Below are 42,303 nucleotides of genomic sequence, written 5' to 3'. Positions count from 1 at the left end.
GATTTAACTAGCACCACGCGTATAACAATATTTATTTTTAAAGGAAAGATTATGAATAATAATCCACTTGTTTTTCAATTGAGTGTGGCTAAAAATAAGCCCCAATCTTATCGTAAGGATAAGCCTAAAAATGCTTGTCCTTTTTGTGACATTGAAAATTTGACTGATATTTATCAAAGAGAAGATGATCTCATCTGGCTTCATAACAAATACCCTACGTTACGTGATACGCTACAGACCGTTTTGATTGAATCTAGTGAGCATCATGGTGATATTAGCACATATACGCAAGAACATAATCGTAAGTTGATGCATTTTAGTTTAGATTGTTTTGAGCGGATGAATCAGAATATTAAGTATCAATCAGTGGTTTGGTATAAAAATTACGGTCCACATTCTGGTGGTTCATTAATTCATCCGCATATGCAGATTGTTGGTTTTGAACATGAAGATGGCTATAAGTATATCCATCCAAATAACTTTGAAGGAGAAACCTTATTTGATGAAAATGGAGTAGAAGTCAACATTGCAAAGCATCCTGTTCAGGGATATACCGAATTGAATATTAACTTGATTGATCGTAACAGTATTGATCTCTGGGCAGATTGGATTCAGAGTGGAGCCAAGTACTTGCTCAATGTTATGTATAACGGTAGATGCGATTCATATAACTTATTCTTCTATCCACGAAATGATGGCGGAATTTGTGCCAAATATATTACGCGTTTTGAGGCACCACCTTATTTTGTGGGCTATAAATTGTCCCAGGTGAATGATGAAATTACATTGGATAAAGAAGCAAAATGCTTTAGAAAATTCTACGATAAAGGTTCAAAATAAAGAAAAAACATCCTAATTTGTTTAACTTGGAGGATGTTTTTTCTTTAAAATTGTTTCATATTAGTCATGAATAGTGCCATGAATTGTATGTGTATTATTGGCATTACCACCGTAGAACTCTAAAAAGTATTGTCCACTTGTTTTATCAGTCTTTAAACCAAAATGATGGGTTCCCACATTAGATGAAACTTGTCCAAAATTTTTATCTAAAATAATACCTTTTCTCTTTAATGTGCATAATCCGGAACCTGCACCAGTACTGCTGCTAATTCTTAAAGTGACACGCCTATTTTTGTTTAAATAGTGCCATACATTGTTAGTTTTTCCGCTTGAAATTCCATTACCGCTAGCATGGACTCTATAATGAGCGTATACGCTCTGTGAAGATGCATAAATTGTTTGAGAACTCATGCCAACGCCCAATAATACTAGTACACTAAAGATGATACTCTTTATTCTTTTCATAAAAACTCCTTTTCTAATTAGATCGTACTTCTAATATTTCTTTTGAAAAGAAATGATCTGTCAATTTGAAAAAGATAAATCCTAAGATAGAGCCAGTAGTATTTAAAAGTAGATCATTTACATCAAACGTTCTGTTTCCTAAGTAGAAAAAGCTCATAATAAGTTGAGCAGTCTCAATACTTAAAGTGCATAAAAACATTAGAAACAAATTGTTCCAAAAATATGTATATTTTTGTTTGAATACAGCCATAAAAAATGATAATGGTGCTAATAACAAAATATTGCCTATTACCTGTAAGGGCAGATAGTCTTGTAGAGCATTAAACTGCAAGTTGATGAATACTTGTCGTCCTAGCCCAAAAGTGTATGGTGTCATATTGTGAGGAAATAGGAATATAGGAAAAAGGGTGATATCTAGTAAAAGCCACAAATATATTAAATATAGAATGTTAATTAAGAGTTTTTTCCAATAAATATTCTTATTTTTTATTTGTTTAAATAGCATTACTAGAAAAATTATTATAAAAAATGGAAGCATTACACCACCATTTAGATCTAGTGGTGCTACATACCATTTACCAGATATAAGAACCATGATATCGTCTCCTGAGTAATTTTATACAAAGATGGCGTTGAACCATTTTTATAAAAATTAAGGAAAGATAACTGGCGTAGTTACGACTATCATAAATTTCTCCTTTCTTTTATTTATATATGTCAGTATAAATTGCCCGTTTATATTCTCAACAAATTTTCCTAAACGAAAATTCACTTTGGAAGTTTATCAATAATAGTTTGGTAACCACATGCTTTAATACTATTTTTTATTATTTGCATCGTCGTGTAATCTTTTTTATAGTAAGACTCAAAATATTTTCCAATTAATTTGTAAAGAATCACGTGTGGAGTTTCATCTAAATTTTCTAATAAAGTTATAGCTTGATTTGTATATAATGTCCTTATTCGTTGGTGTCCATTGTAGAGATAATTTGAACAAATTTGTCCAATACGCTCTTGAACATCATCAGGGTAACTTTTAATGTTTTTGTAGGCTTTGAAAATACTACCAATACATACTGAAGTATCTTCATAATTCCATAAAAACATTGAATTTCCAAATAACTTTAAGGAATCTTGGTTAGTTGTCCAAATATTTTGATTAAATATTCTTCTAAAAATTGTTTTTTGGTTTTATCATTAACAGCTTTCTGATCATGTTTTAAGACGGATAGAATTAATATAGATTTTAATTTAAGCTCAATAGGGACATTAGGTTCTAGTGTTAACATTGTTTTTATCTTTTTTACAGAACTTAAATCATTTTTATAGAAGCATTTCTCTAGTTCTTTCGTAATAAACTCTAAATTAAGTTTGTTCTCTGAAATTAAATACTCTGATTGAATTTTTTTGTAAAAATTTTTTATTTCGATATTATGAAGTTCTAAAAGTGAAAAGAGTGTATTTGCATCGATATTATGAATGTTATTTTCAATTTTTGAATATTCTGAAATAGATAGTAAATCTTTTACCATTTCTTTTTGCGTAAGACCGAGTTTGTGTCGTTCCTCTTTTAATGCTTCGCCAATTGTCATTTCTTCTCCTTGTTTATCAAAAGCGTAGTAGCTAATAAAAAAGCCGTTACTCCTATGAAAAATCTAGAGCAACGACTCTTGTTTAGAATTCAGTATGAATAATATCGTCTTCAGGACGGTGAGCTTGAATACGCAACACGTTCCATTCAAACACGTCATCTGGTTTAACTAAATCAATTGTTAATTTGCCATCTTTCATCGCAAAATTTAACTCGGTTCGATGTTCAATCCATTCAACGCGGTTAGGTTCTTTATCTAAGCCTTCAACGGTAATTTTATTTGGAATATCCTTCAGGAAGACATACTTTTGGTAATTTGCATGGCGGTTCTCTAATATGAAACCATTGCTAACAGTTAATTCGCTAGGTTGACCTTCATTAAAAGCATGACCAAACATGTGCATCCATGAATTGATCGCATCCAGCGTTTCTTGTGTAGATTTATCAAATTTACCATTATTTACTGGTACATTAATAATAGTAGATTTACCATTTTTACGGTTTTCAACCATTGTGTCAATGACGTTCTTGCTATTTAAATTCAGCCCATCTTTTTCATCAGCTAAGAAAATCGTGTACTTATCGCAAGCCGCTTGAAAGCCATCTGTATTATTGCTCATTACAGCGCGAGCACCAATATTGCGTGCGGTTTTAACTAAAAAGTCCGCATCAAATTCACCGGTTGTTTTAAAATTTAAGACAATTGCAAAATCAGGATTCATTGTTTTCCTCCTTATTAATCATCAATTAGTTTACCGTAAAGGATCAAAAATGAAAATTATTATTGCCCCAGCTAAGATTATGAAAATTGACCGTGATTCATTTCCCGTGCAATCACAGCCAGAATTTTTGGACAAAACCAGAATATTGGAAAAGTTTCTAAAATCTAGAACGAATGAGCAGTTGAATACTTTGTGGCATGCTAGCAAAAAGGTGACGGAACAAAGTATCTTGCAGCTCAAAAATATGGATTTAGATCACCGTTTAACGCCTGCAATTCTTGCTTTTTCTGGTATTCAATATCAATACATGGCACCAGATCTTTTTACTCAGCCAGCTTTAGATTATATTCAACAAAATTTACGTATTTTATCTGGCTTTTACGGGATGCTTCGACCTTTTGATGGTGTTTGTCCATATCGTTTAGAACTCAATACTAAGATGATTGGCTTTCGAGATTACAGCCTCTATCATTTTTGGAATGATGCTATTGCTAATAGTTTATTTAAAAATGATCAAATAGTAATCAACTTAGCTTCTAAGCAGTACATGCGTCTTATCAAGCCATATTTAAATGAAAATCGTCAGATGATTACGATTGATTTTCAAGAGTATAAAAACGATAAATGGAAAACCGTTGGCGTTCATGCCAAGATGGCGCGTGGTGAAATGGTGCGTTTTATTGCTGAAAACCAAATAAAAAATCCCGCGGATTTGCGAGACTTTCATGATTTTGAATTTCACTTTGTATCAGAAGTCAGCTCAGATGATCATTACGTGTTTAGAACTGATTTTGATTTTACGCGTCATTAAAATAATGGCTTTAAGAATTGAGCAGTAAGACTAGCTGCCATATCTTTATATTTGCCGCTAAATCTGTGATCTGCATCTTGAATCATGTGCAATTCACTGTTTTCGTAAACTTCATCATATTTCTTAGCATATTTAGGATCAACGACTTGGTCATTGGTACCAACAATAACTGAAACTGGACCAGTGAATTTTTGTGAAATTTCATAGATTGGTAAAACTTGTGCAGTTCTTAAATAAAAGCCACCTAGTTTTTTGTCACGGAAAGGAACCACTGCTGGAATGTGATCAGGATTGTAAGTTGCACCTTGAGTGTTGCCTTTTAATGCATCATCTTTTAATTGAGCAGCAGGTGCTAGCAATACGACCTTTTTAATAATATCTGGGTAAAGTCCAGCAAGCATTGAAGCTACTACACCGCCTTGTGAATGGCCTATTAAGAAAATATTGCGTACATGTGGATCAGTACGGACATATTCTAAAATTGCTTGTGCATCTTCGATTTCATTGCAAACAGTCATTTTTTCAAAATCTCCGTCGCTTTCACCATGGCCGTTGAAGTCAAACCGCACGCTAGCTACGTTTTCATCACGTAAATCGTCTGCAATTTGTTTTAATAAATCAGTATTGCGATTGGCAGTGAAGCCATGCATAATGATGGCCATGTCGTAAACTTCACCAAATGGTTCTTCGCGGTCTCCTACTAAAGTTAAGCCGTCTCTTTCGATTGTAATCCGGGACATAGATTTTCCTCTTTCTACTTGCTATCTTTATATTTATTGTAAACTTTTTATAGGTTAGAAATGGAAAAAATAAATTAAGAAATTGGAAAGATTGGCTTAATCAGCGTAATATCTTAGTGTATTGATGAAATGAGGTAATGATATGGAAATCGTGTTTATTCGTCATGGACAAACAGATGTAAATAAGGATAACCGTCTGCAAGGGGCAAAGGTAGACGCAGAATTAAATGATTACGGTCGCGAATATGCTAGAAAAGCTGCAAAGAATTTTGACGAAAGTGAATTTGATGTTGTTTATTCCAGTCCAATGAAGAGAGCCGTAGAGACTGCTAAAATTTTTACTAAGGGTAAAAAGAAGATCAACCTTGATGATCGCTTGCTTGAATTTGATTTTGGTGACTGGGATGGCAAGAAGATGGAAGATCTAGCTAAGAAATATCCAGATATTATAGATCCATGGGGCAAAGTTAACCGCAATTACGTTAAGTACGCTAAGAATGGTGAAAGTTACGAAGCATTTGATCAACGGTGTGGCAGCTTTTTAGATGAAATGTACTGTAAGTATCCTAATCAGAAGGTTCTAGTTGTTGCTCATGGTCGTTTAATTCGAATGATGGCCGCACACTATTTGACTCACGGAGATATGGATCAAATTGATACGATGAATAATAGTGCGTTAGCTAAGTTTAGTGTCCGCGATGGAATTGCTCGTTTGATTTATTACAATCGTTTATTGGCGTAAGGATAGGGTTAAGAAAACCCTATTTTTTATATATATGTATTGACAACGCGTCACAATGAGCTATGATATAGAAGCAATAAGTGACAAAACGTCATTGTGTTGAAGGAAAGAGGGATAACGATGGTTAAGTCAACGTTTAAGAACTTGCCAACTGCTAAGCGCAAGAGAATTGAAGAAGTATTGCTAGAGGAATTTAGTAAATATCCTTTAGCAGACGCTAAGGTTTCTCACATAGTTAAAAAAGCTGACATTGCTCGTGGTGCCTTTTATAAGTATTTTGATGATTTAACAGATGCGTATGTTTATATGTATCACATTGCAATTGATACAATTCACATGAATATGACTCCTGGCGATAAGTTTGACCCAGATCACTTCTATGATCGAGTAGTTAAGTTCATTGATCAAACGCAACACAGTAAGTATGAGCCAATGATGAAGCTGCATATGTCACAAAATGAGTACCTTATTCCAGATAACTTCAAAATTTATTCTAGACAATTGCTCAATCTAGGGCCTCAACTTTGGAGTGCTATGGTGCTGAGTCATGAGGTTATTAATCTATGTCTGTCAGATCCAGAAAATAGTAAAAAGAATTTAGCACGTTATAAGAAGAGTCTAGAAATATTAGCAAAGGGGATGGACTAATTGTTTTTAGCCATTAAAGAAATCAAGCATGAGAAATTAAGGTATGGTCTAATCATTTTAATGATCTTTTTGATCAGTTACTTAATTTTCATGCTGTCGTCTTTAGCCGTTGGTTTGGCTAGTGAGAATACACAAGCAATTGAAAGTTGGAATGCAGAAAAAGTAGTTTTAAATAAAAATTCCAACATTAATATGAATCAATCTGTTTTAACTAAGAAAGATTTGAAGAAAGCCGATTTAGGTAAAAATGAAGCTTATGTTGGTCAATTGGGTACAGTTGTGAAAGCGAAGAATCGTTCTTCAGTTTCAGCTCAATTTTTAGGAATTAAAAAAGATCAATTCATTTATAAAGAGCAGAAATTGCTTTCTGGTAAAAGAGCCAAGAACGGTGATCAAGTAACCGTTGATTCTAGTTTCAAAGACAAGGGCTATAAATTAGGCGATAAGATTAGCTTAAATGGCTCGGATAAGAAATATAAAATTGTCGGTTTTGTAAATAATGCCAAAATCAATATTGCGCCAATTGTTTATGGGACATTTGCTACCTGGAAGAAACTACGCATGGTTGCTCCTAATGTAGCTGCCTCTGCTATTATTTCTAAGAGTCGCAATTTTAAATATGACTATAAAGATGCGCAAACTTATCCAGTCAACAAGTTTATTAGCAAGTTGCCTGGTTATACTGCACAAAATATGACTTTTGAATTGATGATTGGCTTCTTATTTGTAATTTCATTGATCATTATTGCTGTCTTCTTGTACATTTTGACGATGCAAAAGATGCACAATTTTGCAGTAATGCGTGCACAAGGCATTCCAAGCAAGACGCTTATTGGTGCAACTATTAGTCAATCTGTGATCTTAGTTGCTGTTGGCGTCATTATTGGTTTGATCTTAATGTGGATTACAAGTATGGCATTGCCAGCCGCTGTTCCAATGAAGTTTACTCCGACAATTATGCTTAGTGGTACAGTCGGAATGTTAGTAATGGGAATTATGGGTAGTTTGATTCCAATTAGATCTATTTTGAAAGTTGATCCAGCAAAGGCAATTGGTGAATAAAATGGCAGTAATTGAATTAAAAGACGTTAAAAAAATCTACGGTACAGGTGAAGCTCAAGTTGAGGCTTTAAAAAATGTTGATGTTAAAGCTAATAAAGGTGAAGTCGTTTTAATCATGGGACCATCAGGTGCTGGTAAAAGTACTTTCTTAACTATTGCAGGTTCTCTGCAGAAGCCAACCTCTGGTGAAGTTTTAATCAATGATCAAGATATTAGCGACTTTTCTGCTAAAAAAAGGGATGCATTGCGTTTAGACAAGATTGGTTTTGTATTGCAAGCTTATAATCTGGTTCCGTTTTTAACAGTAAAGGAACAATTTGTCTTAGTTGATAAGGTAAAGAAGCAAAATAATCTATCTAAGGAGAAACTTCAAGTTTTGCTTAAACAATTAGGAATTACGAAATTACTGAAGAAGTATCCTAATGAATTATCAGGTGGTCAACAGCAGCGTGCGGCAATTGCACGTGCACTTTATGCTAATCCTGAAATTCTGTTAGCAGATGAACCTACTGCTTCGCTTGATACTAAAAATGTTGAAGAAGTAGGGCAATTATTCAAGGACTTAGCAAAAAAGCGTGATAAAGCCGTTATGTTGGTTACGCACGATCCTCGTCTTGAAAAATATGCTGATCATATTTATGAGATGATGGATGGTCAAATGACCAAGAAAAAATAAATAGTAAATAGGTAAAAAATAAGAGTCGTCTCAAAAAGACGACTCTTATTTTGATTATAAGTTAGGATCCATCTTAAATCTAAGAGGTGAATCACCAGTTTGTTCAGTAATCAATTTAGCAATTAATTGTTTGTAAATATCAAGTGCAGCTTTAGCCATCTTTTCATTAGCTTCGTTTACTAAGTCAGTTTGTTTGGCTTGATCATTTTCTTGAGTTAATTTTTTGTCGTATTCGTAACGAAGCTGCATAGTCTTTTGTCGAGCTTCGGTTTGAGCGGAGCTTAATTCACTACCATATTTGTTCCAACTGCGGTCGACCAACACGCTGGCTAATTTAAAGACCCAGTAAGCTGAGTTAGAAGAATAAGTTTCTTTGCCATATTTATACATGGTAGGAACTTTAGTACCTTGTGGGTAAAATGGCACATAAACGCTTTGAGCTCCTACGCCCATTGCTAACCAGTGCGTCATATTTTCATCATTTAATTCGAGTAAATGTGATTCTTGAGTAGTAGCTACAGATATTGGACGATAGGTCGCATTTTCTTTGTTTTTAGGATTGGTTAAATCGTAAGGAGTATTTTGATAGTGATTGCACAAAACATCTTGTGCATCCCTAATTGAAATTGGCTTGTCAGCCTTTCTTACAAATGGTAGGTCAAAACTCTCCGGTTCTTGTTGAACGGATGGGGTTAAGAGTTTTTGTCCAATCCAGACACGGGGCGTATTGTAATGCAAGTCGCTGTCATCATGCGTACCAAAAATTTCTCTGAAGTTAAATGGTTTATTAGTAGGCCATAATTTGTTTTCGTTAACGAACTTCTGAATACCATTAGAGAACATAAAATTCTTTGAATCGTTAAAGTCAATTTCTTGAATGGCCAATTGGTTAGCAACTACAGCGTAAGAATCATCGGGGATACGCATGGCTACCCAATGGTGACCCGAACCAATTTCCATGTACCAAGCTTCATCACGGTCTGCAAATAAAATGCCGTCTGCTTCGGCTGCACCATGTTCTTCTACAATGTTGCCTAAGCGTTTAACGCCTTCTTGAGCAGTTTTTACATAAGGCAATACCACAGTTACTATAGCTTCTTCTAAAATACCTTTTTCTGTGTCAAAAGGATCAGCAGCTAGTACTCTTTCATTAGCATAGGCACTTTCTGTTGCACTCATAGCTACGTGATATTCATTAATGCCATCTTCTTCGAAAACGCCATATTTATCTGTCCATTCAGGAGTTGATGAATAAGAATATACGGTTTCCGGTAAATCTATTTCAAATTTATTATCCTTAGATTTAAAATGGTTATTTTTAATATTTTCATGTGCATTAAAGGCAAGATGTTTTGGCCAAGCTGTCTTGGCATCTTCGTTACGACCAATGATTACACTGCCATTTAACGTAGCCTTTTTACCAATTAAAATTGAAGTACAAGATGAACGTCCAAATGAATTCTTCATATTTACCACCCTTTATAAAATATTTTGTAATATAATTATAATGTAAATTTATGTAATTTATATTATATTATTGATTGGAAAAAATAGGTTTTAAATGAGGTTTTAATATGAATGATAAACCAGAAGACAAGTCGATCGAATTAACAACGGATTATGCGGAACATACCATTGATATGAAGTTCTCAGATAATCTTACTGATGATCGTGAGCGAGGTTACATTCTTTCTGCTGCTTTCTTTTCTTTCTGTGCAGCACAAGGATTAGATAAACAAGCAGTTATTGAAATGGTATCTTCACATTATGACCAATTTACCGGAGATAATGGGTCGTCCTTGTTTAAGCGTTTGTAAAAAAATAAGGAATTAGACTTGCATTTGTTATTTTTTGGATATATGATGGTCCTGAAGTAAAAAATAACGGGTGTATTGAAAAGCATATGAAGTGATTATATGATTGAGGTGCATTGAAATGGCAAGAAAAAAGGAAATTAGTAAAGACAAAATTTTAGATACCGCGTATAAGATGGCAATTAAGGATGGTATTGAAGGATTAACTGCTCGTAGCATTGCAAAGGCAGGTCACTTTTCAACCCAACCTTTGTATCTAGAATTTGAAAACATGGAAGATCTTCGTGCTCAAGTTTTGGAGAGAATTTCAGATGACTTGAGAACCCATACTTTGCAACAAAAGTACACGGGTGAACCTTTGATCGACCTTGACTTATCTTATATTGATTTTGCACAAAAGCATGTTAACTTATTCCGTGCTATGTTTGTAGACGGCAAGGTTATCGCTGATACTTTGATGGATCTTGCTATCGAAAAGTTCAATGAACAATATTCTGATACTGATTATGATCAAGATAAAGTTCGTGACATTGTAGTAGCTAACTGGATTTCAACTACTGGTATGGCTGCACTGGTTGTTAACGAGATTGCAAGCTTCAATCAAAATCAAATTATTAACGTTTTGGATGCTCAAATTCATGACGCTATGCTCAACGATCGTCTCAGCGAAACTCAAGAGAATCCTATGTTTGCAGCAGACGACGAAGCATCTCTTAAGGATAACTTGGCATAATATACTTTGCCAATCATCTGTGCTTTTCTACTTTTAAAAAGACATTTTCGCTTTATTGAAAGTGTCTTTTTTCTTGTGTCGAAACAAATTAATTTCTCTTAAATTGGAGGGCATTAAGTTATAATTATTCAGAGAGGGAATTTTGAAAGGTGGTTTTTATGAAGGTCCTAGCTTTATCTGGCTCAAATGCCGATAACTCGTTTAACGAAAAGTTACTGCGAGTTATCATGAAAAATTTAGATTATAAATATGACTTTGACTTTGCTACAGTAAAGGGCTTGCCAATGTTTAAAGAAGGTGTTGATGCACCTGCAGATGTTTTAGCATTAGGTAAAAAAATAGAGGAAGCTGATATGGTAGTTATCGGTTCTCCAGAACAACAACACTCAGTTACTAGTGCATTGAAGAGTGCTCTTGAATGGCTCTCTAGTTCTGTTCACCCATTTCATGGTAAGCCAGTTGTAATCGTATCAACTTCACCAATGCCTCAAGGTGCCGCTCGTTCTCAAACTCGTTTAAAGAGTATTCTGGCTGCTCCTGGTTTTAGCGCTCATGTTTTTAACGGTGATGAATTTATGATGGGCATTGCTCCAAAGCAATTTGATAATGAAGGTAACTTAACTGAACCAGGTACGCTTAAGTTCCTGAATCACTTCTTTGATGAAGTCGATGAATGGTATGCACAACTTACTAAATAGGGGGCTTATTTAAATGAAATTATTAGCAATCGTTGGTACTAACGCTCCGTTTTCATATAATCGCTTTTTGGCAAAATTTATTGCTAAGCGTTATGCTGACAAAGCCGATATTGAAGTAAAAGAAATTGATGGAATCAAGCCATTTTGTAGAACTGATGAACCAGATGAAGCCACTAAACAATGGATTGAAGATATAAAAAATGCTGACGGCATTATCTTCACTACGCCGGAATACGACCATGCTATTCCTGCTGCATTAAAGAGTGCCCTTGAATGGTTAGGTTCACATGCTGGTCCTAACGTAATGAAAATGAAGCCGGCTGCAGTTGTGGGTACGTCATATGGTATTCAAGGCTCGAGCCGTGCTCAAGAAGATATGCGTGAAATCTTGCTTTCACCAGATATGAGCGCCAATGTTTTACCAGGCAATGAAGTCTTAATTGGCGGTGCTGTTAACAACTTTGATAAGACTAGTGGAGATTTAACTAATGAAAATTACATCAAGCAATTAGATGCTATGATGGACAATTTTGTTAAATTTGTTGATCAAGCTAATAAATAATTTTGTTAGTTTGACCACTCAATAGTAAAATTACCGAATAGGAATACTATTCGGTTTTTTTATCAAAAAACTAAGATGTAAAGAAGTGAAGACAATGACAGATCCGATCGTTTTACCATTAGAAAAAGTCCGTAACCCACGAGATTTAGGTGGCTATATTGGCTATGAAGGTCGTAAGGTTAAGATGCGTCGTTTGCTGAGAACAGGTAAGATCAGCGATATAACTCCGCATGATGAAAAATTTTTGCTTAATTATGGACTAACTAAAATTATTGACCTGCGTTCACCACTTGAATGTCGTAAAATGCCTGATAGCCAAATTCCAGGCGTAGATCATATCGATTTATCGATTTCAACTGATGATAATACTAAAGGTGGGAAAAAGGACCTGGCTAAAGTATTTGCAGTGTATCGAAAGGATCAGTACGCTGGTTTTAGAATGATGTGCGATCGTTATCGTTCCCATGTTGTAAAAGAGCATGCTCAAAATAGTTTGCACAAGATTCTAGAAGTACTAGCTAATACTGAAAATGGTGCTGTTTTATATCATTGCTCTGAAGGTAAGGACAGAACGGGAATTGTAACGGTAATGATTCTTTATCTTCTTGGGGTTGATATGGAAACCATTAGACAAGATTACTTGTACTCAAATTACATGCTCAATTCTTATCGCGCTATTCGTGATCAAAAAATGAAAGAAGACGGTGAAAATCTCTGTTTCCGAGCTAATATGAGAATTTTAGGTTCGGTTAGTGATGCTTTTTTGGATACGTCATTGATTGCGATCGAAAAGGAATTTGGCGGAATTGATAATTATTTAAGAGAAAAAGTTGGCGTAACGCCGCAATTACGTGACAGATTGCGTGAATTATATTTGGAAGACTAGGAAAATGATTAAAGATTTAGCATTAGAGCAAGTAGTTGGACACCATCATGCTTTGGGAACTTCAATTACTTTACAGATTTTTGGTACACAAGATCGTAGTTTGTTGCAAAAATCATTTGATCTGATTGATCATTATGAAGATCTATTGACAGTTAATCGTGATGAATCTGAAGTAATGGATATTAATCATGCGGCTGGCGATCATCCAGTTCAAGTATCCAGTGCAGTTTATGGCTTAGTAAAATTAGCTGTTGAACAAAGTCGAGAAAATTTTGGCTTTAATGCGTTGATTGGACCTGTTGTTAAATTATGGCATATTGGCTTTAAAGGAGCACATGTGCCTAAAGATGAAGAAATTAAAGACAAAATGTTGTTGATCAATCCATTCAAGGTAGTGTTGAATGATCAAGATCAAAGCGTTTTTCTTAAAATGAAAGGCATGGAATTAGACCTAGGTGGCATTGCTAAAGGTTGGATTGCTGACAGAATTCGCGATCTCTGGCTGGCTTATGGCGTAGAAGCTGGGATTATTAATTTAGGCGGAAATATTTTGCTCGTGGGGGATTCACCTAAGAGAGCTAATCATCAATGGACAATTGGTGTCCAGGACCCGAAAGAACCACGTGGCGATAATATTACCTCGGTAATGGTGCCTCAGTGTTCAGCGGTAACTAGTGGTACCTATGAACGTTATTTGATTGTTGATGGACATAAGTATCACCATTTAATCGATCCTAGAACTGGCTATCCTGTGAAGACCGACTTGGCTGGCGTAACAACTTTTACTAGAACGTCAGTTGAAGCCGAAATTGAATGTAAAAGGCTGTTTTTCGCAGGTCATCCGATGAAGGGGTGGCACGATAATGCTGATCGAATCGGTGCAATTTTCGTTTATAATGATGAACATGTGGAGTACGATAATTTTAATAATTAAAAATAAGGACTAAGCTTTTTCAGCTTAGTCCTTATTTTGTTAACCAACTGTTTTACTGATGTTAAAGATATTATTGAAGACGCCGTTGGAAAGTCCTGGTGTGCTGTAAATAATGAATCTTAAGAATGAAGAATCAATTGTTTGTTGCATGAACCACGGATTTTGCAATGCATTAAACATTGATAGGACAACGTAAACGATAAAGTAACTAGCAATCAGGGATGCCAGTGCACCTAATACGTTATCTAAGATGCTGCCTAAATTCGTAGCATGTGGATTCTTTGCAGGAATCCAATTCTTGAAAATCTTCATGATCATTTTTCCAACAAAGAAAACAATAAAGAATGCAGCGAAACGTGCGATCATTAATTCTACATTGTTTGTTGCATTATTTTTGATCATTTCTCCAGTAAATTGCATATACAGCCAATTGCCAAATGGGTTTTGCATAAAAATGGCAACCATAAAGACAATTGCTGAACAAATTAAGCCGATAATGTAGCGTGTAAAGCCGGTCTTGTAGCCTGTATAAGCTTTATATGCTAAATAAGCTAGAACAATTAAAGTAACAACCATATTTTCTTTCTCCTTGTTGTCCTATTATACCTTATTTGCAAGCCGTAAAACTTTGACGATTGCAATAAAATACTTCATAATTGAAAGATGATTTCTCTTTACTAATCAGTATATTTTGCGTTAAATTTAGAAGTGTGAAACAAGGTTTCACGGGTGAAAAATGAATCCTGAAAAATTTGTCTTAGAACTATCAAAACATAATTTTAAGTTAACTGATAAACAAAAGCAGCAATTTAAACTTTACTTTAAATTGCTGGTTGAAGTTAACGAACATGTTAACTTGACTCGAATCACAGAAGAAGATGAAGTGTATCTTAAGCACTTTTATGACAGTGTTACGCCACTTTTTACTTTTGGTGAAGTTTTTAAAGATGGTGCAACTCTCTGTGATGTTGGTGCTGGTGCCGGTTTTCCATCGATTCCGCTTAAAATTTTGAAGCCAACGCTTAAAGTAACAATTGTTGACTCTCTTCAAAAGAGATTGAATTTCTTAAAAGATTTGATTGCTCAACTGGGCCTAACGGACGTGGAATTAGTTCATGGTCGTGCTGAAGACGTTGGACAAAACAAACTTTATCGTGAAAAGTTTGATATTGTTACTGCTCGTGCTGTTGCAAGAATGTCTGTATTGAGTGAATATTGCCTGCCCTTAGTTAAAAAAGAAGGCTATTTTGTAGCTTTAAAAGGTCCAAAGGCTGAAGATGAATTAGATGATGGCAAGAAAGCTCTTGAGGTCTTAGGTGGCAAACTCATTAAAGATGAAGGATTGACTTTGCCAGAAAGTGAAGAAGAGAGAACCTTGGTTTTAGTTCAAAAGATTAAAGCAACGCCAAAGAAGTATCCGCGTCAGGCTGGGACACCGCGGCGTAAACCAATACATTAACTTAGGAGGAGAAAGAAATATGTCATTATTTTCTTTTATGCATCACGATGATGAAGTCCCTAAAAATAAACAAATTCAAGATCTTGAATTAGATAAAATCGTTCCTAATCGCTATCAACCACGGCGTAGTTTTTCAGATGATTCTATTAAAGAATTAGCTGAAACGCTTGATAAAGATGGCCTTCTTCAGCCAATTGTTGTAAGAGAAGATGGCGATCAATATGAAATTATTGCTGGTGAACGTCGTTATCGCGCTGCTCAAAGTTTAGGTTGGAAGACAATTCCAGCTATCGTTAATAATATGGATGACGATCAAGCTGCTTCATTAGCTTTGATTGAAAACTTGCAGCGTGAAGATCTGAATCCAATTGATGAAGCTAAAGCCTACACTAATTTGATGAAATTGAATGATTTGACTCAAACTGCTTTAGCTAAGGACATGGGTAAATCACAATCTTATGTTGCTAATAAATTGCGTTTATTAAAATTGGGCGATGATGTTCAACAAGCTTTAATTGATGGCAAGATTACCGCTCGTCACGGTCGTGCTTTGATTGGCTTAAGTGATGAAGATCAAAAGCGTGTTTTAGCAGAAGTTGAAGAAAAAGGTTTGACCGTTAAACAAACGGAAGAAATTGCCAAAGACGTTGACGGTTACTTTAACCCTGCTCCTAAGAAGAAGGCTAAACCAGAACAAAAGCATGTAACCAGTCGAATTCCAAAAGACTTAAAAGTACAGATTAATACAATTAAAAAAGCTATTAAATTGGCTAAAGATTCAGGTATTAAGGTTAAAGTTAAGGAAGATAAGGATCCTGACGATTACAAGATTATGATTGAACTAAAAAGAAAATAGGAAGGGATGAAAAATATGGTAAATGTAATTTCGGTTGCTAATCAAAAAGGCGGCGTAGGCAAAACTACGACTACCATTAACTTAGCAGCCTCAATTGCCGACCGTGGTTATCGCGTGTTGATTGTGGACATTGATCCTCAAGGCAACGCTACCTCTGGTTTAGGAATTGAAAAATCAGAGATTGACCAGGACATTTACAATGTTTTGATTGATGAAATTCCTATCCAAGATACGATTCATCATACTTCAACTACTAAGTTAGACATGGTACCAGCAACCATTAATTTGTCTGGTGCTGAAACAGAATTGATTAGTATGATGGCCCGTGAAACGAGACTTAAGTCTGCACTTGATGCAGTGAGCGATCAATATGACTTTGTCTTTATTGACTGTCCACCATCTTTGGGTCAACTTTCTATCAATGCCTTTACTGCATCTGATTCAATTTTGATTCCAGTCCAAAGTGAATACTACGCTATGGAAGGTTTGAGCCAGCTTTTAAATACTATTCGTTTGGTTCAAAAACACTTTAATAAAGACTTAGGTGTTGAAGGCGTATTGCTGACCATGTTGGATGCAAGAACTAACTTAGGTGCGGAAGTTGTTAAGGAAGTTCAATCTTACTTTAGCAAAAAAGTTTATAAAACAATTATTCCAAGAATTACCAAGTTGGCAGAAGCTCCAAGTTATGGTCAGCCAATTACTGAATATGCTCCAAAGTCACGTGGTGCGAAGGTATATGATGATTTAGCAAAAGAGGTGTTAAAAGCTCATGGCAAGAGACTCAAGAAGTAAAGAGCCAAAAAAGAAGGGCGGCTTAGGACGCGGCATTGAGGCGCTTTTTGAAGATGAACCTCAAATTGAAGAAACTGAGGAAGTCCAAGAACTTAATTTAGGCGATATTCGCCCTAACCCCTATCAGCCTAGAAAACGGTTTGACGATAAAAGTCTGAAAGAATTGTCAGATTCTATCAAAGAAAATGGCGTTTTTCAGCCGATCATCGTGCGTAAGTCTGTCAATGGCTATGAAATTATTGCCGGTGAGCGTCGTTATCGTGCTTCTAAGTTAGCTAAGAAGAAGACCATTCCTGCAATTGTACGCAAGTTTGATGAAAGTCAAATGATGGAAGTTGCAGTTTTGGAAAATTTGCAACGTGAGGATTTAACTCCACTTGAAGAAGCACAAGCTTATGAAATGCTTCAAAAGAATTTAGGCTTAACTCAAGAAGAAGTTTCTAAGCGAATGGGCAAGTCTCGTCCATATATTGCTAATTATCTGCGTTTATTAACTTTGACAAACAAGACAAAGCGCATGTTACAGCACGGCGAATTGTCAATGGGGCAAGCCAGAACCCTTTTGGGCTTGAAGGACAAAGACAAGATTGATGCCTTGGCTAAAAAAGTTGTCAAGGAAGGGATGCCTGTCCGTAAAGTTGAAGCTCTTGTCAGCGAGATGAATGCTAAAAAGCCACGTAAGAAATCGGTTAAGAAATCCGCATTTATTCGTGCTAGTGAAAATCAACTTTCAAATAAGTTTGGTGCAAGCGTCAATATTTCTGAAACTAAGAAGGGCAAAGGCCACTTATCAATTGATTTTGCTTCTGCTGATGAACTTAATCGAATTCTTGATTTGTTAGGTGTTGATTTAGATGGCTAAAGAAATTGTTTATAATTTGGCGGATACTGTTCAAATGAAAAAGCCACATGCTTGCCAAGTCAACGACTGGGAAATTTTACGCATGGGTGCGGATATCAAATTGAAATGTATGGGCTGTGGTCACATAGTTATGATGCCCCGCAGTGAATTTAACCGGAAAATGAAAAAAGTTTTAACCAAAGCAAATGATCCGGTTAATGCAAAAAAAGAGCAATATGTACCAAAAGATAGTATCGCTCGCCCAAATTTTAGATAAAATAGACAAGTAAGATAAAAACATAAAAGATAGATTTTTAGAAAAAGAGGACAACAAATGTCATTAACTGCTGGTATTGTTGGTTTACCAAACGTTGGTAAGTCAACTTTGTTTAACGCGATTACTAAGGCTGGTGCCGAAATGGCTAATTACCCATTTGCCACCATTGAACCAAATGTCGGAATGGTTGAAGTTCCTGACAAGCGTTTGGCTAGAATTCAAGAATTGATTCCTGCCAAGAAGATTGTACATACTACTTTCGAATTTACTGATATTGCTGGTTTGGTAAAGGGTGCTTCTAAAGGTGAAGGTCTTGGTAACAAGTTCCTCGAAAACATCCGTCAAACCGATGCGATTGTTCACGTGGTACGTGCTTTTGACGATGACAATATCACTTCAGTTACTGGTAAGGTTGATCCAGAAGAAGATATTAATACTATTAACTTGGAACTTGCGATTGCTGACCTCGATGCCGTTAATAAGCGGATTGGTAAAGTTAAGAAGGTTGCTCAACAGGGCGACAAGGATGCTAAAGCTGAAATGGCTGTCCTTGAAAAATTAAAGCCAGTTTTGGAAAACGGGGATGCTGCTCGTTCAATTGACTTTAACAAGGATGAACAAAAGATTGTTAAAGGCTTGTTCTTGCTTACTGCTAAGTCAGTAATTTATGTAGCTAACATCGCTGAAAGTTCAATGGCTGATCCAGAAAGCGACAAGTACTTCCAAATCGTTAAGAAGCATGCAGAAAAGGAACATGCCGAAGCATTGGGTATTTCTGCTTCTGCCGAAGAACAAATTGCTGGTCTTGATGGCGATGACAAGAAAGAAATGCTTGAAATGGAAGGCGTTAAGGAACCAGGTCTTAACCGTTTGATTCGTGCTGCTTACCACATTTTAGGTCTTAGAACATTCTTTACTGCTGGTGGTCCTGAAACTCGTGCTTGGACTTTCCACGAAGGCATGAAGGCTCCTCAAGTTGCCGGTATTATTCACTCAGACTTTGAACGTGGTTTCATTCGTGCTGAAGTTGTTTCATTTGATGACTTGGATAAGCTTGAAACTATGCAAAAGGTTAAGGAAGCAGGTAAATTACGTCTTGAAGGTAAGGATTACGTGGTTCAAGACGGTGACATTATCGAATTCAGATTTAACGTCTAGGAGTAAGAATGGCTGAAGATACAAAAAAAGAACAAGAAAAGAATAATTCAAATATTAATGCTGAAAAGCAAGAAAAGCTAAAAAAAGCGTCTGAAACTGATGCTAAAGATGAAGAATTAAAGAATACAGATCCTAAGATTCTTCGTGAAAAGCTGAGTAATAAGAACAGAGACTATGTTTTCCGTTTGGAAAAGGAATTGCAACGTCAAGGTTCAATGTCACGTGATGATGCTATTGCAATGACTGATGACTTATTAAGTGAAATTATTATTGCTCAACGCCATGGTCAACCAGCTAATGGCCTTTACCTGGCTTCACCTAAGATCAAGGCTGAACAATTGCTTCATCCAGAACAAAAGCCAGTTGAGACGCCATTTTGGCAATTAGCCGTTGATGGAGCACTCTTGTATGTAGCTATTTTTGTCGGCTTGTTTGGACTTGTTGCTTTATTCCAAAACGAAAAGCAACCTGAAAACTCACAAATGGGTATTTTAACCTTAACCAGTGTAGGTATTATGATGGGCGTATTTATGGTTAAATATAACGACCTAGTGATGCCTAAGAATGGTCAACGTATTGGTTGGTCTAAATTTATCTTAAGTGGGTTAGGTATTGCAGTAGCTTTATTTGTTTGGATTTGGATCTTATCATTGCCAGCAATCCGTGTAATTAATCCTGTATTGCCAGGTATTGTAGACTTGATTATTGCTGCTGTGGCATATGGTGTACGCTACTTATTTAGACAGCACTACCATATTGTAGGTTCCGCATTTGCACCAAGACCTCAACGCAAATAACTTGCTTCTTTAAAAAAATAAGTACATACTAAATATAATAACTACACATAAAAGATAAATAGGCATTGTCCTATTTATCTTTTTATTTATGATTTTGGTTTGGAAGAAATAGAAAGGTGGTTTTATATGGTCAAAACGTTGAGCAAATCGATCAGACAATATAAGAAATTGTCACTACTCTCACCACTATTCGTTATTGGTGAAGTTATTATCGAAATGCTGATTCCATATTTAGTTGGTATTTTGATCGATAACGGAATTATGAAGGGCAATATGCCTTATATCAGTAAGATGGGACTGCTTTTGCTTGTATTAACGATCGTTTCATTAATATTAGGGGCAAGTGCAAGTTATGTCTCAGCTCATGCTGCTGCCGGCTTTGCCGCAAACTTGCGAAAAGACATGTTCTACCACATGCAAGATTACTCCTTTGAAAATATCGATCATTTTTCAAGTGCTAGTTTGGTTACACGTTTGACTACTGACGTTAACAACGTTCAACTTGCATATCAAATGTTAATTAGAATTGCGGTCAGAGCACCAATGATGTTTGTTGTATCAATCATCATGTCTGTGATTATCAGCCCACGTTTATCACTGATTTTCTTGGTATTAGGACTACTTTTCGCATTAGCATTAGGATTGATTATTAAGTCAGCTTACCCATATTCCCCTAAGATCTTTAGAGGATACGACCGCATGAACCAAGTAGTTCGTGAAAATGTTCGTGGTATTCGTGAAGTTAAGACCTATGTCCAGGAAAAGCCACAAATTAAACAATTTGAAAAGTCGTCTGGTTTTATTTATAAGCTCTTTGCTACTGCACAAAAGATTATGTCTTTGAATGCTTTGGTAGTTGCAGCGGTTTTGAATATCTCAACTTTGGCAATTTGCTGGTTTGGTGCACGAGAAATTGTTGGTGGCAGTTTACAAACTGGTCAGTTGATCTCAATGTTCACTTACTCCAACTCAGTTTTATTTAGTTTGAACATTTTGGCTATGATTACCACTCAGTTGGTTATTTCAGGTGCCAGTGGTCGTCGTATTGCTGCTGTAATTACGGAAGAACCAACTATTGAAAATCCTAAGAAGCCACTCAAGCGTTTGACTAATGGTGAAATTATTTTTGACCACGTTAGTTTTAAGTATGAAATAGCTGATAAAACCAATGCGCTTGATGATATTAATCTACGAATCAAGCCAGGTGAAACGATTGGGATTATTGGTGAAACAGGATCTTCTAAATCTACCTTGGTTTCAATGATCCCACGTCTTTATGATGTAACGTCGGGTGCGGTACGTGTTGCCGGTCATAACGTTAAGTCATATGATTTAAAGACCTTGCGTGACAACGTTGCGATGGTTTTGCAAAACAATGTTTTGTTCACAGGAACGGTTAAAGATAACTTAAAGTGGGGTAACGAAAACGCCACTGATGAACAAATTGTCGCAGCTGCTAAAATTGCTCATGCTGATGGGTTTATTCGTGAAATGCCTAATGGCTATGACACGATGGTTGAACAAGGCGGTAACAACGTTTCTGGTGGACAAAAGCAAAGAATCACTATTGCTAGAGCCTTATTGAAGAACCCTAAGATTTTGATTTTAGATGATTCAACTTCAGCGGTTGATACTAGTACTGAGCGTGAAATTCGAATGTCTCTTGCTAAAGATATGCCTGATACTACTAAGATCATTATTTCCCAGAGAATAGTTTCAATTAAGGACGCTGACCGGATTATCGTTATGAATCATGGTAAGATTCAAGATATTGGTACTCATGATGAATTGATGAAGACTAATGATCTTTACAGTTCAATTGCGAAGTTCCAAGAAGAACAAGGAAAGTAGGTGAGCAGTTTGGATAAAGCAGTAGAAAATAAAAATCAAGTTAAGGGTAGTAGAACCAAAATCTTGTTGCGTTTGCTTAAATTGATCAATAGTACTAGTCCATGGATGCTCATCACTTCCATGATTACTATCGTTTTGGCAGCAGCCAGCAACGTTATCGGTTCACTGTTTATTGAACGGTTAATCAATGACTACATCATTCCGTTGACTAAAGAAAAAGTGCCTAATTATGGCCCGCTAGCAACAGCAATCGCCGTTATGTTTGGTATCTATGCTATCGGCTTTTTATCAAACTATCTTTTTAACATGTTAATGGGTGTGTTAGCGCAAAAAGTTCAATATCGTGTTCGTAACGAGATGTTTACTCATATGGAGAGCTTGCCAATTTCATATTTTGATCAAAATGAATTTGGCGATATCATGTCGCGTTACACTAACGATATTGATACCTTGATGCAGATGATTTCGCAATCAATTCCACAATTTACTAACTCAGCTTTAAGTTTGGTCTTCGTTGTGGTTGCGATGTTTACTCTGAGCTGGCAATTGACGGTCTTCTCATTTATCATCTTTGCTTTGTCATTTGGAATTGTCCGTTACTTAACAATTAGATTAAGTCATTTCTTCCAAATTCAACAGAAGAAATTGGGTCAAATCAATGGTTATAACGAAGAAATGCTTAACGGATTAAAGGTTATCAAGGTTTTCAGCCATGAACCTGAATCTAAAGCTGGTTTTGATAAATACAATGAAGAACTTCGTCAGGCATCTGGCAAGGCTAACACTTATGCTACTGTACTTTTCCCAATCATGGGTAACATGGGAAACTTGCTGTATGTTTTGATTGCCTTTGTTGGTGGTGCCGTAGCTATCAATCAGTGGGCTCCACTTTCACTTGGTGCTATTGATTCATTCTTGCAATTATCTAAGCAATTCAGTATGCCAATTGCGCAAATTTCACAACAGTTGAACTCAATTGTCATGGCTTTAGCTGGTGCTGAAAGAATCTTCAACTTAGAAGATCAAGTTTCAGAAACCGATAAAGGTACTGTTACGATTTCCAAGGGTGAAGAAGTCGGCAGTAATTGGAACTGGAATGTCCCACAGAAAGATGGATCTATTAAGAAAGTACCAGTTCGTGGTCATATTATCTTTGACCATGTCAACTTTAGTTATGTGCCAGATCATCAAATCTTGCATGATATTTCCATTAACGCTAAGCCAGGAATGAAAGTTGCCTTAGTTGGTGAAACTGGTGCAGGTAAAACTACCATTTCTAACATGCTTAATCGTTCTATGAAATTGATTCGGGAACAATTACTTACGATGGCATTCCAATTAAGAATATTAAAAAGGATGATCTGCGTAAGTCGCTTTCAATCGTTTTGCAGGAGACGCACTTGTTCACTGGTACAATTATGGACAATATTCGTTTTGGTAATCCAGAGGCTAGTGACGATGACGTTTACCAAGCAGCGAAGTTGTCACACGCGGATGAATTTATTCATGATCTTGATCATGGCTATCAAACTGTAATTGATGGTGACGGTGGCGATTTATCTCAAGGGCAAATGCAGCTACTTAGTATTGCCCGGGCAATGATCGCAGATGAACCTGTTATGATCTTGGATGAGGCTACTTCAAGCATTGATACTAGAACTGAAAAGATGGTTCAAGCCGGAATGGACAACCTGCTTGCAGGACGAACAAGTTTTGTTATTGCCCACCGTTTGTCAACTATCGTCAACTCAGATTTGATTTTGGTACTTGATCACGGTCATATTATTGAACGTGGTAATCACGAACAACTTTTGAAAGAAAAGGGCTACTACTACGAGCTCTACACTGGCAAAAAAGAAATTCAATAGTAAAGTTAAAATCTGGAATTTTTCCAGACTTTTTGTTTTTAACAAAATTTAAAGATAGGCGTTGATCTTAGTCCTTTTTCTTAAAATTGAGTAAAATAGTCATAAGGTTTGCTAAACTATATATAGATAATAATTGAGAAAAAAAGAAGAAGGGGGATTCTTCCTCGTGAAAATTTTAGTTGTTGATGATGATAAAGAAATCGTAGAACTTTTAAGTATTTATCTTAAAAATGAAGGTTATGAACCAATTGCTGCATATAGTGGCAAGGAAGCTATTACTAAGTTAACTACCACGCCAGATATTGCTTTGATGATCTTAGACGTGATGATGCCAAATATGTCAGGGATCGAGGTTATTAAGGAAGTTAGAAAAGACTCTGATATTCCAATTATCATCGTTTCTGCTAAAACAGGCGACATGGATAAGATTCAGGGCTTGATTACTGGTGCCGATGACTATGTATCTAAGCCATTTAATCCACTTGAAGTAATGGCTAGAGTACGTTCACTTTTGCGTCGTAGTCAAAAGCAGGTTAAGGATGAAAAGCCTGATATTTTGGAAGTTGGTCCATTAGTAATCAATCGTGATTCTCATGAAGTAAAAACAATTGACGGTAAGGACATCCAATTAACGGCGCTTGAATTCGGTATCTTATACTTGCTTGCTAGTCACCCTAACCGCGTTTTCTCAGCTGATGAGATCTTTGAACGTGTATGGCAACAAGAATCCATTGTTTCCGCCAAGACCGTTATGGTCCATGTTTCTCATTTGCGTGATAAGATCCAAAAGGCTACAGGCGGCGAAGATGTTATCCAAACTGTTTGGGGCGTAGGATACAAGGTCGAGGCATAGTTTAATGAAAAAAGAACGCGTCAAACTTACTGGCGCTGAAAAGAGCGAATTATTTGCAGAAGGTGTCGTAACGGTCATTCTTCTGCTTTTGTTAAATCTGTCGATTATTATCCTAATTCATTTGGCTATTTTACAAGATCAAAGTCTGGTAAATGGTATTTACTTTTTGAAAAAGACCATGACTTTTGCTGGTGGTTATCATTTATGGTCATGGCAGAATATCTTTATTATCTTGATGGGGATCGGCGATTTAGTCGTTCTTTATTGGCGCTTAATTAGAAGATATCACCAGATGCAGCTGCGGCATGTGATCTCAGAACTGCATTATATTGCCAGTGGTCATTTTGATCATCGAATCAACTTTAGGGTACGGCCTGAATTGCAGCGTGTAGTTGATTCAATTAACTCATTAGTCGATAGTACAGTTAATTCAATCAACGAAGAACGGGCAATTGAACAATCTAAAGATGAATTGATTACTAACGTTTCGCACGATATTAGAACGCCATTAACGTCAATTATCGGCTATCTGGGTCTTTTGAAAAGTGGCGTTGCTTCGCCAGAAGACCAACAGAAATATATCAATATCGCGTATACTAAGGCTGAACAGATGAAATCTTTGGCTAATGATTTGTTTGAATATACAACCTTGAAATCTACTAATACAAAGTTGAATTTAAACAGTCTGCATATTTATTCAATGCTTGAACAAGTCGCAGCTGGTTTTGAATTAGAAGCTGAGAAGAAAGGCATTGAGATTGAAATTGAAGCTCGGCCAAAGGATTTAACTATTCAAGCTGATGCAGAAAAGCTAGTGCGTGTTTACAATAATTTAATTTCTAACGCTTTTAAATATGGCATAGGTGCAACCAAAATTAAGTTGATTGCTAATTTAGTTAATAAACGTGAAGTGGAATTACGAGTTGAAAACAATGGTGCCCCGATACCAAAAGATTCGCAGAAAAAAATCTTTGAACGCTTTTACCGCGTGGAAACTTCGCGTAATACCAAGACTGGTGGTACCGGTTTAGGATTATCAATTACCAAGAGCGTAGTAGATTTGCATCATGGCACGATTCGCTGTCAATCGGATAAGAATTGGACAAGTTTTATTATTCGTTTGCCACTTGATCCGAAGAAGGCGAAAAGTAAGCGCTAGCTGTGTTATAATTTTGACTGAATGTTTTAATACAACGAGGAGAAAATAATGAGTATTTCTTTAAATACCTGTATATTAATTTTAAAAGAGCACCATTTGCTTAAGTCAAGCGCAGTACAAGATACTGTAGCAACTAAGATGGAGTATGTTTCTTACGACTCACGTGATATCCAAACTAATACTTTATTTTTCTGCAAAGGTGCTGGCTTTAGACCTACTTATTTATCAATGGCCAAGGATAATGGCGCAATTTGTTATGTGGCTGAACAACCTTATCCAGAAGGCAAAGGGATGCACGCTTTAATCGTCCGTGACGTTTCTAAGGCTATGGCATTGCTTTCAGCTGCATTCTTCCGTTTCCCACAAGATGATTTATACGTTGTTGCCTTCACTGGTACTAAGGGTAAGACTACTTCCGCATATTTCTTGAAGGGGATGCTTGATCAAGCTAATGGCGGTAAAACTGCTTTGATTTCTTCAGTTAATGACGTTGTTGGTCCTAAACCAGAAGATAGTTTCAAGTCTAGTTTAACTACCCCAGAAAGTTTGGACTTGTTCCGTGATATGCGTACTGCTGTTGATAATGGCATGACACACTTGGTAATGGAAGTTTCAAGTCAAGCTTACAAGAAGAATCGTGTATTTGGTTTAACTTATGATTTGGGCTTCTTCTTGAACATTAGTCCAGACCATATCGGACCAAATGAACACCCTAACTTTGCTGATTACTTGCACTGCAAGCTTCAATTAATGGTTAACTCACGTAAGTGTATTATTAACGCTGAGACTGCTCACTTTAACGAAATTTACGCAGCAGCTACTACAACCACTAATCCAGATAGTATTTATCTCTTTGCTAGAGAAGACTTTGAAAATCCTGATTTGAAGGTGCCAATTGACTTTAGATTTGCTTCTCAAGAATTGGATATGAAGGAAACCCGCTTCAAGCTCTATTGTGCTAGTGATAAGGCTAGAAAGCTTGATATTAACGGTGACTACACTTTGAAGATGTTGGGTGACTTTAACGAATCAAACGGTACTGCAGCAATCATTGGTGCTGGTCTTGCTGGCCTTAACCATGATCAATGTGCCAAGGGTATTCGTGATGTTACTATTCCTGGTCGTATGCAAACCGAAAGAACTAAGAGCCACGGTATGGTTGTTGTTGACTACGCTCACAATAAGGCTTCAATGATGGCTTTGATGAGCTTTATGCAAAATGAATTCAATGACCCTAAGATTATCGTAGTTGTTGGTGCTCCTGGTGATAAAGGTATTTCTCGTCGTCCAGGCTTCAGTGAAAGTTTAACTGCATACGCAGATAAAGCATTCCTGACGACTGATGATCCAGGTTTTGAAGATCCTAAGTCAATTGCTGAAGAAATCGACTCTGGTATTGATCACTCTAAGTGTGACGTCACAATTGAGTTAGACCGTAAGAAGGCTATTCACGATGCGATTGCAATGGCCGGCCCTAAGGATGTTGTCTTAATTTGTGGTAAGGGTGCTGATGCTTTCCAAAAAGTTCGTGGCGTTAACACACCATACCCATCCGATATCGTTGTTGCTCAAAAGGTAATTAACGAATTAGAAGGCGAAAAAGAACACTTTAGAAAATAAAAGGTGACATAATGAAGCACTTTTTTAGTATTATTGGTGGCATGGGAACAATTGCCACTGAAAGTTACGTCCGCTTGATTAACCATCGAGTAAAAATTGCTAAAGACCAAGATTACTTAAATTATATTTTGGTAAATGATGCTCAAGTTCCTGATAGAACTGCATATATTAAAGACCATAGCAAGCCTAACTTCTTCTATGATTTACAAGATGATGTTTTGGGACAAGCAAAGCTGAATCCAGATTTCTTTGTAATGCCATGCAACACGGCTCACTATTTCTATGATGATCTGGCCGCATTGACTGATATTCCATTTTTGCACATGATGCGTATTGCAGTGCACAGATTTATTGAAGAATATCCTAAAGAAACAAAGATTGGTTTGATTGCTACTGAAGGATCAATTTATGATCACTTGTATGAAGATGAAATCCATCGCGTTCACCGTGACGTTGAATTCGGTGGTCCGGAGATCCAACCAATGGTAACTAAGCTAATCTATCGCGATATTAAAGAAAAAGGCGTGGTAGATGGCAAGTTATATCATCAAATCTTACAAAAGATGCATGATGACTATGGCTGCAATGTAATTTTGCTAGGTTGTACTGAATTGTCATTAGCTCAAGAAAAGGCTCCAGATCATCCGTATAATGTGATTGATCCACAATCAATTATTGCGGATGTTTCAATTGAATTGGCTTTGAAGATCCGTAATGGTATGGATCCCGCAGAAGCTTGCAAGAAATATATGTATAAGTAAAAAAGTTTTGAAATTAAAGCTTTCAGAAGTGACTACTTCTGGAAGCTTTTTTGAGTGGAAAAATTGTAAAGTTGAGAGTGGAAAAATTGTAAAGTTGAGAGTGGAAAAATTGTAAAGTTGAAAGTAGTACAATTTTACAGCTTAAGACGTTAAATTTAGACAGCCAAACTTTGGCTGCCTTTTTGATTTGTCTGGTAAATATTTCAACATAAGGTCTGATAAAATTAAAGAGTAGCATTAAGAAGATTGTGTAGGACTATTATGACTGAAATTATTGATACATTTAGAGAAATAATCAAAGAATATCCCCGAATTGTCTGGAGCTTTATGGGAATATACCAAGGCCTAGTTATGACGATTTTTACTATTTGGTTTTTCTATAAAGTGACAGACATTAAGGTTAAGCACTTTTATGAACGAATTTTTATTGCCTTTGCTTTTATAATTCTTTTTGTTACAAAGATATTTAGCATCTATACCTCGTTAGTTTCGACTTTGGTTGCAATAGCATTGTTTGTTCTCTATTATCACAAGTCTGATCATATTAAGATTATTACTACAATAGTGATGGGGGATAGTTTTTTCTTAATTGAATACTTTGTTTTAAGTGTATTAGTTTATTTCCGTGCCGATAAAAACGGTAATGTAAATTACGATCACCTTGCTTTTTATGAAAGTATTTTGCTAACTATTTTCTATTTAGTTTGTGTGATGTTAGTTAAAAAGTACGTCTGGTTTCTTCAAAAACAACTACAAAGTCAAACAAGTAAAATATTTTTAATGGCGGTCAGCTACGCTTATGTTTCTTTGTACTTTCTAACACTTGCCTTTTTACCAATAAAAAGAGTGGTACCTATCATGCCAATGCTGTTACTCGTTGAAGTGGCACAAATCTTGTTAGGCTTTTACATCTATTACTCATTTGTTCAAATCCAGCATGATCTGATGCAGAAAAAAGAACAAGAAACACTGAAAAAGTATGCCGCTAGCTTGGAACAAAATCAGTTGCAGCTTAGGAAATTTAAGCATGATTATCAGAATATGCTGACGAGTTTGAAACTGAGTGCTGCCAATGGGAACAATCAAGAGTTGCTCAACAAACTAGAACATTATTCTAATACGCAAATCAATAGTCAGGACTTGTGGCGTTTCAATGATGTAGACAACATTCATAATGATCTAATCAAGAGCATTATCATTAGTAAGTTGAATGAAGTCCACCAGAAGAAGATTCCATATCACTTTGAATGCAAGCAAAGTATTGAAAAATTGCCGCACATAGATCTGTTTGACCTTGTACGTATTATTGGCGTTACGTTCGATAACGCAATCGAGGCAAGTCAAAATTTGTCTAAAGCGCAGATTAATGTGATGATCTATCAAGACCAGCCCGGTGAGTTTGAGTATGAGATTGATAATCGATGTGAAGATTCTAATCTTTCTGTACAAAAAATGAGCCAGGCAGGTTTTACTACTAAGAAAGGTCACAAGGGCCTGGGGCTAGCTAATGTAGATGATATTGCGAAGAAATATGATCAAATGTACATTGATCGCAGTATCAAAGATGATTGGTTTAAATTTACGATGGTTGTGGAATAGAAATGAAATATGCAGTAATTGTTTGTGATGATGATCCTGTACAAGCAGAAGAAATCGTTAAAATGGCAAAAAATGCGCAGATGTTTTTGTCAGACGAAGATCCAATAGAATTTGATTTTAAAATAGTAGGACACAGCTATGATGAGGTCGCAAATTACCTGGGAAATCATCAGATAGATGGTGCGTTTTACTTTTTAGATATTGAATTAAGCGATAAAGCCAATGCTAAGACTGGCTTAGACTTGGCCGAGCTGGCTAAAAAGCATGATCCCCGTGCGCAAATTATCTTTGTTACTACACATGAAGAATTGTCGCTGATGACGTTTCAGCGACGTATCGGTCCAATCGATTATATTGTTAAAGGTGATCCAGTAGCGATGCAGAAACGAATTACCACAACGCTGCAGTTAGCGATAAAGAATCTATCTGAGTGGAATTTAGTTAAAAAGATGACTTTTTCTTACCGTTTAGGACACCTGGTTAAGAACATCAATATTGATGATGTTTACTATGTTGAAACGTCTCAGCTCCCACATAAATTGCATTTGGTAAAAAGTGATGGCGAAGCGGATTTCGTTGGCAATATCCGTGAAGTTGAAAAGGATAATTCGTTTTTGGCTAAAATATCGCGCTCCTGCTTAGTCAATCCCAAGAATATTCAAACAATTGATTTGCATAAAAAAGTAGTGATCTTTCCTAATGGGGATGTAGTTCCTTATGCTCGTAGTCAAGCAGAAAAGATGAAATCCTTGATTGAGCAACAAAATCTCAAAGAATAGTACCATTTAGGACAAAAAAACAACCGAATAGGACGGTTTTGCCACCAAGATTAAGCTTTGAAGCATAATAGAAACTAGAAAGAGGATGAAAGATATGCTTAAAGTGTTTTTAATTATCTTTGGTGCATTAATGATTTTTGGTGGTATTTACACGATCACCAGCAATAATCATTTTGTTAATAACCAACAAAAGAATATTAAGAAAAATCAATTTTCTTCTTTTGGCATTATTGCTGGTTATTATCAAGGTACCCTTATAGCTATTGCAGGCGTAGGTATATTGTTAGCTGGTATTTTCATTTGAGGTGAGCAATCATGATGAAGATTGTTATTCTATCAGTTATTGGTCTACTTTTGATTGTAGGTGGCTGTTATACTGTTTTTGCAGCTAAAAAGTATTTTAAACATGTAAGAACTCAAGGAACAGATAATGTTTTTAGTCCTTTAGCTATTTACTATGGTTATGCTTTCGGTATTATGTTGGCTTTAACTGGAATTACTATACTCTGTCAAGCATTTAATTGAAATTAAGTAGAATGAATAATAAGTTCTTAAAATAACTGCTAGTTCAATAGACTTAAGCAGTTATTTTTATTTTTCGTACTCAATTTCAATTATTCTTAGTCAAAATGGGTAAAATGACTAAGAATAAAGGCTAGATGACAAAGAATAGCAAATTATAAAAATAACGTTGCATACATATATTTAATATTTAACTTTGTGAAAAAATAGTCCTTACAATCATTGTTATTAAAACATCTTTTTACTTTTTTCACTAACTTTTACAATTGCTTTTTACTATAATGAAGGTAAATAGGAATGTAAAAATAAGGTGAAAGAAGGAAGATCAATGACATATTATTACAAAGGTTTCCCTCAAAGTGATCGTGATGAAAAGATCTCAATGATTAACGTTGATGAGTTGGAAGAACGTGCTAAAAAAGTAATGCCTGAAGGCGCCTATTATTACATTGCTTCCGGTGCCGAAAACGAATGGACATGGCGTGCCAATACTTCAGCTTTTAACCATTATCAAATTGTGCCACGTGCTTTGACTGATATGCAGGATCCGCAGACAGACACTCAATTTATGGGGATGAAGCTAAAAACTCCAATTATGATTTCACCAATTGCTTGTCACGGAATTGCACACAAGGATGCGGAAGTAGCAACACAAAAGGGTGTAGCAGCCGCAGGTGCGCTTTTCTCCTCAAGTACTTATGCTAATAAGAGTGTAGAAGATATTGCTGCAGTAGCTCCTGAAGCACCAAGATTTTTCCAATTATACTTGAGCAAGGATTGGGACTTTAACAAGATGGTCTTTGATGCAATCAAAAAGGCAGACTATAAAGGCATTTTCTTAACCGTAGATGCTTTAGTTTCCGGTTATCGTGAGGCAAATTTGAGAACTAAATTTACCTATCCCGTTCCGCTTGATTTCTTTACCCGTTATCTAGGCGCTAAAGGTGAAGGACAAAGCGTTGCGCAAATGTATGCTGCTAGTGCACAAAAGATTGGTCCAGAAGATGTTGCTCGCATTAAAAAGGAGTCTGGCTTGTCTGTCTTTGTTAAAGGCGTAATGTGCGCTGAAGATGCCTATAAAGCTATTGGTGCCGGTGCTGATGGTATCTATGTTACTAATCATGGTGGTCGTGAAATTGATGGCTCTCCTGCAACGATTGATGTTTTGCCAGAAATCGCTAAGGCTGTTAACCACCGTGTACCAATTGTCTTTGATTCTGGCGTTCGTCGTGGTTCTCATGTCTTTAAAGCTTTGGCATTAGGTGCCGATTTAGTTGGAATCGGTCGTCCATATCTCTATGGTCTAGCTCTTGGTGGCCCTAAGGGTGTGGAAAGCGTGATTGATCAATTGAATACCGAATTAAAGATTGATATGCAATTGACTGGCTGTAAGACTATTGAAGATATCAAACATGCAAAAATTAGTCGTATTCATTATGGTTTGGATGCTATGCCTTCGAATACTGATCCAAGTCGTATGAAGCCATATCCAACAACAGCTGAGAATCAAATTAAGAGCACCAATACAGATGCCGTTACAGGTGCATCACAACATTAAAAAAAAGTATTGCTTTCTTTTCAACAAGAACTAAAATTAGGTCAAAGGTTGAAAAAGAGGGATTAGACAATGTACAACGAAGAAAAAGATGACTTAAAAATCTGGCTTTTAAACAATATTACAGACTTGTTGGTTGATGAAGAAACTAAACCAGAAGAACGTAAAATTTTGTTGAATGCTAAGCATCAACTTGAGAGTGGTGAAAGTGCAAATTATGTTTGCAATTTGATCCGTGTTGGCCTTGATCCATTAAGTTGGCAAAGCAAACTTTCAAAAAATGTAACTAAATTTCATCAAGCAATTGTTTCTGCTGCTCGTCCTGTTTCTCATCAAGCAGGTGCAGTAGGTGGTGCTGCACTTGGCGTAGCATTTTCAAACATAATAGCTAAATAATTTATATTGATAATCAAGATTGCAGCTATTAAACTTAATTTAGTTTAATAGCTGTTTTTTTGAGGAAAAAGATGAAAGATAAAAATACACAAAACCAATTCTCAGTTTGGGGCATTATTCTTTCGATGCTCATTGCCTGGGTAATAACTTTTATAAGCATGTGGGCTTCACGAGGCTTTAGTATGGATTTCTTTATTATGCCCCGCTTTGCCTTTGTTTTGGTCCTGTCAGTGGCTGGTGCGATTATTATTGGGCCAGCTATCTACGGCTTTTTATATATTGGCAGAGAAAAATAAGCATAAAAACAATTGACAAATTAGCTAATAAATATTAGTGTATTAATTAAGTAGTACAGAATAAATACTTATATTAATTAATACAACGGGGGTGCAATCATGCTCTATCTTTTATATATTTTTGTTGGTTTGTTAATTATTTTAGGTGTTAACTTAATGATTACGGGTCTATTGGCAGTGCATGATATGTACACTCGTCGTGATGAAGAAGAGCCAACTTTTGATACTTTTAAAAAGTATTTTGCCAAGAATAATAATATTCCTATAAAGATGTCAGACTTATTCAATTAATCATAAAACTAGCAATTAAGTTTGCTAGTTTTTTCTTTGTCTAAAAATCAAGAAATTAGTTATTGTGTTAAAATTGAAAGCGAATACATAGTTTGGATTTTAACAGAGGTAAATTATGACTGATAAACTTACTAATTTTACTCAAGATGGGCAAAAGATTACTTTAAATTATGAAAATGGACCTTTGGTTTTGACTGTGATTACGCCAGAAATTGTGCGCGTTTTTGAAGATCGTGGAAATGCCAGCAATTCTTATGCCATTGAGGGCGATAAGGAGATTAAAACTGACTTCAAGATCGAGGATAAAAAAGATCACGCGGAATTAACTACGGCTAAGCTGACCATTAAGATCTATGATGATAAAAAGATTGATGTTTATGATGAAAAAGGCAATCCATTGATTATTGATTACCGTGGTAAGCGGACACCAATCGATCGTCAAATGGATAAAGAGCATTTGAAGTTGGCAGAATCCGAAGGACACGATGTTAAGAAGCTCTTAGGCATGCATGACAAGGACTACTACGAAATCGTAAAGTCTTTAGCTAGCGATGAAGAATTTTATGGTTTGGGTGACAAAACAGGCTTTTTGAACAAGCGTCATTACGCTTATGATAACTGGAACACCGACAACCCAGCTCCACAAGTAGAAAGCTTCACCCGTTTGTACAAGTCAATTCCAATTTTGCTTGGTATTAAAGAGGGTCATCCTTACGGGATTTTCTTTGATAATACCTACCGCAATCACATTGATTTGGGTAAGGAAAGCAATGACTATTACTATTACTCCGCAGTTGACGGCAATGTAGATTACTACATTATTGGCGGTGATTCATTAAAAGAAGTCATTACTAACTACACTTATTTAACAGGTCGTGTACCAATGCCTCAGAAGTGGACATTGGGCTACCAACAATCACGTTGGGGCTACAGCGTAAGTCAAAAGCAAGTTGAAAAAATTGCAGAAAATTTGCGCAAATATGATTTGCCTTGCGATGTAATTCACTTAGATATTGACTACATGAATGGTTACCGTGTCTTCACTTGGAGAAAAGATACTTATGAAAAGCCGGCTGATTTTGTCAAAAAGATGCGCAAGCTTGGCTTCAGAATTATCATAATTATCGATCCCGGCGTAAAGAAGGATGATCATGATTACAAGATCTACCAAGAAGGAATTGAAAAGGGCTACTTTGTAAAAGCTCCTGATGGTACGGTTTATGTTAACCAAGTTTGGCCAGGGGATGCTGTCTTTCCAGACTTCGGTCGTAAAGAAGTCCGCAAATGGTGGGCTAAGAATTGCAAGTACTTGGTTGACTTGGGTGTTGCTGGTATCTGGGATGATATGAACGAGCCAGCTTCATTTAAGGGTGAAATTCCACAAGACGTTGTATTCCATAATGAAAAAGAAGCTTCAACTCATAAGAAGATGCACAACGTTTATGGTCACAACATGGCTAAGGCAACTTATGAAGGCTTGAAGAAGTATTCAGGCAAGCGTCCATTTGTGATTACTCGTGCAGCTTATGCCGGAACGCAAAAGTTTTCCACAGTGTGGACAGGTGACAACCAAAGTTTATGGACACATGTGCAGATGATGATCACGCAATTATGTAACTTAGGAATGAGTGGCTTTAGCTTTGCTGGAACTGATATCGGTGGTTTTGGCGCAGATACAACTCCAGAATTGCTTACCCGTTGGATCGAAGGCGCATTATTTAGCCCACTGTACAGAAACCATGCGGCTTTAGGTACTCGTTCACAAGAGCCATGGGTATTCGGTGAGCCAACTTTGTCAATCTACCGCAAGTATTTGAAGTTGCGCTACCGCTTTATTCCATATTTGTATGATGAATTTTATCGTGAAACTAAGACAGGTTTACCAATTATGCGTCCGCTTGTCTTGAATTATGAAAATGATCCACAAGTGTATAACTTGAATGATGAATACATGGTGGGCGAAGACATTTTGACAGTCCCAGTTGTACAAGAGGGTCAAACCAAGCGTGCCGTATATTTGCCAAAAGGTAAATGGATCGACTTTTGGAATGGTATTGAATACGCCGGTAAGACAACGATCTTAGTTGATGCACCAATTGATAAGTTGCCATTGTTTGTCAGAAAGGGTGCAATTTTGCCATGGGGCAAGGAAGTTAGTCACATTTCTGATGAACCAGATGAGACGATGACCTTTAGAGTCTTTGGCGAAAAGGGTAAGTATGTTCACTATCAAGACAACGGTACAGACTTTAAGTATCAAGATGGCGAATACAACTTGTACAAGATTAAAGCCAAGGATGGATCTGTAAAAGTTAAACTTGAAAAGCACGGTTACGGTCCGGTATATCGTAAAATTACGGTGGAATTGCCAGATAAAAAAGTGGTATTCAAGTATAAGAACGGTAAGTATGTAGAGAAGTAGTAAGAATTAAAGATAATAAAATGCCATGCATCTGTTTGCATGGCATTTTTACTACATTACGTTATACTACATCGTATTATAGTATAATGTAATATAGTATATTACGATGTAGTAAAAGGAGCATGGCGATGTTTGTAGGTAGACACGAAGAATTAGCTCAATTGAATGAAGCATATGAAGAAAATAATTTCCAATTCACCGTCATCTATGGACGCAGAAGAATAGGCAAGACTTCATTGATCAACGAATTTTTAAAGGATAAGAAGGCCATTTACTATGTGGCCCTTGAAGAAAATGCGGCTGATAATCTCAAGCGTTTTTCAGAAGCAATCAGCATCTTCAAGAACACTGATCAGGGAGGCAAAGAAAGTTTTGCTGATTTTGAAGAATGCTTTAAAGAAATTACACGTTTAGCACACAAGCAGCGCGTAATTTTAGTCATCGACGAATTTCCTTACTTAGCTAAGGCATATCCAGCAATTAGTTCAATGTTGCAGTCTTATATTGATCATCAATTCAAAGAAACCAATCTATTTCTGATTCTTTGTGGCTCTTCCATGTCCTTTATGGAGCGTCAAGTCTTAGGCTATCAAAGTCCGCTCTATGGTCGACGTACTTTAGCCTTAAAGCTTGAACCATTTAAATTGACGGAAGCTCGTGAAATGCTGCCGAAGTTGAGCAAGGAAGATGCTTTTATCATTAATACGATCTGTGGGGGAGTGCCACAATATCTGAGTTATATGTCAGATAAGCGTTCGGTAGCTGATAATATTAAGAAAAACTTTTTGAACAAATCTGGGCGCTTATTCGACGAACCAAATAACTTGTTGCAGCAAGAGTTGCGTGATCCAACTAACTACAATTCAATCATTAATGCTATTGCGTCAGGTGCTTCAAAACATAGCAAAATTGCACAGGCGGCTCACTTGCAGACAGGTCCATTGACCACCTATCTAAATAATCTGATTGATCTGGGAATCATTGAGAAAAAGGTACCCGTCACTGAACAGAAGAAGCCGCGTAGCAAGAACATAGTCTATCGAATCTGTGATGGCATGTTTCGCTTCTGGTACACCTTCGTTGGCAAGCAAACTGATGTGATTGAACGTGGTTTAACTGATCTAGCTTGGGTTAAGGTAAAACGCAATCTATCTGACTTCATGGGACCAGAATTTGAAAAATATAGTCAAGATTTCATGTGGTCGCAGGATTTGAATGAAAAGATCGTGTCTAATCCATTTGTTCATTTAGGTAATTGGTGGGGCACAGATAAGCGAACTCATCAACAAGTTGAACTCGATGTAGTTGGCTTCTCTGATGATGAGCGCGACGGCTACTTTGGCGAGTGTAAATGGAAGAATGAGCCGATTCCGCGTAGCGTGCTAGAAAAATTAGTGACTAATAGTGAGCTTTTTACTTATCCGCTTAAGCACTATTATTTGTTTTCTAAGTCAGGTTTTACTGATAGTTGTCGAGAATTGGCGAAGGAAATTAACTGTCAATTGTTCACATTTGAAGAAATGTAGTAACCGGATTGGTCCATTTCGATGCCAAATTGGTCTTTTATGTCCTTCAAAATTAAAATTGCTATATTATTTTAATCAAGAGGGATGGTGAAGAACAATGAAGCAGAAGCTGTGGAATCGGATTTTAAAATTCGAATTAATCTTAAGTATTTTACTAGCTATTCTACTGAATATAAATGTAAAGGGGCTAAATTGGACCCGTCTTGCAGTAGCTGATTGGATTTCTCTAGCTATCTTGATAGCAACTTTGGTTTTACAATTCTTAGCTGAGAAGAATCATTATCTTAAATTTACAGCCGATATATTGAGTGCATTAACCTTATCATGCATTTTCAATTGGCTATTGACAGGAACTATTTCAACGCTGAATGAAAAAATTCAGCAATTGGCTCCTATATTCTCAATCCTGGGCTGCTTAATTCTATTAGTTAATTTTATACCTGTAGTCAAAGTTAGTTACCTTACCATCAAAAATGGCGTTCTACGTCTTATGCTTGTTGTAGTGTTGATCCTAAGTCAATTGTATAGTGTAGTTGTATTTAAGAAGGCGCCTAGTTACATAAGCGTAATGGTGGACCAAGGTTTTGTTAATGCAATTGCAGTATTTATTTTGACATTCTTCATTATGCAGGCTTGGGGATTCAAGTTTGAATGGAATTTGAAGTTTATTAAAACCAAAAACTTTCAATGGTGGGTACTGGTATTTTTAGTAGTCTTTTTAGCTTGGTTTAGCTTCTTTAATACGTTTATTGGCCTTGCTCAAGTACCAGCTCAACTTTTTGAATGGGATTTTAGTACTTTTGAGATTACGTGGAAAGGTTTCTATGCATCGGCAGAAGCAGGTATCCTAGAAGAAACTGAACGCTATCTGAATGTTGTGCTCTTGTTGTATATTTTTCATAATTTTAAGAGTAAAGTTGTGCTAGCCGTGGTTGGATCTTCAGCTATCTTTGGATTATTTCATTTGATTAACTTAGGAAGTACCAGTTTTGGTATTCACTATGATTTGGATGTAGTACTAAAGCAAGTAGTATATAGCTTCGGTATGGGATTGCTGATGGCTGCTTTGTACCTCTATACGGGTAAACTATGGCTATGCATTTTGGCACATTTCAGTATAGATTTTATTTCCTTTAGTAAGACAATGCTGACATTAGTTGTATCACCTATGTTAGGAAATTGGACAGTTTCTTTGATCATAATGGCGTTGCCAACAATCGTAACTATTTGGATGATGACAGGCAAAAGACGGAAGTTCATGGAAGATAATGCTGCTAGGATTGTTGCTACAAGGTAGGGTGAACTCGCTATGAAGAATAGAATATATGACTTGATTTTAAAAATTCAGTTGGTAATAGGGATAGTACTCATGTTGTGCATTAATCTGCATGTTGTACATATGTTTAAGATGCCCAAGCTAGTGTATCCGACTACTTTGTGTGCTTTAGTAGTAATTTTTATTTTGACTCTCTTAGAAAATAAAAATCAGTATATCCAAGCTGCGGCCAAATGGCTTGGCGTTTTAGCCTTACCATATGCATTTAACCTTGTAGTCTATACTGGGATTTCAGTTCTTAATTATGCCTTTCCAAGCTGTGCGATGTTTTTCTCAATCGTGGGCTGTGTCCTTCTATTGGTGGTAAATATTCCCTGGGTAATAGTTGACATGCCGATAGTAAAGAATGGCTTTCTTCGTGTATTGAGTATTGCTATCATTGATGTAAGCTTTACGATGAATGCCAATGATTTTATTAATTTGCCAGAGTCGCTTCACTTTCTTGTATATGATGCCTTAATAGTTGCCATAGAAATCTTTGTCTTAGGCTTCTTTATTACCAAGGCATGGGACTTGAAATTTAGCTGGAACTTGAAGTTTGTTAAAACTGGCAATTTTCAATTAACATCTTTAATTGTGCTTGTATTAGTGATGGTCTGGCTGATCTTCTTTAGCACATATGCCAACATTGCGAATACCTGGACAGAACTGCTTGCTTTCTGGCATTGGACTAGTTTTGAAGTTTCACATTATTTTACTGCGGGTATAGTAGCTTTTGCTGCTACAGCCGGTATTTATGAAGAAACGATTCGCATCCTAGAAATAATTGCTCTGTTATATGCAATGCGCAATTTTAAAGGCAGAATTATGTTAGCAGTAGTAATCTCGGCTATTTTATTTAGTCTAGAGCATTTAAGTAACTTGGGTACTATTACCAATGGCACGTTCTATTCTGTTGATATGACGGCACAGCAACTTACATATGCGTTTGGTATTGGCTTAGCATTTGGCGTGTTGTATTTGTATACTGGCAAATTATGGTTAGGGATGCTGATCCATTTTCTGTATGATCTGGAGAGTGTAAGTACTGATAGCGTAACGACTATGTTTACAGGTTGGCCAGTTTCAATTATGTTGTTAATTGTCGGTGTAGTGATCTTTGCGTGGATGTTGACAGGCAAAAGACGAAAATTTATGGAAGATAATGCGGATAGGATTGTTGGTAGATGAGTAAGGAATCCGAATGGTTATTAATGTAATCTATGATTTAGGAATATCATTATTATCAATTATTTTTGATATTTTCTTATTTCTTTATATTTCTAAAATAAATATCAGCTCAAAAAAAGACTACATATTTTTAATAGCTATGTCTGTAGTTGTTCTTGTAGTTAATGTTTACGGAAGATTCTTTTCAAATATAGCATCACTCATAGAGCCTTTTATCTTTTTACTGGTATTTTGGTAGAAACGATAAATATAGAGTCATAGTTTCAGCATTAATAAACTTAATATTTGATTTCTATATAGATGTTTTCTTATTTTGTATGAGCAAGATTAATAATAATAGAATCTTTGCTTTGGTCCTACTATTAGTAGCTTATCTTCTAATTTTTGTAATAATTTCTAAATTGCGAGAAGTCATATATAAACAGATTCAGGGACAGAACGTTAAAATCTTTGTAGGCATTCTTTTGTATTTGTACTTCTCAATGCTAGTGGTTAATTGGATAAATGCTTTTTTAGATCATCTTTCTCCATCAGTAATTGTATTTTTATCTATGACGTTAATACAGGCTATATTTGGATTTGCAATTTATTTTGCAATTGTGAAGGAGCAAAATGAAAAAGAAAAAATTCAAAGAATGAAGTTAAATCAGCAGCAACAGCGCCAACTTGAAGAATACGCAAATTATCTTGAAAAGAGCGAAGATGACTTACGTTCATTTAGGCATGATTATCGAAATATCCTTAATTCTCTAAAAGTAAGTGCCCAAGAAGGCAACGTTCAGGAAGTTATTCAGAAACTTGATAAATACACTGAAACAAATCTGAATTCTAAGGCCTTGCTCAAGTATAAGGATGTAAATCATATTCATATTAAGTCGATTAAGAGTATTATTATTTCTAAATTGACGGAAATGTATAACTTGAATATTCCGTATAATTTTGAGTGTCGCAGTAGTATTCATCAGTTGCCAGACCATGTGGATGAGCTTGATCTAGTGCGAATTATTGGTATCACTTTTGATAATGTAATTGAAGAGAGTAAAACTATGATGGCAAAAAAGCGTGACATTAGGGATGCAGAAGTTCAGATCATGGTTTATTCTGATGGCCCTGGTGAATTTGAATACGAAATCAGGAATAAAATTCAGGATAGGAATATCTCAACTAAACAGATTCAAGAACGTGGTTTTACAACTAAAAAAGATCATAAAGGGTTAGGCCTAGCTAATATAAAGGAAATCGAGAATAAGTATCCTGACATGTCTATTTCTTACACGGTTCAGGATGGCTGGTTTGATTTTTATATGGTGATTGAGAATTAATATAATAAGCTTTCAGAAAAAATGGTTTAAAAAATAGTGTAATTATGTCTTCGATTTACGTTTTGTGTCTTATGTTAATAGTTTCAATCTTTTCAATGATTCTAGATTATGTGTTCTTTTTTAGAATTACAGGATTAACAGTTGGAAATAGGTTGAATTATCTTTGGCTATTTTTAATTATAGTGATTGGAATATGTGTAAATGGATATGGATATAAGGGAGATCTATTTTTTGATTTTATAGAAATATTTATTTTTTACTTGATGTATAAGAAACTGACTGATAGATATTTAATCTTAGGCTCTTTTACAATTATCTTTAATGTAGATATTATTCTTGATATAATACGTACTATTTTACTGGGAATTATAATTGACTCTACAAGTAAAAATATGATGTTAAATTTAAATTTTTTACTTGCTATACTCAGTTGTTTAATTATTATATTTATCATAAAAAAGTATAGTTATAAGATAAAACTACAATTATCAGGAGATAATAAACAAATATTTTTATGGCTAAGTTGCTATTTGTTCTTAGTTAATATTATTATCTGTTTGGTTTATACCGAAACTAAGCATGTGCCATCAGTTACTGTATTCTTTATTACTTTTCTTATCATACAGGCTATTTTTGCACTTGGAATATATCGTTTAATTCAAAAGGAACAAAGGCAATTAATAAAAAAGAAGGATCAAGAAAAACTAAAACAAAATCAACGCCATCTTGAAGAATATGCCACTTATTTAGAGAAAAGCGAAGATGATCTTCGAGCATTTCGTCACGATTATCGCAATATTTTGAATTCTTTAAAGATAAGCGCTCAAGAGGGTGACGTTCAAGAAGTAATTCAAAAGCTTGATAAATATA

At 35.9% G+C, this 42,303-nt stretch carries 46 protein-coding genes and 2 pseudogenes (1 of these 48 cut by a window edge); 40 read left to right on the top strand and 8 right to left on the bottom strand.

What is annotated here, in order from left to right; translation table 11 throughout:
- Positions 1–51: 51 nt before the first annotated feature.
- Entirely contained in the window at positions 52–840 is a 789-nt protein-coding gene (locus tag FC57_RS03380) for a DUF4931 domain-containing protein (RefSeq protein ID WP_040529530.1), read from the top strand.
- Between the two features lie 60 nt (positions 841–900).
- On the opposite strand, the gene FC57_RS03375 is transcribed toward FC57_RS03380, so the two are convergent.
- From FC57_RS03375 to FC57_RS03355, 5 genes are all read right to left on the bottom strand, one after another.
- The gene (locus FC57_RS03375) at positions 901–1,305 is read right to left on the bottom strand and encodes a hypothetical protein (protein WP_007125997.1); all 405 of its coding nucleotides are present in this window, start codon (positions 1,303–1,305) and stop codon (positions 901–903) included.
- A gap of 13 nt (positions 1,306–1,318) precedes the next feature.
- Positions 1,319–1,900 (bottom strand): VanZ family protein, encoded by a 582-nt coding sequence (locus FC57_RS03370; RefSeq protein WP_007125998.1) that lies wholly within the window; start codon positions 1,898–1,900, stop codon positions 1,319–1,321.
- A gap of 173 nt (positions 1,901–2,073) precedes the next feature.
- Positions 2,074–2,412: a hypothetical protein gene (locus FC57_RS03365; protein ID WP_007125999.1), complete on the bottom strand. Its 339-nt coding sequence runs from the start codon at positions 2,410–2,412 to the stop codon at positions 2,074–2,076.
- A 17-nt stretch (positions 2,413–2,429) separates the two neighbouring features.
- The gene (locus FC57_RS03360) at positions 2,430–2,897 is read right to left on the bottom strand and encodes a helix-turn-helix domain-containing protein (RefSeq protein WP_007126000.1); all 468 of its coding nucleotides are present in this window, start codon (positions 2,895–2,897) and stop codon (positions 2,430–2,432) included.
- 82 nt (positions 2,898–2,979) lie between these two features.
- Entirely contained in the window at positions 2,980–3,618 is a 639-nt protein-coding gene (locus FC57_RS03355; RefSeq protein ID WP_007126001.1) for a hypothetical protein, read from the bottom strand.
- A 49-nt stretch (positions 3,619–3,667) separates the two neighbouring features.
- On the opposite strand from FC57_RS03355, the gene yaaA reads away from it, so the two are divergent.
- On the top strand, positions 3,668–4,429 hold the full coding sequence (yaaA, locus tag FC57_RS03350; protein ID WP_007126002.1) for a peroxide stress protein YaaA: 762 nt from the start codon (positions 3,668–3,670) through the stop codon (positions 4,427–4,429).
- Here the strand turns inward: yaaA and FC57_RS03345 are convergent.
- Positions 4,426–5,169, bottom strand: a complete 744-nt coding sequence (locus tag FC57_RS03345; RefSeq protein ID WP_007126003.1) for an alpha/beta hydrolase — start codon at positions 5,167–5,169, stop codon at positions 4,426–4,428. The genes yaaA and FC57_RS03345 overlap by 4 nt on opposite strands.
- A gap of 142 nt (positions 5,170–5,311) precedes the next feature.
- Between FC57_RS03345 and FC57_RS03340 the strand changes: the two genes are divergently transcribed.
- The 4 genes from FC57_RS03340 (at position 5,312) to FC57_RS03325 (ending at position 8,297) form a co-directional block, all read left to right on the top strand.
- On the top strand, positions 5,312–5,911 hold the full coding sequence (locus tag FC57_RS03340) for a histidine phosphatase family protein (RefSeq protein ID WP_007126004.1): 600 nt from the start codon (positions 5,312–5,314) through the stop codon (positions 5,909–5,911).
- A 120-nt stretch (positions 5,912–6,031) separates the two neighbouring features.
- A complete protein-coding gene (locus tag FC57_RS03335) occupies positions 6,032–6,559 on the top strand; it encodes a TetR/AcrR family transcriptional regulator (RefSeq protein ID WP_007126005.1) in 528 nt (175 codons plus the stop codon).
- Positions 6,560–7,621 carry an ABC transporter permease gene (locus tag FC57_RS03330; protein WP_007126006.1) on the top strand — a complete coding sequence of 354 codons (1,062 nt, stop codon included), beginning with the start codon at positions 6,560–6,562 and terminating at the stop codon, positions 7,619–7,621. It begins immediately after the preceding gene.
- 1 nt (position 7,622) lies between these two features.
- On the top strand, positions 7,623–8,297 hold the full coding sequence (locus FC57_RS03325; RefSeq protein WP_040529640.1) for an ABC transporter ATP-binding protein: 675 nt from the start codon (positions 7,623–7,625) through the stop codon (positions 8,295–8,297).
- 54 nt (positions 8,298–8,351) lie between these two features.
- On the opposite strand, the gene FC57_RS03320 is transcribed toward FC57_RS03325, so the two are convergent.
- Entirely contained in the window at positions 8,352–9,764 is a 1,413-nt protein-coding gene (locus FC57_RS03320) for a C69 family dipeptidase (protein ID WP_007126008.1), read from the bottom strand.
- Positions 9,765–9,871: 107 nt separating this feature from the next.
- On the opposite strand from FC57_RS03320, the gene FC57_RS03315 reads away from it, so the two are divergent.
- The 6 genes from FC57_RS03315 to FC57_RS03290 all read left to right on the top strand — a co-directional run bounded on the left by FC57_RS03315 (position 9,872) and on the right by FC57_RS03290 (position 13,924).
- The gene (locus FC57_RS03315; protein WP_007126009.1) at positions 9,872–10,114 is read left to right on the top strand and encodes a hypothetical protein; all 243 of its coding nucleotides are present in this window, start codon (positions 9,872–9,874) and stop codon (positions 10,112–10,114) included.
- Between the two features lie 118 nt (positions 10,115–10,232).
- Positions 10,233–10,844, top strand: a complete 612-nt coding sequence (locus FC57_RS03310) for a TetR/AcrR family transcriptional regulator (RefSeq protein ID WP_007126010.1) — start codon at positions 10,233–10,235, stop codon at positions 10,842–10,844.
- 158 nt (positions 10,845–11,002) lie between these two features.
- On the top strand, positions 11,003–11,542 hold the full coding sequence (locus tag FC57_RS03305) for an NADPH-dependent FMN reductase (protein WP_007126011.1): 540 nt from the start codon (positions 11,003–11,005) through the stop codon (positions 11,540–11,542).
- Positions 11,543–11,555: 13 nt separating this feature from the next.
- A complete protein-coding gene (locus tag FC57_RS03300) occupies positions 11,556–12,104 on the top strand; it encodes an NADPH-dependent FMN reductase (RefSeq protein WP_007126012.1) in 549 nt (182 codons plus the stop codon).
- Positions 12,105–12,198: 94 nt separating this feature from the next.
- Entirely contained in the window at positions 12,199–12,990 is a 792-nt protein-coding gene (locus FC57_RS03295) for a tyrosine-protein phosphatase (RefSeq protein ID WP_007126013.1), read from the top strand.
- A gap of 4 nt (positions 12,991–12,994) precedes the next feature.
- On the top strand, positions 12,995–13,924 hold the full coding sequence (locus FC57_RS03290) for an FAD:protein FMN transferase (protein ID WP_040529532.1): 930 nt from the start codon (positions 12,995–12,997) through the stop codon (positions 13,922–13,924).
- A gap of 39 nt (positions 13,925–13,963) precedes the next feature.
- Here FC57_RS03290 and FC57_RS03285 read toward each other — a convergent pair whose 3' ends face one another.
- Complete coding sequence (locus tag FC57_RS03285) at positions 13,964–14,500, bottom strand: CvpA family protein (protein WP_007126015.1); 537 nt, start codon at positions 14,498–14,500, stop codon at positions 13,964–13,966.
- A gap of 160 nt (positions 14,501–14,660) precedes the next feature.
- Here FC57_RS03285 and rsmG point away from each other — a divergent pair, with 160 nt between their 5' ends.
- The 28 genes and pseudogenes from rsmG to FC57_RS11215 form a co-directional block, all read left to right on the top strand.
- Positions 14,661–15,383: a 16S rRNA (guanine(527)-N(7))-methyltransferase RsmG gene (gene rsmG / locus FC57_RS03280; protein WP_007126016.1), complete on the top strand. Its 723-nt coding sequence runs from the start codon at positions 14,661–14,663 to the stop codon at positions 15,381–15,383.
- Positions 15,384–15,402: 19 nt separating this feature from the next.
- Positions 15,403–16,239, top strand: coding sequence for a nucleoid occlusion protein (noc, locus tag FC57_RS03275; protein WP_040529533.1), 837 nt, complete (start codon positions 15,403–15,405; stop codon positions 16,237–16,239).
- 15 nt (positions 16,240–16,254) lie between these two features.
- A complete protein-coding gene (locus FC57_RS03270) occupies positions 16,255–17,034 on the top strand; it encodes a ParA family protein (protein ID WP_040529534.1) in 780 nt (259 codons plus the stop codon).
- Positions 17,012–17,896, top strand: coding sequence for a ParB/RepB/Spo0J family partition protein (locus FC57_RS03265; RefSeq protein ID WP_007126019.1), 885 nt, complete (start codon positions 17,012–17,014; stop codon positions 17,894–17,896). Before FC57_RS03270 ends, FC57_RS03265 begins: the two co-directional genes overlap by 23 nt.
- Positions 17,889–18,152, top strand: a complete 264-nt coding sequence (locus FC57_RS03260) for a DUF951 domain-containing protein (protein ID WP_007126020.1) — start codon at positions 17,889–17,891, stop codon at positions 18,150–18,152. The genes FC57_RS03265 and FC57_RS03260 overlap by 8 nt, the downstream gene beginning before the upstream one ends.
- A gap of 57 nt (positions 18,153–18,209) precedes the next feature.
- Positions 18,210–19,310: a redox-regulated ATPase YchF gene (gene ychF / locus FC57_RS03255; RefSeq protein WP_007126021.1), complete on the top strand. Its 1,101-nt coding sequence runs from the start codon at positions 18,210–18,212 to the stop codon at positions 19,308–19,310.
- An 8-nt stretch (positions 19,311–19,318) separates the two neighbouring features.
- Positions 19,319–20,107 (top strand): DUF1129 domain-containing protein, encoded by a 789-nt coding sequence (locus tag FC57_RS03250; protein WP_007126022.1) that lies wholly within the window; start codon positions 19,319–19,321, stop codon positions 20,105–20,107.
- A 126-nt stretch (positions 20,108–20,233) separates the two neighbouring features.
- Positions 20,234–21,958 (top strand): ABC transporter ATP-binding protein, encoded by a 1,725-nt coding sequence (locus FC57_RS03245; RefSeq protein ID WP_007126023.1) that lies wholly within the window; start codon positions 20,234–20,236, stop codon positions 21,956–21,958.
- A 105-nt stretch (positions 21,959–22,063) separates the two neighbouring features.
- Positions 22,064–23,826: pseudogene (locus FC57_RS03240) on the top strand (ABC transporter ATP-binding protein).
- 166 nt (positions 23,827–23,992) lie between these two features.
- Positions 23,993–24,679, top strand: coding sequence for a response regulator transcription factor CroR (croR, locus tag FC57_RS03235; protein WP_040529537.1), 687 nt, complete (start codon positions 23,993–23,995; stop codon positions 24,677–24,679).
- A 4-nt stretch (positions 24,680–24,683) separates the two neighbouring features.
- Positions 24,684–25,838, top strand: a complete 1,155-nt coding sequence (locus FC57_RS03230; protein WP_007126027.1) for a sensor histidine kinase — start codon at positions 24,684–24,686, stop codon at positions 25,836–25,838.
- A gap of 48 nt (positions 25,839–25,886) precedes the next feature.
- Entirely contained in the window at positions 25,887–27,458 is a 1,572-nt protein-coding gene (locus tag FC57_RS03225) for a UDP-N-acetylmuramoyl-L-alanyl-D-glutamate--2,6-diaminopimelate ligase (RefSeq protein WP_007126028.1), read from the top strand.
- A gap of 11 nt (positions 27,459–27,469) precedes the next feature.
- On the top strand, positions 27,470–28,219 hold the full coding sequence (locus FC57_RS03220) for an aspartate/glutamate racemase family protein (RefSeq protein ID WP_007126029.1): 750 nt from the start codon (positions 27,470–27,472) through the stop codon (positions 28,217–28,219).
- A 261-nt stretch (positions 28,220–28,480) separates the two neighbouring features.
- Positions 28,481–29,818, top strand: a complete 1,338-nt coding sequence (locus tag FC57_RS03215) for a sensor histidine kinase (RefSeq protein ID WP_007126030.1) — start codon at positions 28,481–28,483, stop codon at positions 29,816–29,818.
- A 2-nt stretch (positions 29,819–29,820) separates the two neighbouring features.
- Positions 29,821–30,597 carry a LytR/AlgR family response regulator transcription factor gene (locus FC57_RS03210; protein ID WP_007126031.1) on the top strand — a complete coding sequence of 259 codons (777 nt, stop codon included), beginning with the start codon at positions 29,821–29,823 and terminating at the stop codon, positions 30,595–30,597.
- A gap of 94 nt (positions 30,598–30,691) precedes the next feature.
- Positions 30,692–30,901: a hypothetical protein gene (locus FC57_RS03205; RefSeq protein ID WP_040529538.1), complete on the top strand. Its 210-nt coding sequence runs from the start codon at positions 30,692–30,694 to the stop codon at positions 30,899–30,901.
- A gap of 11 nt (positions 30,902–30,912) precedes the next feature.
- Positions 30,913–31,122, top strand: coding sequence for a hypothetical protein (locus FC57_RS03200; RefSeq protein WP_007126033.1), 210 nt, complete (start codon positions 30,913–30,915; stop codon positions 31,120–31,122).
- Between the two features lie 325 nt (positions 31,123–31,447).
- On the top strand, positions 31,448–32,677 hold the full coding sequence (locus tag FC57_RS03195) for a lactate oxidase (RefSeq protein WP_007126034.1): 1,230 nt from the start codon (positions 31,448–31,450) through the stop codon (positions 32,675–32,677).
- A gap of 69 nt (positions 32,678–32,746) precedes the next feature.
- On the top strand, positions 32,747–33,070 hold the full coding sequence (locus tag FC57_RS03190) for a bacteriocin immunity family protein (RefSeq protein WP_007126035.1): 324 nt from the start codon (positions 32,747–32,749) through the stop codon (positions 33,068–33,070).
- A gap of 71 nt (positions 33,071–33,141) precedes the next feature.
- The gene (locus FC57_RS03185; protein ID WP_007126036.1) at positions 33,142–33,366 is read left to right on the top strand and encodes a hypothetical protein; all 225 of its coding nucleotides are present in this window, start codon (positions 33,142–33,144) and stop codon (positions 33,364–33,366) included.
- A gap of 99 nt (positions 33,367–33,465) precedes the next feature.
- Complete coding sequence (locus tag FC57_RS03180; RefSeq protein WP_007126037.1) at positions 33,466–33,657, top strand: hypothetical protein; 192 nt, start codon at positions 33,466–33,468, stop codon at positions 33,655–33,657.
- Between the two features lie 115 nt (positions 33,658–33,772).
- Positions 33,773–36,079, top strand: coding sequence for a glycoside hydrolase family 31 protein (locus tag FC57_RS03175; protein ID WP_007126038.1), 2,307 nt, complete (start codon positions 33,773–33,775; stop codon positions 36,077–36,079).
- Between the two features lie 128 nt (positions 36,080–36,207).
- A complete protein-coding gene (locus tag FC57_RS03170; protein WP_040529539.1) occupies positions 36,208–37,605 on the top strand; it encodes an ATP-binding protein in 1,398 nt (465 codons plus the stop codon).
- A 97-nt stretch (positions 37,606–37,702) separates the two neighbouring features.
- Positions 37,703–38,902: a CPBP family intramembrane glutamic endopeptidase gene (locus FC57_RS03165; protein WP_007126040.1), complete on the top strand. Its 1,200-nt coding sequence runs from the start codon at positions 37,703–37,705 to the stop codon at positions 38,900–38,902.
- A gap of 12 nt (positions 38,903–38,914) precedes the next feature.
- Positions 38,915–40,111, top strand: coding sequence for a CPBP family intramembrane glutamic endopeptidase (locus FC57_RS03160; protein WP_007126041.1), 1,197 nt, complete (start codon positions 38,915–38,917; stop codon positions 40,109–40,111).
- A 13-nt stretch (positions 40,112–40,124) separates the two neighbouring features.
- Positions 40,125–40,349, top strand: a complete 225-nt coding sequence (locus tag FC57_RS03155; RefSeq protein WP_040529541.1) for a hypothetical protein — start codon at positions 40,125–40,127, stop codon at positions 40,347–40,349.
- Positions 40,350–40,662: 313 nt separating this feature from the next.
- Positions 40,663–41,433, top strand: a pseudogene (locus FC57_RS03150) (GHKL domain-containing protein); the annotation flags it as partial.
- Between the two features lie 95 nt (positions 41,434–41,528).
- Positions 41,529–42,303 carry the 5' portion of a GHKL domain-containing protein gene (locus FC57_RS11215; RefSeq protein WP_007126043.1) on the top strand. Its footprint extends 524 nt past the window's final position, so the window shows 775 of its 1,299 coding nt (coding positions 1–775); it begins with the start codon at positions 41,529–41,531; the stop codon falls past the right edge of the window.

The organism is Lactobacillus ultunensis DSM 16047, assembly GCF_001436305.1.
Taxonomy (GTDB): Bacteria; Bacillota; Bacilli; order Lactobacillales; family Lactobacillaceae; genus Lactobacillus; species Lactobacillus ultunensis.
Note: the sequence above shows the minus strand (reverse complement) of the source record. Positions and strands in the feature narration are given on the sequence as shown.

Coding starts and splice junctions, on each gene's coding strand:
- FC57_RS03380 (WP_040529530.1), top strand. CDS start 52: ATGAATAATAATCCACTTGTTTTTCAATTGAGTGTGGCTAAAAATAAG.
- FC57_RS03375 (WP_007125997.1), bottom strand. CDS start 1,305: ATGAAAAGAATAAAGAGTATCATCTTTAGTGTACTAGTATTATTGGGC.
- FC57_RS03370 (WP_007125998.1), bottom strand. CDS start 1,900: ATGGTTCTTATATCTGGTAAATGGTATGTAGCACCACTAGATCTAAAT.
- FC57_RS03365 (WP_007125999.1), bottom strand. CDS start 2,412: ATGTTTTTATGGAATTATGAAGATACTTCAGTATGTATTGGTAGTATT.
- FC57_RS03360 (WP_007126000.1), bottom strand. CDS start 2,897: ATGACAATTGGCGAAGCATTAAAAGAGGAACGACACAAACTCGGTCTT.
- FC57_RS03355 (WP_007126001.1), bottom strand. CDS start 3,618: ATGAATCCTGATTTTGCAATTGTCTTAAATTTTAAAACAACCGGTGAA.
- yaaA (WP_007126002.1), top strand. CDS start 3,668: ATGAAAATTATTATTGCCCCAGCTAAGATTATGAAAATTGACCGTGAT.
- FC57_RS03345 (WP_007126003.1), bottom strand. CDS start 5,169: ATGTCCCGGATTACAATCGAAAGAGACGGCTTAACTTTAGTAGGAGAC.
- FC57_RS03340 (WP_007126004.1), top strand. CDS start 5,312: ATGGAAATCGTGTTTATTCGTCATGGACAAACAGATGTAAATAAGGAT.
- FC57_RS03335 (WP_007126005.1), top strand. CDS start 6,032: ATGGTTAAGTCAACGTTTAAGAACTTGCCAACTGCTAAGCGCAAGAGA.
- FC57_RS03325 (WP_040529640.1), top strand. CDS start 7,623: ATGGCAGTAATTGAATTAAAAGACGTTAAAAAAATCTACGGTACAGGT.
- FC57_RS03320 (WP_007126008.1), bottom strand. CDS start 9,764: ATGAAGAATTCATTTGGACGTTCATCTTGTACTTCAATTTTAATTGGT.
- FC57_RS03315 (WP_007126009.1), top strand. CDS start 9,872: ATGAATGATAAACCAGAAGACAAGTCGATCGAATTAACAACGGATTAT.
- FC57_RS03310 (WP_007126010.1), top strand. CDS start 10,233: ATGGCAAGAAAAAAGGAAATTAGTAAAGACAAAATTTTAGATACCGCG.
- FC57_RS03305 (WP_007126011.1), top strand. CDS start 11,003: ATGAAGGTCCTAGCTTTATCTGGCTCAAATGCCGATAACTCGTTTAAC.
- FC57_RS03300 (WP_007126012.1), top strand. CDS start 11,556: ATGAAATTATTAGCAATCGTTGGTACTAACGCTCCGTTTTCATATAAT.
- FC57_RS03295 (WP_007126013.1), top strand. CDS start 12,199: ATGACAGATCCGATCGTTTTACCATTAGAAAAAGTCCGTAACCCACGA.
- FC57_RS03290 (WP_040529532.1), top strand. CDS start 12,995: ATGATTAAAGATTTAGCATTAGAGCAAGTAGTTGGACACCATCATGCT.
- FC57_RS03285 (WP_007126015.1), bottom strand. CDS start 14,500: ATGGTTGTTACTTTAATTGTTCTAGCTTATTTAGCATATAAAGCTTAT.
- rsmG (WP_007126016.1), top strand. CDS start 14,661: ATGAATCCTGAAAAATTTGTCTTAGAACTATCAAAACATAATTTTAAG.
- noc (WP_040529533.1), top strand. CDS start 15,403: ATGTCATTATTTTCTTTTATGCATCACGATGATGAAGTCCCTAAAAAT.
- FC57_RS03270 (WP_040529534.1), top strand. CDS start 16,255: ATGGTAAATGTAATTTCGGTTGCTAATCAAAAAGGCGGCGTAGGCAAA.
- FC57_RS03265 (WP_007126019.1), top strand. CDS start 17,012: ATGGCAAGAGACTCAAGAAGTAAAGAGCCAAAAAAGAAGGGCGGCTTA.
- FC57_RS03260 (WP_007126020.1), top strand. CDS start 17,889: ATGGCTAAAGAAATTGTTTATAATTTGGCGGATACTGTTCAAATGAAA.
- ychF (WP_007126021.1), top strand. CDS start 18,210: ATGTCATTAACTGCTGGTATTGTTGGTTTACCAAACGTTGGTAAGTCA.
- FC57_RS03250 (WP_007126022.1), top strand. CDS start 19,319: ATGGCTGAAGATACAAAAAAAGAACAAGAAAAGAATAATTCAAATATT.
- FC57_RS03245 (WP_007126023.1), top strand. CDS start 20,234: ATGGTCAAAACGTTGAGCAAATCGATCAGACAATATAAGAAATTGTCA.
- FC57_RS03230 (WP_007126027.1), top strand. CDS start 24,684: ATGAAAAAAGAACGCGTCAAACTTACTGGCGCTGAAAAGAGCGAATTA.
- FC57_RS03225 (WP_007126028.1), top strand. CDS start 25,887: ATGAGTATTTCTTTAAATACCTGTATATTAATTTTAAAAGAGCACCAT.
- FC57_RS03220 (WP_007126029.1), top strand. CDS start 27,470: ATGAAGCACTTTTTTAGTATTATTGGTGGCATGGGAACAATTGCCACT.
- FC57_RS03215 (WP_007126030.1), top strand. CDS start 28,481: ATGACTGAAATTATTGATACATTTAGAGAAATAATCAAAGAATATCCC.
- FC57_RS03210 (WP_007126031.1), top strand. CDS start 29,821: ATGAAATATGCAGTAATTGTTTGTGATGATGATCCTGTACAAGCAGAA.
- FC57_RS03205 (WP_040529538.1), top strand. CDS start 30,692: ATGCTTAAAGTGTTTTTAATTATCTTTGGTGCATTAATGATTTTTGGT.
- FC57_RS03200 (WP_007126033.1), top strand. CDS start 30,913: ATGATGAAGATTGTTATTCTATCAGTTATTGGTCTACTTTTGATTGTA.
- FC57_RS03195 (WP_007126034.1), top strand. CDS start 31,448: ATGACATATTATTACAAAGGTTTCCCTCAAAGTGATCGTGATGAAAAG.
- FC57_RS03190 (WP_007126035.1), top strand. CDS start 32,747: ATGTACAACGAAGAAAAAGATGACTTAAAAATCTGGCTTTTAAACAAT.
- FC57_RS03185 (WP_007126036.1), top strand. CDS start 33,142: ATGAAAGATAAAAATACACAAAACCAATTCTCAGTTTGGGGCATTATT.
- FC57_RS03180 (WP_007126037.1), top strand. CDS start 33,466: ATGCTCTATCTTTTATATATTTTTGTTGGTTTGTTAATTATTTTAGGT.
- FC57_RS03175 (WP_007126038.1), top strand. CDS start 33,773: ATGACTGATAAACTTACTAATTTTACTCAAGATGGGCAAAAGATTACT.
- FC57_RS03170 (WP_040529539.1), top strand. CDS start 36,208: ATGTTTGTAGGTAGACACGAAGAATTAGCTCAATTGAATGAAGCATAT.
- FC57_RS03165 (WP_007126040.1), top strand. CDS start 37,703: ATGAAGCAGAAGCTGTGGAATCGGATTTTAAAATTCGAATTAATCTTA.
- FC57_RS03160 (WP_007126041.1), top strand. CDS start 38,915: ATGAAGAATAGAATATATGACTTGATTTTAAAAATTCAGTTGGTAATA.
- FC57_RS03155 (WP_040529541.1), top strand. CDS start 40,125: ATGGTTATTAATGTAATCTATGATTTAGGAATATCATTATTATCAATT.